This window comes from Duganella qianjiadongensis (genome assembly GCF_009857915.1).
GTDB classification, from domain to species: Bacteria; Pseudomonadota; Gammaproteobacteria; order Burkholderiales; family Burkholderiaceae_D; genus Rugamonas; species Rugamonas qianjiadongensis.
In genome coordinates, this window is sequence record NZ_WWCM01000005.1 from 1 (window position 1) to 57,671 (window position 57,671).

Consider the following 57,671-nt stretch of genomic DNA (forward strand, 5'->3'; position numbering starts at 1 on the left):
TTTGCTGGAATCGATTGGCCATATCCCGCCTGCTGAAGCTGAAATGAATTACTATCGTCAACTTTCCGGTCAAGCCATCCCGGTCTGACTCACACCACGGGGCCTCTCAAAATCCCGGAACGGTTCAGACTCGTAGAGTTGCTCCCTTGTTTTTCATCTCAAGATGAATAACCTCAAAGTCTATCTCTTGCCGTCCAACTGACTCGGTCGCCCGTTGGAGTGGATAGAGTGCAACTTCCAGGGCCATATCATCAATCTCGCTTGTCAGTGGCCAGACTAAGCCAGCTTGCCGGAATCGTTCGCGGTATTCATTCACGGCAGTACGCCCTAATCCGGTGAATCGAGCCGTCTCTCGCGCTGACAAATTACGGTCATACAAGCACTTCAAAACTTCACGAATTTTTCTCATTGCCGCTCTCCGATTTGCCATTACCATCTCCCCGTGCCATTGCCGACCGAGTGGATTTTGTTGACTAAATGGTGAAACGAAGAAAGCAGCCGAAGACGCCATCGGAGGGCTTGACAGCTCCCGCCCGACGTTGTAGAGTGGAATCATCCTAATCCTTAGTAGAACGTTCCTGTTTCAGCAAAGCCTTCGCGCGAACGAGGGCTTTTTGCTTTCTAAGTCCTTTGATTAATCCATATACTCCCTGTCGAGACTAGTGCTGTTAAGGTGTTTAGCTCTGTAATTTTGGGCGCGAGCAGATGATCATCAATGCGACGCATCAGGCACCTACGCCAGAATTCGGCATGGTCTTTTTTAGGTTGCCCCAAAGAGAAGGTTCACAGATTTTTTGACATGAATGTTTAGTGTCTGCTATCGCATTCACAAAATTCCACAAAGAAGGGATTGACCCGCTGAGGACCTCGCGCGAGAATTCAATGGCAGTCGAAATTTGCAATCCCTAAGCGCACTGAGCCTTTCCCGCCCAGTGCGCTTTTCACTTCACGTCAGGCGTTTTCATCTCCTTTGAACTTAGAGGACCGGATACTAATCCAAATGCGATGGCTATTGCTCGGGACTGCCCCCGATAGCATTTGCGTTCTCCTGTAAGAACTGCATAGACCAAGCTCGGGTTGAACCCGTTTATAGCGGCCCACTGTGCAACGGTTAGTCCCGCATCTCGGATTTCTTGTTTAATTTTTTGCTCCGGAGTCATGTCGGGTTGATTTTCAGAGTCTCTCGCACTGTCGTCACATAAACGCACTTATACGCAATGACTTCAGGATGCCCCTTTCCTTCCTGAAAGTCAATATTCGGTGATGTTGCAGATTTCATGGTGTAAATTTTCACTTATCCACATTGTTGCAAATATTATTTCGATGGGATTGCAGTTGTGGAAATAATTATCTCTTGGCTTAGCGAGTGATTCATGGGAAGGGAGTCGTGGCAGCCTGCGAATGACTGTCGGTAGTGGCGTGTCGCACCGAAATTTGCGCCTATGCGCGCTCGCATAAATCGAGCGCATAGCATTTCTGCGTATCTTGAACTCCACTTTTAGCTTGATCGATCTTATCCTGATCCGCCTTCAATACTGGGACTCCTGGGCACGCACCGACTTGCGGACTAGCAATTATGATCAGCGTCCGGGAGGCCTGCGTATACCGTTTATGAAGGAAAAATTCCGAACTGGTGAACTGCGTGTGAAGTGATCGTGATGACAAAACTGACGGATGACGAAGAATACGCCTTCGATGAGTTGATGCAGACGGATCCAGAGGCCGTTCAGATATTCAGGGAATGCTGTGCAGAGATGTCGGATGAAGACCGTGAGCGCTTTACTCGATTTACCGAGCGCCTTGCAAGCCTGCTTGCCGGGCTGAATCCAACAAAAGACAGCTTTATCTGTACTAGCTCATACTTGAGCTGACGCACTGTGTCTGACTAAGACCGGCAGCATCCGCCCCATAGCGGACCTTTGAAATTAGCCTGTCTTTTTCTCTTTCCGATACATGGATAAGGGGCCGAAGGATAAAGCTATATTCCCTAAGCGACGGCCCAATACATTTTGTTTCCAATTAGCTGAATAGATTCGGCTCGAAGGATAACCAAATTCGCTTACAAGATTTGGATCTTTCAGTAAATCCCCGATCAAGTACCAGGCTTGCTGTGTATGGTCTTTTGCACCGTATAGCCAGATTTCACCAAGTGCTTTCGGCAATCTTAGCTTAGCTGGACAAAGTTCGTTTAAATCTCGATTGATGTGAATTGCGACAACTAAATCTTTCGAATCTTTAAGCCTTTCCTCGAGCTTATCCAATATATCTTGCAGTTGAACATTTGGATTTATGTTTGACGGAGGAAGCTCTTTTAACTGGACCGGCACCATGCTGGTGACATCACCAGTTTCGAATTTGGCGACTATGTCATAGTCCGATGATTCGAAAAGTGCGAAGGACACCTCTTGGCCGATTCGTGCACTCATACCATGGCAAAAAAGAGCAGCTTGACGCCCCTCTAAGTAAGGCTTCAACTTGTTAGTGCGCAATGCCGCAGTCTTATACGGCAGCTTGTCTAGCAGTCCGCTTCTCTCGATTCGTCTAAGCCCATCTAGGATAAGCTTGGGCCGATAGTAAGTGAGCTTTAGCCATTCACGGGGGAATTTTCCATTTCTCATAGCTAGAATCGCAATGTCCGCCTTTGGTCGATATCGATCCATTTAGGATGCATAGTCATCGCGGGTACTCATACATGACGTACGGGATTGCAATCCACTCGTCCATATAGTCTTGGGCGGCTATGATCCGCACGAATGCTCGAACCGGCATAGTCAAATCGCGAAGCAGAACTTTATGCATCTTGAGCAGAGCATCTAACCCAGAGACAAAGTAGTCCGGAGTGGTAATGAGCGCCAACTTCAATGCATCATTCTTCAGCGTGAAACAGCCTTGCTCTTCGCCCTGTACGTAGGTTTCAGTTCCGGGCACCCCTTGGGACTGCCTCGCCGTTAAAGTGCCAAGGGTGGCGGTCACCCAACCAAACTTTGAACACATATCCTTCTGTAAAACAGCGGTGTCGATCTCGCTCACCTGCTGTATCGTCGGCATTACGGTTGCAAGCATCTCCAGTGTAGAGATTGGAAACGTACGTGTCTCGATTGCACTCACCTCTGCAGAAAAGACGGGAATCGCCGCTCCCGCCTTTTTTCCTTGCGTTTTGGTGATCTGAGAACTTGGCGACTTGCCGGAAAAGATTTCGTACTTTCCTGCCACAAAATCTCTGTCAAGATAGACGAGCGCCGAATGGAGTTCATTGGTTAGCATAGTTAGCTGCATCACGGCTCCGGTAAAAATTCAGCGGCACAAACAGGCGCACGCCAGAGGCCAACACTAGTGTTAGTTTTTAATCAAAAAAGCTTTGTTCCAATCGTAAGGCCATAGGCCCGATGAAAGGCGGCTTTTGGCCGTTTGCGGCGTTGTTCAACTTTAACCAGCTTTAATGCGAGTGTGAAAGTGTCCGTCTTCTACAGCGCCCAAAAATAGAAAGTCACCACTATCGAAGCCTGATGCAGCCCCTTTGACGGACGAAAGGCTAGAGGCAAGCAGCCCCTCGTCTTGCAAGGCTTGAATCGCTGCAATCGCTCCATACGCTAACGCGAGGGGGGAGTTGCCAGACAGTCGTGCTGAAATTTTCAAATATTTTTTATTTTTTCAATAAACTCATCACTGAAAATTGGTAAATTTCCATCTTCTAATGCAATCGTCTGATAATGCAGAAAAAATTGCTTTGGTTCCTCTTTCAACAAGTTAAAAATCGCCATTTTCCCATCCTTTTTTACAATCGTGCTGGCCATTAGCCAACCTAAATCATAAGCCGTCTCATCAAAATTCTTATAGAACATCAAACCGTAAATGCGGTCATACGCTTGTTCGTCATTCGGAGGAGCAAATAACAACCGCCACCCCAACGTTTCGAACATGGTAACCAAGCTATGGATGCGGATAGCGTTGCGCTCGATGCCGATTTTCCTTTGTGCTGAATAGGGAGTTGGGGGTCTCTCCGCCACGGGATGCGTGAACAACTCAGCAGTTCCTTCTTGCACCAAATTGACGAGCAGATGGTTCATCCAAATTGGCCCGGTCTTTGAAGCCGGGCCTTGTGCCGTTGGCAATGATTCAGGCCGCATTATGTGGGCCTGCACAGCGTGGAACAGCTCATGCGCAACTGTCTCCCCAAGTTCCTGTACCGAGGCTTCAGAAAACGTCGCTAAATTTACATAGACGTCATCGGGAACATCATCGAACGTGAATCCATCCGAGTTGCTGCCAAATATGAAGTGCACATTGATGTGAGCACTGAATTCAGGCGGAACATAGTCTTTAATCTGACGCAAAACTTCTGCCGCCAGCGGTGCATACTTGCCATTATCGGTTCGCGTCAATTCACTCGTCAGCAATTGCGCAGAAGCGATTGCTTTTTTACTCTTCCGAAAACCTTTCAGATGAAGCAAAAGAGCGTCGCAATTATTCAAGCGCATTTTTTTAATCATTGCCTTCGCATCGGGCAACGTACAGAAATCGTTGAGAGCAGCCTCATCAAAATCGCCAGTGCTTACAGCCTTACTGACAATCCTAGCCGTCTCAAAATCGAAATTGAAATGAATACCTAGTTGAGTTGCACTCTGCTCGTCAGCAGCAATTGAGAACACAGAACTACAGAGCGCCAATAGAATCAGGACGACACGTACAAGACTCTTAAAAGAAAACATCTAGTTCTCCAATTTTAGGGATAGACATTAGCGCTCCGGCTTAATGTTTTGCGAACATCTACCGGCGGCTATTGGCCGAACTCGGACGACTGTGCTCAGAATAGCAGATTGCCAATCCGGAAATTTCACGAATTCCCACATCGAGCTAAAGACGTCCCGTTGAGAATATTCGCTTTGTTAGCCTTCGATAATACTAAGGCGTACATATGAAGATAAAAGGCGGTTTCACCGCCAAGACCTTCGCGAGTGAAATTCGCCTTTTTAAGCTAGGCCAATTCGTCTCTATCCCATTTTTCTCGGCAATTGGCTCTCGATGCAAGCTTACCAACCCATTCTTTTCGAATACAAAATCACCAATGTAGACACTCCTACCTGACGGAACCTCGAACGCTAAAAAGTCCCCTGAAAGTCGGGAGAGATGAAATGGGCTATATACGTAGTAGCCTGCAGGAACTTCAAAAGCGAAATACTTCAATTCACCAGGTTCAGGTGCGACGAAAGCTTCAGTGCGATTGAACTGAAAGCAGTTTCCTGTAATGTTCTGCTTTGCCAAGTCGTACTCAGCCAATTGAACCGAAAACTTAGAGTATTTCCAAGGACCCTCGACCTTCACTCCATAAATGACAACTGCGCGGCCGTCACGCGGAGTTTCGCCTGTGGGCAGCGCTTTAACCGCATTCATGGTGCAACCATTGAGTAACGATGCAAATACAAGGACCAAGACTAATTGAAGGATTCTTGTCATACCGTTTGAAATTATTGAATCGGTCTAGGTTGATATGGCCGCTCTTGGCCGTAGCCGGCCCCACTTAACGGGTTATGCCATGAAATTTATCCATGGCCTCACAATGAGACCTTGCCAACGGACCTAGCAACGGCCGCCAAAGTTCTGGTGCTATTTTTCGTTGATGCTGTAGTCCCTCAAGGAAGCCTGTCGCCACAACAGTTTGTATAGCCTCATTGCCTTCTGACAGAAGCTTTTCCACAACACCGAATAGCGCGTCGGACTGATCATAATCACCGCTCTGAAAGCGGTCGATCACCAGGCCGCAGAGTTGGTGCATCCATGGGAATGCCAAGAATTCTCCCCCCTCACCGATCCAGTCATCGGCAGCTGCGACGACTCGCTCTCGCAGTCCGGAATATGTGCGACACAATAACTGACGCATCTCTTCAAACTCAATCATTCACTGGCCTTAAAATTTTCTGCTGAGCCCAACAGTCCGCTGCTGGCCGCGAGCAGTAGCTTTAATTCAATATGCGGGGCAGCTCAAGTTTCCTTCTTTGCACACACTAAGTTCTTTTATTTCTTGCAAACGAATGGCAGTTTTCTCTGAAAGACATAAGTACCGAACCATTGGATAAACGCTGCCGCCCTCCACGCCGGAGCTCTCAAATTCACAAGAAGCATCTCTGAATTTTATCCATGCAAGCTGCGCATCTTTAAGCTGTTTTTTCTGAGATTCTCTGAGGCGAACGCGATATTCAGCATAAGCCGTATTTAGTTTTTTATCTTGCTCAGCGTAATCCTGTCTTGCACATGCCGTCATCTCGACTTGAGTTTTCGGGTCCTCGCAATTTGCAACCGCTGAGCGAAAAAATACGCAAAGAAGAGCGAAAACAATTTTTCTCATCATTTTCAACCGAAGTTATCCAATTAGAATTCTCGCTACCGGTATCTGTCTGCTATTGGCTGATTTCTGCCTATATGATAGAACTGCGTCATTGGGACGTTCGATATCAATATGTAAAATTCCGCATTTTCGGATTAATTCAACGTAGTTTCTTTCGCAGATCTAATACAGACCGCGATGTTATTTGCATCACCCTGTAAAGTCACTGCCCCCTTATTAGTAGGAAGTAAACCCTCAGCACTTCCAATAAGTACAAAAGGCAATTCGCCATGCCGACACAAAAGAGAAAATTCATTCCGGTTAACCGCGGAGGAGGTGACTTCATCCATATTGACTTGCTCGCTAATTTTGATCATTGAGGGTACATTGTTAGCTACCGGATAACCGCAGTAACCGAAGTGTACGGGGCGTCCGGTAAATGAAATTTTCCCCACTGGTAGGTCGATCTCCCCAGTTACATTTCCCTGTGCAACAAAAGGAATCAGTCCCGTTCCACATGTAATCCGTAAGCCATCAACATATGCAGATCCACCGTCTGTGGGAAGAATTATTCCTTGGTTGTCAGCGAAGGCAAATTGAGCGTTTAAGGCAATTGACATCAAAAGACAAACAATATGGCGGCTTCCAATCGTATTAAACTTATGTGAACTCATTTTGAATTAATGTTAGATGGCAGCTTCTGGCCGGATGCAGCGGTAACAACGAAAAACCGTTGATATCTCACTTCACAAAGTAACCAGAAACTTTCCAAATACCGTCCTCATTCAACATCGGAACAACGGTCTCGATAACTTCCGCTTTTTTCGTGTATTCACTAGCGTACTGAATCACAACATATTTCCCCGTGCGGGCTCCAGGTAGCTTTTCAGCGAAAGCGACAGAAACTACAGAGCGATTCTTCAAGTCGCCAATTGTTGTTCGGACCACCCTCAAGATGAACTCCCACTCCGCTTTTGTTACAGTCTGCTGAAAAACAGGAGCAGCTTGCTCCCAGGTTTCATCATAGTGACCAGCATCTGCTGATGTAAGCCATAGCTGCGCCGCTTGCGTTGCGTTTCGAATAACCTCATTGTTTTCGGCACAAACAGGTACGCAAATTATTGCAGAACCTATCAGCAATATCGAGAATAGCTTTCGCATGAGATTCCATTTACCAGGATGAGAGCAAATCAAAATCTTAACAGCTTGATATTGCAGAAAATGCGCAGTTTCTCACTTAGCTGACAGGCTGCTCTTGGCCGGATGAAGACACATGACACTGTCCAACCGTCCTCTTTCTACTACTGAATTGACGGAGTGTGTGGAATTCAATTGTTTAGATTTAGGCCGTAGACAATTATTAAGGGTGCCCCATTTCCACAAGTGTAATGCTAGGTGGTGAAGTGAGACGTACTCGCGCTCATTGATACGCATTATCTAAAATTGAAAATCTTGACTCAAAAAAATTCCTCTCTTGTCAACTGGAAAACTTTATTTACAGTTTTTAGCTGAAAACTGGAGTAAAAACAGAAAAATTATTGAATTCTATTCATCTTTTCGCTCTCTAAATAGCGATTCTAATTTACATGCCAGCACCCCTAGTAAAAATGATGTACCCACAATATTTGCATTCTCTTTGGTCATCCAACTAATGGTTACTATACTCAAAAGAATTGCTCCAAAAATTGAAAAGTATAAATTATGTTTCTTTTTCATATATTATTTTTTAATTTAATTTTCGCTAAAACTATAAAAATATTGTCCAATACAAATGCAATAATTTACAACTCGCACGCACCATAAATATTTTTCTTATAAAAGATTGAAATTGGTGTAAAAAGCAATTAAATAATATATTTTCCATACACGCAATATTATCTAAAGCTATTTTCAATCGATAAATAAAAAAACCATGCGATTAAGAAGAAAGGGGAGGTCTGCTATGGCAGATTTTTTCGCGGATGACAAAATAATACTATTTATGCCGCTCGTTATCAGAATGTAAAACTTTACCTCTCGGATTAGTTCAATATAGTTTCTTTTGCTGACTGAATGCAAACCGCGATGTTATTTTCATCACCCTGTAAAGTCACGGCGCCCTTATTAGTAGGAAGAAAACTATCGGCACTTCCAATAAGTACAAAAGGCAATTCGCCATACTGGCATAAAAGAGGCATTTCACTTCGATTAACCGCGAAGGAGGTGATTTCACGCATATTTAATTGCTCGCTAATATTGATCATTGAGGGTACATTGTTAGCCACTGGATAACCGCAGTAACCAAAGTGTACAGGACGTCCGGTGAATGAAACTTTCCCTAATGGCAAGTCGATCTCCCCAGTTACATTTTCCTGTGCAATAAAAGGAATCAGTCCCGGTCCACACGTAATCCTTAGGCCATCAACATATGCCGATCCACCGCCTGTGGGGAGAAGTGTCCCTTGGTTATCAGCGAAAGCAACCTGAGCGCTCGGGATAATTAGTGCCAAAAGACAAACGACATAGGTGCTTCCAAGTGTATCAGGCTTATTTGAACTCATATTGAATAAAGATTGAATGGCAGTTTCTGGCCGACCGCGGCTTTTATAGGGCTCAATATCAAATCGTAAGTTACCAAATAGATCTTAAAACTTTCATGCTATCAGACCAAAGTAGTGATATGGTAAGTAATCCAAAGGCAAATGGCATCGAATAAACCACAAGCGAAATTGGGGAGATTAGAAATGAAAGAATTAATAAACCTCTCTTTTCTTTTATCTTGGCTCTATGCTCTATAGCATCCTTGTCAACTTCGCTTTCGATTGCCCCCTCCATTCTGGCTACAATGAAGCACGCAAATGCGTAAAGTAATGCAAGCCCAAGAAAGCCTGGAATAAGGCTCGCACTCGATGGTTTTAGCTCTACACCAAGAATTTGTAGCTTTCCCAAATCGATATTCAGAAGCTTTGTGAATAGGCCCAGAGCAGAGAGGGCAAGTACTGTTTTGCCCAAGTCTACACTTTGAGCAGCAATCCCGTGTTTAGTGAAGGACACTTTTCTTCCTCTTTGTCTGATCTGTAAATATTGATCGTTAGTGGCCGGACTAAGCCATTCCATTTATTGCTCTATCATAGTCGGCTGACGCCGCTTCAAACAGGAACGAGCGTCGGCTACTGGCCGAACTCAGCCGATGGGGGCCTGCGTACTTAAAGCCAAGGGAAGTACTACCTCCAATGCATCGACCGAACTAATAATCGAGGCATACTCGCCATCCAGATTGGCCAGCGCCATGGCGTGAATATCTTCGGCGGAACGCTCTTTACTGTTAAAGTCGGTTTTCGCATACGCATACGTACCGTCGGAAACAACGAATGTTTTGAAGCCTAGGTTGCCTGCGGTTCGCGCGGTGCTCTCTACGGAGTTGTTTGTGCTTACTCCGACGATAATGATGCTTGATTCGCCTCGGGTATGCAGCCAGCGCTCAAGTCCTGTGTTAATGAAGGCATCGGGTACATTTTTCTCTACCACATGCTCGCACGCCAACGGCGACAGTGCTGGCTGAAACTCAACGCCCGGTTGGCCTGGCCAAAATGGCGAGCCGGGTGTCCTAGAGATGTGGCGCACATGAACCACGGGTGCTTTTCGATGGCGCCATTCCATGAGCAGTCGGGCAATCGTTTCCTCAGCGTTGTGATTATTCCGAACCTCAGCCTTGGGCCAAGTCATCCCAACTTGCATGTCAATAATTAAAAGAGTGGTCATATAAAATATCTGAGTACCTTGCACGCGCATAATCAGAGAAGTAAATGGCTGCCCTTGCGGGCAATTGCGCTTATTCGGTTCCGCCCCGCTTCTTCAACATATCAATCATTTCCGGTAATGGTGACCCAGTGCTAAGAAAGCTGGTCGGCGTTTTTCCCATCGCCCATGATAAAGGAGTTTTTCCCTCGTTGTCGCGGGCGTTAATATCAGCACCATTTGCGAGGAGTAGACCAACAGTGCTTTCCATGCCATTAAGTGCCGCGTAATGCAGTGGAGTTTCGCCATCGGCATTTCCTGCTTTCACGTCTGCACCGTGCTCCACTAGCACATTCACGATAGCAGGATGATTCTTGCGCACGGCCTGATACAAAGGGAAAGTACCGTTATATCCGCGTGCATTAACCTTTGCACCTCGGTCGAGTAGGAGCGTTACGATTTCGAGGTGATAGCCAAAATTACATGCGACCAACAATGGCGAGTTTCCGACCATCCCTTGCTGCTCAATATCAGCTCCAGCATCCAGCAGTAGCCGAATAACTTTAAGTCCTTCAGAAATGTTGTCGTTGTTCGAACTCACTATTACAGCAGTGACTAACGGTGGAAATCCACTGTTGTCTAGCGCTGTCACTGGCGCACCTGACTTTAGAAGGGCGCGTACGGCATCGACGTCGGTGTTTTTAATAGCGCGATTCAATTGCTCTGATACGCTCGGTTGGGCACTAATGTGAGCCGTTAGCAACATCAGTAATAGGCCGCAAAGCAATCTGAAAAACTTCATTTCGACTCCAATTTGATCTGTGCAGCAAAAAATAAATAAAAAGGAGAAGTTCGGCACCTGTCTGCTATTGGCCGCGAACGGTCTGATGCGCTCATGCTTGGATAACTTGCTCAGACACCGCAGACATAGTACCCGTTGTTCAATTTTCCATGTTGAGACTTTTGCCAGAAGAAGACGTCATCTTTACCCTTTGCGGTAAAGCGCTTTCCTTGACAGAGAGCGGTTACATTGCCAAGTCCTGTAGGTGGTTTTTCAGCACAAGCCGCTCGCCAAGTCACAAGCGGCGAAATGGCCTCTAGGCTGATGCCGACACTATGAGACTGATTAATCTCGTTCGCCAGAACTTGACAGTTATTGAGCATCTTTTTTTCAAGGTCACTCTCACTTTGCGCAAAAACCGAGCCCCAGGCTGCCGTGAGAAAGAGAGCCGAGCAAACTTTGATTAACATCTTTCCCCCAGAAACTAGATTTTCTCGTAGCTGCGCTTGGCCGAACGCTGCTGATGGAGCTGAGGATAACATTTGGCTCATCAGAAAAATCCTCGAATTCTCACATTTGGCCGAGTAAGCCGCGAAGCCAATATTGACATTAAATTCATTGGTCATATTTTTGCAAGTTACGAAAAACGAGTATAGTGACGCAACCAACGATTTGAATTACAGCGCTACCAATCCATAACCAATAGCCTGCTCCATAGCCAACTATTTTAGAATAGGTGGGAGCTTCACTAGAGACGACAGTCGATTGGAAGAAGAAACTAATCATCAACAAGAGCGCGATAATTGCAGCCAGCGCCGAAGAGCGGTATCTGCTTTGGAACATTGATATCCACGCGTAGAACAGAATGGGATTTGCTAGCCAGGTATAAGTTCCTGTTGTTATCCCTAACCAACCAAAGACTAGCAATCCCCAAGCTTGAGACCATGCAAGCGGGTTTGGCCCATCAATATAGTAACCGTCATTCAATAGACAAATACAGAAGAGACATACGCTCACCAGTAAAGTGGATTTCGTTATATGCCTAAAAAATCCATGCATAGCTCTATTTTCACAAACATAATCAAGGGCCGCTATTGGCCGAATACTGTCAAATTTTCTCAGCCGTATGGGACAGCATTACTTGTGCAATTTCTGACACTTCCGTTGCCAAGTCAATTTTGAACGGTGTATTGTCTGAGCTAGCGATGACTAAGCAGCGTCCATCCTGTCCCGTCAGCCTAATTCCTGCCAAGACCTTTACCACATTAATATTTGATTGCGGTGCTGCTCCGAGCACAGCTGCAAACTGGGTAGAATGCGGTCCGGAACCCATGAACTCTGAACTGTTCATCGAGGGCTCCAGCCACTCCTCTCGCCACAATAATTCGCTCGACTTTACCGTAAATGGTACCTCTAGCTGTGTCCATGAGAAGGCGTAATCCTGACCTAACTCATACAGGCAAATCGGGAATACCTCGAACCATTTCCCCACCGTGACTTCTTCAACGGCAAAATTTATCACCTCATCTTTATCGAGCCGAAGCGCGGCGAAACTATACTCTGCGTAGAGGGCCCCAATCGTGCGCCCCTCAAGATTTGTAGAGCTGTCATAGCATGTCACTATTTTTGAATAGGGCATTCAGTTGCCTTCATTTGACATCAACAGGTAAGACATAAAAGACGAGTGTCCGAAAATGGCCGCAAACAGTCTATCGGTCCGTTCTAAGATCACAGCAGGCGTTACTGGCACATTTGCCCCCTACTACTATCTTGGCCACGAGACGTTGACCACTAAACCAGGAGTAGCCCGCTGTAAAGTAGCTGTTGCGACTTCCGGAGAAACCATTTCCTCCGGTCGCAGCATATTTGTTCCGAGCCCGGTTGACTCTGAAATGAAACCGCTGTTCTCGATAAAAGTGGTCATCTGCTTACCTTCGTAAAGGTAGAGGACAATGAACTTGATGGCTTCAGGATTGTAAACAATGCCATTATGCGTAAATTTATTTTTAGATGCGGAAAGGGCTGGGCGATATTTTCTTACCAAATACCTGGGAGCCTTAAATAGTGGCTTACATTTGTGCCTCCCATCTGGAAGCACCAGAAATAAATCAATGTTGGGTTTACCAGGTTTATGAGGTATTACCCATTTCTCTCCCTTGAGAGTTAGAAAGGAGTAAGGCTCAGGAACAACTCGGATGGCTTCATAAGCTTTCAGTATCAAAGGTTCTTGAAAAGTGTGGAGATCGATTTCAACACCTCCGCATTCTGCGATAATACCTCTAATTATTACCGGCCGATCTTTCCTGTTTACGAGAACAACGGAACTAATTCGTTCTCCTATACTGCTAACACTCCACACGTAGGAGAATGAAACGCCAGTACCTATTTTCTTGACTGCAAGGTAAAAGCTAAATGGAAAAATAGCTAATCCTGGCACAAGTTTTAAGAATTCCTGAAAAGAGAAAATAAGATCGCAAGCCATTTCGATGTTCTACAAATCTACTTATCAATCGTTCACAATGGGCAGATATTGGCCGATAGGTGAATTACGACACTGTTGTACTTAGTGGCGTCGAACAAGCCATATGTACGCATTGACGAATCCCTATACACAAAAAGCCAGCCGGTGCGCCCAGACCGCAACGAGTTCTTTTCGAAGGTCAGCCTTGTCTTTATTGTAATACTGTACGCCAAATCTCCCGCTCGGCTTTTCACTTTCAAGAATTTTTTGCATTTTTTCAAAGAGCTCCACGACATCCCCGTTTTTCGAAAAACCGGCTAGATCTCTCCAAAACATTGGGTCAATCCACATCTCACCATTGAAGTCGGCCAACACCTCGCTTTGAACGTGCCGGTCCGAGACGGTCTTATCTGCTTCAAAATTGCGTCGGTGATTAACCAAGCCAGGATGGCAATCGCCCAGAATTTTTATGAGGGAAGGCTCAAACAATGCGATATCAACCTGTTCGCCTGCATGCCACATTTCATGCCCGATAGTCCAAAGCACGTGCTCGTGCAGAGTGGGATAAGAAACGAAAGCCACGCCGTTAATCGCCATACCATTGATGATATTTCCACTTTGATCAAACCGCATAGTTTCGACAATGTGCATTCTGTAACCTAGTGCTTTGCAGATCTTATATGCAACTGCCACATCGTTCGGCATACACACACTATGTTTTACGAGCCGCATTCCCTCTCGTTCCAACGACTCGTTAAACGTGCGAACATCGCGTATAGCAGCGGCGACTTCCGTTTCGGCAAGAAGCATAGTCTTCAATCCATTGTTCCTATAGACGGTTTATGTAGATTTTCCCAAGTGTGAGAGCCGACATACCGAAAATGTGTCCATTCCTCAGTATAAAGCTCGCGCACGGTCCGCTTGTGGCCGGATGCTGTCTACATGATCAGAATAGCATCTTGCCTGCTTGCAAAGTTCACGATTTGTCACGACCAGACGGAAGTCGCCCCGCAGCAGCCACTTGCAAATTTACGTCGCACAGATGAGCATGAGTACTAGAACGCTGCCTAGCTGGCGTTTAGTGTATTGCTCCGCATATATCCGGTTAGCAGACCATGTGCAACATCCGGCATACCACGCGCATGCGCGAGCTTCGCCATCGGGTGAGCATCGTAAGGCACTGAAATGAGCGCTGCTAGCCATTGTCCGTTGCGCTGTTCGAGGATGGCGTAGCGCGCATCGGGTGACCCAGTCTAGATGTTATGAGGATATGGATAATCGTCCGCGTAAGCCGGTTGACCTACGCTACTGGGATTGGCAATCAGTGTTCCACACTCTGCTCGGACTGACCGTGCAATATGGCTATGTCCACACCCGATAACGTTGGCCTGAGCATCGCCGAGGCGTTCGTTAATTTCATTCGATGTTGCCGCACGTTCTGCCGTCTGCAGAAAGGTTGTGCAGTCACTATGGAGGTAGCCTAGTGGTTCATTAAAAGGGAGCAATTGAGAAGGCTTCGACATCCGACGCTTGGTGATTAACGAAATTCAGCGTGCAGAGTTCGATTACGTTGACGGAACCAGACTAGTCACTTCGTAGGCCATCAAGCATTTTGTTTTCGACCAACAGAAGCATTTGGGAAGCAGAAATTCCAAGTGCATGAGCCAACTTGAAGATGACACGGATGCTAGGCTGATTCACTCCTCGTTCGATCAGGCTAACGAAGTTTCGCTCGATCTCAGCTGAGAACGCCAGTTGCTCTTGCGACAACCCGGCCTCTCGCCGTAGCCCCCGAAGAACTTGACCGAATGCGACACCTGGATCCAAACATTTCTCCCAATATATTGGTAGAAATGGTGAGCTTGGGCTATCATTTGGTCTTCATAATATATTGGTAATTTGAGTGAATTTTTCCAAAAAATTACCAAAAATCTCCTTAGCCAGCACTATGAAAGAATCGATGAAGAATCTGGGCGACCTGAAATCACTCTTTTTGGCATGTGCGCTGCTGTTATCTGGCTGCGTTACCGCGACTAAACCCGTTCCGGTCGATGCCGTTACATTCTTCTCCTCCTCGTCCAATGACACCGTAACTGCTATTGAAGTTGCAAAGGACATTGCGTCGATTCTCCCTGACTTAAGCAAGTACCCCCGCTTTCCGCAAACGACTGTCGACTCTATCGGAGTCACTCACAAGACCGGGATAATCGCAACGGCAATCGGCGAAAAGGTCATCATCGAATATAGAACCTATTATTGGTCACGATCGGGTTCCAGCATGACAGAAGCGGTAACGTCATCGCTGTGCGAATTGGCAATTCTCCCTGATAAGGATGCTCCTGGAAAATTTTCCATAACTTCTTCGTCAGTGAGCGAAAAACCCGGTTTTCTTTTGCTTCATATTCCATTAAAACCGTTTGCTACGAGCGATCAAATTGCTGCAGACATAGCCCGTTCGCTTTCATTATTAGGGCCTAAGTTAGAAGCGTTGATCATGGCTCGTGACGAGAGAAATGCTAAGCTCAAGCTAATAGTGAACAATCGGCTTGCAGCAGAAAATTTTGTTCAAGACCAAGCTCGTCTTCAGCGAAAAAAAATATTAGATGAAGCGGTTAACTTTCGGACTACTATGAAGATCGGAGTTGAAACAAATTGCGGGCCGATAGTTGATATTAAATCTGACATGGTCAAGGTTTACTTTCCAGTCAAAAATTACGGTACCGAGCAATGGATTCGTAGGGACGAAATATTTCCGCCATCAGCGCCTTGTCGATTTGTAGATGGCAAGTACCAACTCCCATAAAATTATTCCACATAGCATGATTTTTTTCGCAACAACGAAAAAAAATTCTACCTATTATTTTTCTGCAGTACTGTATAGCCTAATGAAAAAATTCTTAATTTGTTCTTGTGATGAATCAGTTGTTGACTATCCACCAAGTTTTGTAATTGCCGAGACAGAAGACAAAGCAATGCAAAAATTTTTACGTGAAGTATATTCAAAAAATGACATATTCCGCAGTAGTGTCCTAGATCTAGCAGCCAATATGACATTTGTTGAGCAATTTTATTTCAGCAACGAGCGCGAATGTCGCAGATTTGACAATAAAAAGAAGGTTGTTGCTGAAAAAGAAATTGTAAAAAATCGAGTTGAGAGATTTTTTTCAACCAACCCAAATCTTGGAAAATTATTTGTTCGATATATGGAAACCAGAGACGCCAGTCTTATAAGTGACGACGTCTTTGAATTCATTGCAACTTCAGAGTCAAAAGAAAGGCACGGCCACGTCGCCCTTGATGTCGATTTTTTAAATACAGTGTAAATTATAAAAATTGTATTTTAATATACGTAAGAATATAAGCCAGAGCCGGTTCTAAACGACCGGTCACTATTACTCCGAAACGGGCTATGCTTAGCACTCGTATTCCTTTTCGCACAACTTATCCAACGCGCTCTTGAATTCCTGCCGCGACGGTAAGCCCTGCAGTTTCTCCCAAATATTCTTGTAGACAATGCTCTAAGCCTAGTTTTGCAGGGGCTGCTCATCATAGGCATCGAAAGTAACTGCTGCTCCACGGCGGCGTTGATCGGTGGGGCAGCCCTCCAGATAAAGAACACGCTCGAAAAATCTCCATGTGGCAATATAAAATTAAGGGGCTTGTCAATAACTCAAAAGACTAAAGTTGCAAGGAAGAATCTCTGGCGACACAGAACAGTATTGGGCTAGCAAGGATCCGGAATTTAAGCTTTACTGGGGGCTTGCACGACAAGCTCTCACATGATGGCTGCGACTTAAGACAATAGATGGTGGCGTTCTATGAGAATAGGTGGCGGCTGCGACGCGATTATTCAAGGAACTTCCGGCTTGTAGCAGGAGTCGGTGGCTTGCCCAAGAACATGTGGCATGCTTCAGAAAGGCTGGCCCCTTTGGTGCAAGAATGAATGGCCGCGTTAAAGCAGGAATCAATGGCCGATCAGGTAAGAATACGCAGTTGGGCACTGTTCTTCAGCGAAAATGGTATTTTTCATGGTACTTAGAGGCATGTTATTTATAAGTCATTGAATATAAAAGAATTTAAATAGCTGTTGATAATAGAGTGGGAATAAGCCAGTTTTTTACTCGCTAATCTGATCGAGTTAACGGAATGCCATTGATGATCTTGGTTGTATCATCAATGGCATTTTTCATGGCATGAGGTGTTGCTTGCGCCAGAGCGCGTAAAAAAGCTTCTGTAGCGTGCTTTTTGAAATTGGTATATGATGACCATCATGCAAAAGAAGAACACCAAGCAGAAGTCGCTAAACCGTAAGGAAGAAACGCACGAGCGTATTCTAGAGGTTGCGGCGCGTGCCATTCGCCGCACCGGCTATAGCGGTACGGGGGTCGCCGACATCATGAAAGAGGCCGGTCTGACCCATGGCGGCTTCTACGCGCACTTCGATTCCCGGGATGCCCTGCTGGCAGAAGCCGGGGATCGCGCAGGTGCCGAGTCAGTAGCGCTGGCGGCGCGCGTGGCAGCGGCGGCTCCACCAGGGCTTGCTTTGCAGGCCATGATGCAGGCTTATTTGTCTCCGGAGCACCTGGCGGCGATTGAAACCGGGTGCCCCGTCTCGGCCTTGGGATCGGAAATGCCCAGGCAAGCGCCGGAGGTACGGCGGGCGGCGACCATCCACATTAAGGAAATGATAGATTTATTTGCGCGTCAATTGCCGAATTGGGGCCAGCCCCAGGCGCATGAGCAGGCAATGGCGCTGGTGTGCGGTTTGATCGGTACGACAATGTTGGCGCGTGCTGTAGACGATCCAAAACTGTCGCAAGCGTTGTGCGCCGCCGCGCTAAACCAGTTTGCGCTGATTGCCGAATCTAAGCGTGCGTAGGCGGTTTTTTTTAACAATAAATATGATGATCATCATATTTTGTGTTTGATCCTGAGAGGAAGCTGTATGAACAAGATTGCATTGGTAACCGGCGCCTCGTCCGGCATTGGTGAAGCAACTGCAACTCGCCTGTCCGAGGCTGGTTTTAAGGTCTACGGAAGCAGCCGCCGTGGTGCTCACGGGCCGAAGAAGGGGTACGAGATGCTTAGCCTCGATGTGACCAGCGACGCTTCGGTGCAAGCTGCCGTCGCGGCGGTGGTCGCGCAGGAAGGGCGCATCGATCTGCTGGTTAACAATGCGGGTTTCGGCGTGGCGCCTGCCGCTGCCGAAGAAAGCTCGCTGGAACAGGCGCAGGCGGTCTTCGATACGAACTTTTTCGGCGTGGTCCGCATGACGCGCGCCGTGCTGCCCCATATGCGGACGAGGGGGGAGGGCCGCATTCTCCACATCGGTTCTGTGCTGGGTTTCCTGCCGATGCCCTATGGTGCTTTATACGCTGCCAGCAAGCATGCTATCGAAGGCTATTCCGAGTCGCTGGACCACGAATTGCGCGACTGGGGCATCCGTTCCATCGTGATCGAACCGGCGTACACCAAGACGCCCTTCGATGCCAACCTGCTGCAAGCGGACGCCAAGCTGAATGCCTATGACAAAGTGCGCAATGCAGTAACACTTCGGGTGCAGCAGGCGATGGCTGGCGCCGAGGGACCGGACGTGGTCGCGGCAACGGTGTTGCTGGCCGCTCAGGCAAGTAAGCCGAAACTGCGCTATACCGCCGGCTCCCTGGCAAAGCGGCTGCGCTTGTTGCGCTCGTTCGCGCCGGCAGGCCTGGTGGATGCAGGATTGCGCAAGGACTTAAGCCTGGCATAGCCTGCCACAGGTATCTGGCACTTTTTCACCATTCACCATTCACCATTCATCAGGAAACAAAAACAATGAAAGCACTAGTCTTGCAACGCTACGGCAGCGTAAAGAACTTTGTGTTCGCGGACCTGCCCAGGCCTGCCGTCAAGCCGGATGAGATTCTGGTCCGTGTTCACGCGGCGGGTCTCAATCCGATTGATAACATGATCGCTACGGGGAGCTTCAAACCCATTATCAGGCTCCAGCTGCCAGCGACCATGGGCAGCGATCTCGCTGGCGTCGTGGTGGAAACCGGGAGCCGGGTAACCCGCTTTAAAGTTGGCGACGCAGTATTTGCCAGCACCTTTGACCTAGGCGTCGGCGCCCTTGCCGAGTACGCAGCGCTGCCTGAGCAGGTGGCAGCGCTGAAGCCGGACGAGCTGGACTTTGTTCAGGCCGCTTCGATACCAATGGTGGGACTCACTTCGTGGCAAGCCTTAGTTGAACGGGCCCAGCTGCAGCCCGGCCAGAAGGTGTTCATTCCCGCAGGCGCCGGCGGCATCGGCAGCTTTGCCATCCAGTTGGCAAAGCTGCTGGGGGCCAAGGTGGCCACGACGACCAGCACGGCCAATGTGGAATTAGTGCGTCAGCTCGGCGCTGACGAAGTAATCGACTATAAAAAAGAAGAATTTGAAGCGCGGTTGCGCGATTACGACGTGGTTGTTGCAACGCTGCGCGGTGGCGAGCTGGAAAAATCGCTGCAGCTGGTTCGGCCAGGCAGCCAGATCATATCTTTGATCGGCCCGCCGGATGCCGCATTTGCGCGCAAGCGCGGGATGAATTTCCTGATGAGGTGGGTATTCGGTCTGCTGAGCGGCAAGATCATCCGGCTTGCGAAACAGCGCAATGCCAGCTACTCCTTCCTGTTCGTGCGTCCAGATGGCCAGCAATTGGACGAGATCGGCCGTCATCTTGCAGCGTCACGACTGCGTCCTGTCGTTGATAGGATATTCCCATTCACTCAGGCTAGAGAGGGGCTGGCATACCTCGAACAAGGCAGGGCGAAAGGCAAGGTGGTTGTGCAGCTCGTGGCGGCAAGCTCGGAAAGGTAGACCATGCTGGTGGCCGTACTGGCTCGCCTGAACTGCAACAATCTCCATAGGGTATTTTTCATGGTATGGAAAATGTGCGGGTTTTGCCCGTGCCTGACGTGCCCCATAATTCCTCGGCGCTCAGCACGTAATCCGGATTATGGGCGAGGCGTTGAACTGCCAGGTCGATGAATGCCCGCGCGCGTGCTGGCTGTGAGGTTTTGCTGCCAAAATAAACGAAATAGCTGGCGAAGTCAGGCATGTGATCGAGCAGAACCGGAATCAATTGACCGGCGCGGATGTATGGCGCCGCCGTTACGCCCGCGAGCTGCCCAAGCGCCTTGCCGGCAAGTACAGCCTGGAGCTCGAATATCTCGTCATTGCTGCAGATCGCCGGTACCACTGGCTGGTCTACAGTTTGCTCACCGAGCTTAACGTGCCACGGCACGACTTTTCCTGTGCCCGGATGCCGGAACGCACTGCAGCGATGGCGCGCCAGTGCAGCCAGCGATTCCGGTACCCCGTGCCGTTCGAAGTAGGCTGGCGCGCCACAAATGACCATTTGTAGCGGAAACAGCCGGCGAGCAATCACCCCTTCGTGGGGAGATGCGCTCAGGCGGAACCCTACATCGATGCGGTCTTCCACCCAGTTCCCAACACGATCTTCCAGCAGGATATCGGGCTGTATGTCCGGGTAAATTTCGCAGAACTCTTCGACCAGACGCCAGAGTATCGGCTGGAACGTGGTGCGTGGCCCGGCAATGCGCAGGGGGCCTGCGAACTCGTCCTTTGCAGTGCGGGCGCTTAACAGCGCACGTTGCATACTGAGGACGGCGGGTTGTACATCGTCAAGCAGTCGCTGCCCTGCATCGGTCAATGACATCACACGCGTCGTGCGATGGAATAGGCGCGCATCCAGATGAGACTCCAGCTGAGCGAGCGCTTTGCTCGCTGCCTGAGGGCTGATTCCCAGCTCCTGCGCCGCCTTGCGCAGGCTGCCCAATTCTGCGGCCTTGATGAAGGTTGTGATGGAGCGAAGTTCATTGATGGCCATAGGTAGCCCTCCCTTCGGTGATTATCATCAATTTGATGCGGATGAATCAAGCGATTTGTCACTATTCAGATGTTAGTCCTTGGTCTACAGTGAATTCCGACAAACATCGAAAGGATAGGTCCATGCAATACGTCACCCTGAACAACAAAATTCAAATGCCTGTCGTTGGCTATGGCGTTTTCCAGATTGCCGACGTCAATGAATGCCAGCGCTGCGTCATCGATGCCATCGAAACCGGTTACCGGCTCATCGACACCGCCGCCTCCTATATGAATGAAGAGGCGGTCGGCAAGGGACTGCGTGCCAGCGGTGTGCCGCGTGAAGATCTTTTCGTGACTAGCAAACTCTGGGTGCAGGAGACCGGCTACGAACGCACGCAGCGGGCCATAGAGAAGTCGCTGCGCCAGCTGCAGCTCGACTATCTGGACCTCTACCTGATTCATCAACCCTTTGGCGACGTTCATGGTTCATGGCGTGCCATGGAAGACGCCTACCGCGCGGGCAAGCTTCGCGCCATCGGTGTCAGCAATTTCCAGCCAGACCGCTTGATGGACATCGTGGCGTTCAATGAGATTGCGCCCGCAGTCAACCAGATCGAGGTCCATCCTTTCCAGCAGCAGCTGGAGAGTGCCGCGTTCATGCAGGAGATAGGCGTACAGGGTGAAGCCTGGGCTCCGTTCGCGGAAGGACGCAATGGCCTGTTCCAGAACGAAGTATTGCAGGCCATCGCCTCGCGTCATGGCAAAACGGTAGGCCAGGTTGTGCTGCGATGGCTGCTGCAGCGTGGCATAGTGTCGCTGGCGAAGTCGGTGCGCAAGGAGCGCATGGCCGAGAATATCGCCATCTTTGACTTCGAACTGGATGAGACCGATATGGCTTGCATCCTGGCGCTAGACACCAATACGAGCAGCTTCTTCTCGCACCGCGATCCGGCTATCGTCAAGTGGATGTCCGAACGTAAGCTCGGCATCTGAGCGCTGGCCATGAGTAAGCCTATGGCCCCTGTGCCGGCGCAAACCGCTAACCCGGTGCTGGCTATCATCGTGGCCAGCTACCTGATGATCGTGGTCGACATTTCCATCGTCATCACTGGCCTGCCCCGTATTCAGGCTAGTCTCGGCTTTCATGCCGCCCAGCTCTCGTGGGTAACCAATGCCTATACGCTGACGTTTGGCGGTTTGCTGTTACTAGGTGCCCGTGCTGGCGATATTCTGGGCCGGCGCCGCATGTTCATCTGGGGCCTCTGCCTGTTCACACTGGCTTCGGTGGCGATAGGCCTGGCGCAGTCAATTGTATGGCTGCTCACAGCCCGTGCCTTACAGGGGGCCGGTGCAGCGGTTCTGGCACCGTCCACGCTGGCTTTGTTGTCTAGTCACTTTGCTGAAGGGCCGGAGCGCAATCGTGCAATGTCGATGTATGCGGCAGCGGCAGGCGTGGGGGCTACGCTGGGCCTGGTGTTGGGCGGCTTGTTTGCCGATCTGGTCTCGTGGCGAGCCGGATTCTTCATCAATCTTCCCATCGGCCTTGCGCTGATCGTTGCTACCAGGCGGTATATCGTCGAGACGCCTATGCGGCCTGGCCGTTTTGATATAGGCGGCGCAATTTGCTCGACCATGGGAATGAGCGCACTGGTGTTCGGCCTCGTACGCGCTGCGGAGGCTGGCTGGAATGACGTCCTAACGCGGTCGGCCATCTTGGCCGGCATGGTCCTGATTACCGTATTCGTACTAATCGAGCGACGTATCGCTCAACCTATCCTGCCATTGCGCTTGCTGGCCAGCCGCGAGCGCGCGGGTGCCTACCTGGTGCGCATGCTCTTTCTCGGCGGTGCCGTGGGCTTCTGGTTCTTCACCACGCAGTTTCTGCAGGGCGTGCTGCATCTGCGGCCTATGCAGGCGGGCATTGCCTTTCTGCCCGTAACACTACCCAACTTCGCCTCGGCCATGGCGGTACCCGGCTTAGCGCGACGCTTCGGCAACGGCGCGCTGATTATCGCAGGCTTGTCGCTGGGCGTTGCTGGCCTGCTCTGGCTAGGGCGGGCCGATGCCGCAGCGGCGTATTGGACGAGTGTTGCGCCGCCCATGCTACTGATCGGACTAGGTCAAGGTTTGCTGCTGGGCCCCTTGACTGCGGCTGGTGTGGCTGGTGTCGCTCGCGACGATGCCGGCGCGGCATCGGGCCTGGTTAATGTTGCGCACCAACTTGGCGGGGCATTGGGACTCGGTTTGCTGGTACTCGTCTTTGCTGGTGCAGCGCCTGCCGGTGCTCATGACAGCCTCGCGCTGGCGGATCGGATATCAGCGGTCATGGACGCTGCTGGCCTATTGCTTGTGCTAGCGCTGATCACGGCGTGGACGCTGATTGTCTCGCCGCGCGGCAAAGTGAAGCCCAGGCATCCGGCAGCACTATCATGAAAAACTGTGCTGATATGCACGCCGTCCCAGCTGCTACTATATTACGGTAATTATCATTTTATCTGGACCAGGAGTGCCGTCGTGTACGTTAGTGAACAAAACGCCATCCGTGCACTCTGCCGGAAGCTGTTACTGATCGCGGCGGCTTTGCTGTCGCTACCGGCATGCGCGGCGCCGGAGGGCGAGTTGCTGCAGCTTGCGTCACGGCCGAACGTCAGCCTGCCCTTGTTTTGGCGGCCCCAGCCCGGTGCCACAGCCACCTTGCTGCTGCTGCCGGGTGGTGGCGGCGGAATCGGGCCACGCAAAGACGACGGCTGGCCGGGCGGCAGAAATTTCCTGATACGTAGTGGCCAGTTATTTGCCCAGCAAGGCTTTAATATCGCCATGTTGTCGCACCCGTCGGATGTGCCGGACCTGAGCTATGCATTCCGTACCAGTGCCACGCATCTCAGGGATCTGCATGCGGCGCTGGTCCAACTGAAAGCACTTTCGGACCGGCCCATCTGGGTAGTCGGCACCAGCCGCGGTTCGATTTCCGCCACTGCACTCGCCATTGCCGAGCGTGATACACACCTGATCGATGGCCTGGTGCTGACCTCCAGCGTCACCAGCGTCAAAAAGAGTGGCGCGGTGCCCGGCCAGGACCTGAGCCAAATCCGCATACCGGTGCTGGTTATGCACCATGAATACGATGCCTGTCCAGTCTGTCAACCGCAGGATGTGCCGCTCATTATGGCTGGCCTGAAGCATGCGCCGGTGAAGAAATTTTTGCTCGTAAACGGCGGCAGCAATCCTGCCGGCAGTGTCTGCGAAGCCGAACATTGGCATGGCTACATCAACATGGAAGCCGAAGCCGTCACTTTGATTGCCAGCTGGATCAGGCAGCCCGCAGCATCGCCTTAAGCACGGCAACACTTTAAACCAGCTTGCATGGCGGCGCCTATCCGTCTCAGGTTGCCGGACTGGTCTGCTCGGCTAGCGGTAGCGTCACCGTGAACGTGGTGCCCATCCCCACTTCGCTACTAACGCTGATCTGGCCATGGTGCTTGGCAATGATCTTCTTGACGATGTCCAGGCCGAGCCCGCTGCCTTCGCCTGCTGGCTTGGTGGTAAAGAAGGCCTCGAAGATGCGCTGGCGCAGGTCGGGCGGGATGCCGCAACCGGTATCGCTGATGGCAATCACGGCCTGTCCTGCCGACTGGCTGAGGTCTATGGTCAGGGTGCCATTGCCTTGCATGGCCTGCAGGGCGTTATGGATCAGATTGGTCCAGACCTGGTTGAGTTCGTCCGGCAGGCCCAGCAGCGTTTCGATCGGCTGGTAGCGGCGGATGATTTCCACCCCGTGCTTGATCTGATTGTGATAAATCGTCAGCACGGTTTCTATGCTGTCTGCCAGATCGATAGGGCAGAAGGTGCCGCTGGTATCGATGCGCGAATAGGACTTGAGGGCAAAGATGATTTTCGCCACCCGTTCCACCGCCGTATTGATGTTGTCGGCGCCACGGATGATGGCGGACATGGCAGAGGCAGTTTCCATGATGAAGTCGCTGGCCGGATGGCACAGCAGCGCCAGATAGTCCAGCGCATGCTGGTGTGCGCCGAGTTGCACCAGCATGGCGGCTTGCTCCCGCGCTGCGGCAATCTGATGCTGCTCCAGTGTCTGGCTGAGGGCGCGGGTGATGCTGCGCTCTTCGCGGGTGCTGAGCAGATTATTCACATTGCGCGCATGCCGGATCAGCTGCATGAACTGGTCCTGCTGGCCCTGATCCAGCATCTGGAACAGGCGCGGCAGGTTGACCATGGTGTGTTCGAGGGCGCCGACGATGGTCTGTCCGCTCGACTTGATGGCGCCGATAGGGGTGTTCACTTCATGCGCCACATTGGCCACCAGCTGGCCCAGCGTGGCCATTTTTTCCTGCTGGATGATGGTGGCCTGGGCCTGCTTGAGGGCCGCTAGTGCATCGGAATTGGCCAGCGCAATGGCGCCGTAGGCGCACAGGCTGCGCAACATGGCCGCATCGCGTTCGCCGAAGCCGGCTGTGCTATTGCTGGAAATATGGATGATGCCGAGCGCGCGGCTACCCGTCATCAGCGGTGCATACATGCTGGACGTATGCTGTTCCGCATGGATGATCACTTCGGCCTGTTCGTTCAGGCAGCGTTCGAAAGCATCGCCCGGCTGGATCTGGCGCTGCTCGGCCGGTAGCGGCTGGCCGGCCTGCAGGCCCAGTACCAGTTGCAGCGTCTGCTGATCTGGGTCCAGCCGGTATAGACGGAAACTGTCAACCTCGAGCAGCGTGTGGACATGCTGGTTCAGCGCATCGAATAGTGCGGCCTGTTCCAGATGGGCCGTTAGCTGGCGGCCTATGCTGCCGATCATTTCCAGATCGCTGGCGCGGTCTTCGGTCAGCTTGAGCAGGCTCTGGGTCTCGTCAAACAGGCGAGCATTGTCGAGTGCGCCGGTAAGGCTGTTGGCTAATGTGCTCAATAGCGTGGCGTCTGCCGTGGTGAACGCGTGTTCACGGTCCAGATTCTGCAGCGAGATAACGCCCACGGCCTGTTCGCGCACCATCAGCGGGGCAAATAGCACGGACTTGGGTACTTCGCCGTAGATGACGACGGGATTGCCATACTGTTCGCCGAGCGCATCGATGTTCTGATTGATCATCATGATCTTGCCGGTTTCCACCACATGCTTGCGGAAGCCGATCTTGTTGATCGAAATGAGCGGATAACGGACGTTGCGTTCGATAGAGTAGGTGAAATCGAAGTTTTCCCGCACTCTGTCGTAGAGCGCAATATCGACCACCTGGGCATCGAAGATGGCATGGATCTGGTCGCCGACGATGTCGTAGATATTCTGCTCGCGCTGGCGGTTGGCCAGCGCCGTCTGCATCTGGTTGAGCATCATCAGATTGTTGGCGCGGTCTTCCGACAGTTTCAGCAATCGCTGGGTTTCATCGTGCAGACGGGCGTTTTCCAGCGCCACTGCCAGCGTGTTGGTGACGGTTTTGAGCAGGGTCACGTCGGCGCTGGAGAAGGCATTTTCCAGATCCAGATGCTGCAGCGTGACCACTCCCGTGACACGGTCGCCGATGATCATGGGAATGAAGGCGGCACTTTTCGCCATGTCGCCGCGGATCGCAAGCGGATTGCCGTAGTCAATGGATGCCTGTGCAATGTTCTCGTTGAACAGCAATGCCTGCTTGGTTTCGATCACATGCTTGCGGAAGCCGAACACGCCGATGGAGCAGGGCGGTGGACGCTCGTCGCGTTCGATTGCATAGGGCATATACAGCTGCTGGCCCTCGTCGTCGAGCAGGGCGATCATCACCACTTGCGCGTCGAAGATCTGCTTGATTTTCTCGCCGACGATGTTGCAGATATCGTGTATCTGCAGACGCGCGACCAGCGCTGTCTGTACATCATTGATCAGGGCAAGTTCGGCTTCGCGCTGGAACGATTGGCGCGGCAGACGCTGGACTGGGCGGTCGCTCATGGGCGGCCTGCGCGCAATTGGGCCAGTTCGTGCTCTTTGGCCTGCAGCGCTGCCGTGCTGGCGGCCAGTTCCTGTTGCAGTTGCAGGATCTCCTTGCGCAGCTTGGCTTCCTGATGGAAGGCCTGCAGGGCCGAGCGCAGCGTGAGCACCAGATCGGCGTTATTGAACGGCTTTTCCAGAAAGCGGTAGAGGTTGGCGTGGTTGATGGCCTTTTTGACGCCTTCCAGATCGCTCTGCCCGGTCAGCATGATCTTGACGGTGTCGGGGCTGCGCTCATGCAGCGCCACCAGCAGGGCATCGCCGCGCATATGCGGCATGATGTAGTCGGAAACAATGACACTGACCGTGGTCCCTTCGGCGCCATATTCTTCCACGATCTCCAGCGCTTCTTCGCCGCTTTCGGCAATCTCGATGATGTTCTCGCCACCGAAAATCTTGCCTAGCAAAAGTCGCAGGGCATTCAGAACCGTTGAATCGTCATCTACGCACAAAATGACACCCTTATTCATACCACTGCTCTCCCTGATGCGAATTCAAGCAGTGCCCGGCAGGCCGGGCACGATTAACACCTCGGCAGTCTACCGTAATCCCGGTGGTGCCCTGCGGAAATGTTCCAAATTGTTGTTTTTGTGAGAATTGAGTAATAACTATCAAATTAATAGGGTTTTATCCTTTGCAGCCTGGAAGATAACTGTCCGGACCGCCATCCTGGCGGCGCGCGCGTGGGGGCGGAGATCCGGAATCCGTCTGCTAGCGCTGAGGCAGCAATGGTGCAGCTTGTCCCGCAAAAAAATGCAGGCGGCCGCCGCTAATCATGCTAGTGTCTTGGCGTTCGTCCTCAGACCAGAGCATCCATGTCGCTGCCGTCCTTCAATCTGAATCTGCTGCGTACGCTCGACGTATTGCTGGAAACCCGCAACCTCACCGGCGCGGGACGCCTGCTCGGCATGACCCAGTCCGCCGTGAGCCGGCAACTGGTGCAGCTGCGCGAGCAGTTGCGCGACCCGCTGCTCATACGCGAAGGGCAGCGCTATGTGCTGAGCGAGCGCGCCGAATCGCTGCGCGCGCCGCTCAAGGCGATGCTGGCCGATATGGCGGCCCTGATGGATGGCCCGCGGTTTGATCCGGCATTATGTACCCGTCAGTTCGTAATTTCCGGTTCGGACTATATTGCCGACCATATGCTGCCGGAAGTGATGGCGGTACTTGGTGCGCAGGCGCCCGGCGTGCGGGTAACTTTCCGGATGTGGGAGTCTGGTCACTATCGCCTGCTGGCCGACGAAGGCGTGGATCTGGTGCCCACCGTTGCCCATATCCTGCCGGACAGCCTGCACGGGCGCGCCATGGGCGAGGATAGCCCGGTGTGCGCCATGCGCGCCGGCCATCCGCTGGCGGGGCAGGCCCTGAGCTTGCAGGATTATGCCTGTGCCGACCATCTCGACATCGGTGGTGGTGGCGACAAGAGCAGCTTTATCGATCAGCAGCTGGCCCGCGCCGGTCTGGTGCGCCGGGTGCGTCTGAATGTGCCGTTTTACAGTACGGCTTTGCGTCTGCTGGCCGCGAATGACCTGCTGCTTACGATACCGGAGCATGTGGCGGTGGCTTTTGCCCGTCAGGCAGCTATCGTCTGGAGCCCGCTGCCGCTGGACGCGCATACTTACCGCTACTGGCTGCTGTGGCATGCGCGCAGTCAGCATGACCCGGCGCACCAATGGTTGCGTAACCTCGTGCATCAGGTGCTGTTCCAGTCCATCCATGGCGTGAGCCAGTTCCAGCGGGTTTAGGTATTCTCATTTTGCATGGTGGCTATGCGATATCATGTGCTGCTTTCATGGCGAGGCGCCCCTATACTGCCGTCTCACAAGGAGCGCACCATGCAGATCGTCCATCGACTTTATACTCCCCAGAGTGCAGGTATCGACCTGCTGCGGCTGGTTCTATGCGGCATGATATTCACCCATGGCTTCGAGCGCTTGTGGAGCGCCAGCCCCGTGCTAGGCCAGTACCTGAGCACGCTTGGTTTCCCGCTCGGGCCCTGGCTGGCGCAACTGATCAGTGTATTCGAGGTAGCGGGGGCGCTGCTGCTGGCGGCGCGCTGTCTGGTCGTGCCGATAGCAGCACTGTTCATCCTGTTGTACCTGTGCAGCATATTGCTGTTTCATCGCTACCTAGGGTTCTGGGTGATAGGCCCTAGCGACAACGGCTGGGAACTGAGCCTGATGCTGTGTGCGGCGTCGTTTGCCGTACTATGCGACGGCCTGGCCGAACGCCTGCCGGCCAGCTACCGGCGCATAGGCATGGATGTGCTGCGCGTTCTGCTGTGCAGCTGCATCTTCGCGCACGGCGCCCATCGCTTGCTGACCGGGCACAGCAATGTTCTGGGCGATATACTCACCGAAAAAGGTTTCCCGTTCGGGCTGGAAATTATCATCGGAGTGAATCTGGTTGAGACCGTAGGCACGGCCCTGATCGCCATGCGCCTGATGGTATTTCCTGTCAGTCTGTTACTGATCTGCTTCTACGTGGTGGGCATAGTCTGGTTCCACTGGCACTGGGGTTTTTTCATCGTTGCACCCGGCGATCTGAGGTGGACGGCGGAAGGCTGGGGCTGGGAATACAGTCTGCTGCTCATTACCTGTCTGGTGGCTACGTGCTGGGATAACCGCAGCGCGCCGTTGCGCTGGATAGCGCGTCGTCCTCGCGCCGATGGTGGCAGCCATTACTCGACCCGGCGCCACTGATGTAGCAGGCGCTCGAAGCCAGGTATTTTGCGGGGCGGCGGAACTTGTCCAGAGTGCCGCCTATCCCTCACTCCTTGCAGTAATAATGTCCCTTGTTGTCCACCACGCTCGCCGACGGCAGCTTGCTGCCGACTTTGATGCAGGCGCCATACCAGATGTTGGAATCGAATGGCGTGGTCAGGTAATTCTCGGAGGTCTGCCCCGGATCTATCCACCATGTGTGGGTGTAGAACAGCTTGTCAGGCTGCGAGGCGCAGATGCCGCCCGACGATCCCGGAACCAGCGCCGACTTGTCATGGCAGGTCATGATGTAGACCTGTGCCGAGCAGGTATTGGTGATTTTCCAGGCCCTATCATCCACACCTTGCGAGAAGCGCAGGCAAGACGCACCCGAAGAGCCGCTATTGGGTGAGGTGGCGGTGACGCCATGGCTGGTGACGGGCGTGGTGCCGGTGCCGCCGGAACCGCCGGCACCGCCGCCGGGCGTGGTGGTCGGAGGCGCGTTCGGTATCAGGCCGCAGCTGGAGGCGATCGAGGTATAAATCGGGCAGGTAGCGCCGGGGCGGGGTGGTGGTGAAGTGAATTCCCACGAGTAAGGCTGGCTCAGATGTTTGCCGTCCTTGGTTTTGACCGTGGTGCCGAGCGTAGCGCGGTAGGCCGTGTTTGACAGGAATCCGCCAGTCGGCGCCGCAATCAGGCGGTTACTAGACACATTGGTCAGCACCGTGGCCGGTTTATCGTCAGTGACATTGTAGATCTGGATCGCGCCGGCACCTAAGGTGCTGGCATCCATCTGGTTGGCAAGGAAATCGACCACGACGGTGTCGAAATAGTCGTAGTTGACGTGCAGCGGATCGCTGCTCGCTACGCCCACCGGTGCGACAGTAAAACCGCGGTCGAAATGCAGCGACAGTTTGGTCTGGTCGGTCGAAATGGTAGCGGCCGGATAGTCCTTGGGGCCCATGCGCGGATTGAGCTCAAGAATGTAGTCGCCCTGCACATCGGATTGCGGCGTGACCAGCATCGAGTAGCGCCCTAAGGCGGTAGGCGAAGGCACGTTTTCGATCCTTACCGAGGCTGGAACCTCCTTGCCGGCTGCAGTTTTCAGCGTTGCTGTGGCGTAGTCCGGGCGTAGTTCGAGGTTAAACCGGAGATAGGCGATCAACGGGTCGCCAAACTTGGACGGGCGCGCCGTGGTGGGGCCATAGTAGGTAATCCGCAAGGCGTCGCCATTGGTATTCGGACTGGCGCACTGGTTGAGCTTGACGTACACGGAATTGCAGCCGGTGACGGCTGGTACGCATTGCCCGGCGCCCACATCGACTTCATTGGCAGCGCAATTGCCGGGTACGATGCACTGGCTGTTTATCAACTGCGCAGGCGCAGCGCATGTCGGCGGTGGTGGCGGCAGGATCACGCACTGTCCGTTCTGCTTGACACTAGGCGGCTGACACACCAGATTGGGGTCGGGCAGGGCAGGACAGCGTCCGCTGTTGGCCGCTACCCCGCCAGCGCATTTGCCGGGGGCGGTGTCGAATACCAGAACCGGGGCATTGCGCTGGGCTTTCGAGCCGTCGCCCAGTTCGTAGTATTCGTTGCGGCCCCAGGCCCAGATCGTGCCGTTGTCTTTTAGCGCTAGCGCATGGTAGGCGCCTGCGGCGATACTGACCACATGGTCTAGCACTTTCACCGGCTGCCCCTGATTGGTGGTGCTGCCATCGCCGAGCTGGCCGAAGTAGTTCGAGCCCCAGGTCCATAAGGTGTGGTCGGCTTTGAGCGCCATGCCGAACGCTGTGCCAGCGGCCACTGCAATATAGCCGGAACCAATCTGCCTAGCGGCGGTGCTGTAATCAACTTTGCTGCCATCGCCCAACTGGCCGTCCAAATTCCTGCCCAAAGTCCAGAGCGTGCCATCATTTTTCAGGATGACATAGAAGCTGGCACCGGCTGCAGCTTGCTTGACATTGGTGGCCAGCGTCATGGGACTTGTAATCAGTGCAGTGCCGTCGACGCTGATCAGACGCAGGTAATCCGGACCCCAAGTGACCAGGCTGCCATCGTAACGGATGGCGGCGTTCGCGCCCGCGAGCACCGTGCGTACGCCATCCATGAAGGCGGTGGGAGCAATATGGTCGGTCGCAGGTGCGCCGAGAATAGTGTGGGTTCCATTGTAACCCCAGCCACCGAGCTGACCACTCGCGGAAACAGCGAGCGTCGCTCCTCCGATGGAGATATCACTGAATCCGATCAAGCCTGTGGCGACGGGACTGAGGTAATACTGCGCAGTTTTGTTGGGGCCAAATTGTCCAGATGAATTATCGCCCCACATGTACAGGTCGCCATTTGCAGCCAGAGCCGCAAAGGTTGCGCCATTGCCTGCGACATACAGGCGCGCATAAGGCGTATCACTGATCTTAGTGGGGGTGGTTGCGCCGTTTACCACTAACGCGTAGAGCCCCCACGCCCATGTGGTGCCATCGCTCTTCTGCACCAGCCCGCCTGCACCGGCTAGCAGCTGGGTTTGCTGGTCTAGCGGCAGCCCGGCAGTCAGTACGGTCGTTACGCCGTTCATGCGTGCCTGATCGGCTGCAGTGTCCGAGTTGTTGCTGACTTTGGAAAGCGCATCGCGCACCGAAGCGGTGGCGCTAATGCCGGAATAGGCATTCACGGTTGCCGTACTGGTCAGGGAATTGGTGAAATCGGCGGCGACACGGGTCTTTTTATTAATCAGATCGAGGTCCGTGCTGAGCGCGCCCGCCATCAGCGACAGCACTGCATTGGCGCGCGTAATAGCGCCGCGCTGAATCACGCCGACCCAGAAGGCTTTTCCTGATGCATCGGGTTCACGATTGAACAGATTGCGGTAGATCGCGGTAATAAACTCGTCCGTGCTTCCCGGGTACAGATCATTGGATTCCTGACTATTGCCGAAACTGTCGATGACCTGAGCGATGCTGGGGTTGCTGTCGTAGGCCTTGCGTAGTCCGGGAATGTCGGTCGGCGCGTTCAGGTCGCGCAGCAGGCGTTCGTAATACAGCAGCCCGGCCGGATCGGCTGGGCGGCCGAAGTAGCCTACATAAATCTGCTGCAAAGCGCTTTCATAGACGGTGGGCGAGACAGTCGCCGATCCCTGCGCCTTGCGGGCCGTACCGGCAAAACCTGATGTCGCGGTCTGGTCGCCTCCGCAGCCAGCGAGGAATAGGGCAGCCGCTAGGCTCAGGCAAGTCGCATAGTGGGGACGTAACATGGGCGTCGGCGGGGTAAAAGATAAATATTTGACATTATCTCGCAGTTGACCAGACCACCATCCAGTAGTGCCCGCTCTCCTTATCCGTCCGATACCTAAAGGCCTTCTATCGTCCGTCATTTGCTTGCAAATTACTAGCTTCGAGTCTTCAGCCCTTTTGCTGGCTGTACATCCGTCCCGCTTCCCGGCCGGCTCGGCCAGATGTGCATGGACCGTGGTTTTTGCTGTCCTACTACATTAAGTTGCTTTACTATAAGCAAGTAAACCATATTGCATTATTTCACGCCCCGGAATAGGCCAGAAGTCAGGACCCGCACCATGCTCGAGTATTTTTTTACCAGTCCCGGAATTGCCGAAGCAATGTATGTGAACGGCAGCTATGCGTGGCCGCTGGTGGCGCTATCGGTACTGAGTGCCGTGTTCAGCTCCATGATGGCGCTGCAGATGTCGGGGCTGGCCCAGCTGGCGGAGAGCCGTTTGCACAAGCAGTTTGCTCTGCTGTCCGGCTCGGTGGCACTGGGCGTGGGCATCTGGTCCATGCATTTCATCGGCATACTGGCCTACAGTTTTTGCGCTACGGCCAGCTATAGCAAGCTGCTGACGGCGCTGTCCATGTTGCCCGGCATACTGGCCTCGTGGTTTGCCCTGAACCTGCTGAGCAAAGATGATTTCAGCAAGCGGGAATTGCTGATCAGCGGCACGGTCATGGGGGCCGGCATAGGCCTGATGCATTACTCGGGCATGGCAGCTGTCCACATGCCTTATCTGCTGCGCTACGATTCTGCCTGGTTCCTGCTGTCTATCGTGGTGGCCGTTTGCATGGCGATGCTGGCTTTATGGATACGCTTCGATCTGAAGCAGCGCGGCCGTCTGAGCAATTTACGGGCGATACTGATAGGTGGCAGTGTGATGGGGCTGGCCATCTCGGCCATGCATTACACCGGCATGGCGGCCGCGCGTTTCGTCGGCCTGCGCGGGACCGAGGGGGCGCTTAACGGTGACGAAAACAATTACCTGGCGCTGATTATCGCCATCGTCACCATGGTTGCCAGCGGCCTGATATTAGCCGGTAATTTTTTATTGCGTCTGCGGCAGCTGTACAACCGCATGCAGGAAAACGAGGAGCGTCTGCGCGCCATCGTCGAGACGGCGCTCGATGGCATCATCACCATGGACGCACAGGGACGGATACTGGCAGCCAATGATGCGGCCTGCAGCATGTTTGGCTGGCAGTCCGGGGCTCTGGTCGGCCACAACATACAGGTGCTGATGCCGGAGTCTGATTCCGGCCGGCCCAGGCAGTTTCTGAGCGACTTTTTCACCAGCGCCAGCGCTAAAGTCAGCGGACAGAGTCGTGAAATTTCCGCGCGCCGCGCAGACGGTAGCATATTTCCTATCCGCTTAGCCGTGGGACGGGCCAGCACCGTGCAGCAGCAATTCTTCGTCGGCTTTGTTACCGATATCAGCGAACGTATTACCATGCAGACCGAATTGCAGGAGCGCGAAACCAAATACCGTACCCTGATTGCCAATATCCCCGGCGTTGCCTTCCGTAGCCGGGTGGATGCCCAGTGGACCAAGATCTTTATCAGCGATGCCGTGCTGGCCCTGACCGGCTGGGACCGTGCCGCTTTCATGGAACAGCAGGTGAGCTATGCCGACCTGATACATCCCAACGATATCGCTCATGTACGCAAGGCAGTAGCCGATGCGCTGAGCGAACACACGTCTTACAGTATCGAGTACCGCCTGTTCAGAAAAGATGGCAGCGAGCGCTGGTTATCCGAGAGTGCCGGCGGGGTGTATGGCGAGGATGGCAAGGCCTTGTGGATCGACGGGGTGATGCTCGACATTACCGAGTCGAAGATACAGGCGGCCGAATATCAGGGCATCGTCATGGCCATCCGTAAGTCGCTGGCTGTGGCGGAATTCGATATGCAGGGCAATATCCTCGATGTGAACGAGAATTTCGAGAAGCTGACCGGTTACAGACTGGAAGAATTGCGTGGCAAAAATCATAGAATGCTGTGCACGGCGGAAGAGGCGGCTAGTCAGGAATATGTGGCGTTCTGGCGCAAGCTGCGCGATGGGCGCTTCCACAGCGGCGAGTTTTACCGTGAAGGCAAGAACGGCAAAAAAGTCTGGCTACAGGCGGCCTATAATCCTATTCTCGATATTGACGGCAAGCCGTGGAAAGTGGTCAAGCTGGCAGCGGATCTGGCCCAGCGCAAGGCGATCGAACTGGACCTGATCAGTGCCAAAGACATTGCCGAGCAGGCTTCGGCGGCTAAAGGCATGTTTCTGGCAAATATGAGCCATGAAATCCGCACGCCTATGAACGCGATTATCGGCTTTACGGAAATCCTGCTGAAAACCCAGCTGGACCAGAAACAGCTCAGCTATCTGAAGACCGTCAAGCAGTCGGCGCGCTCGCTGCTGGGCTTGCTCAATGACATACTCGATACGGCCAAGCTGGAACGCGGTGCGATCGAACTGGAAAAGCGCGACTTTTCGCTGCATGATTTATGCGAGCAACTGATCAGTACCTTCCGCATACAGGCTGATAGCAAGCATATCCGGCTGGAGTTCCATTACGACGCCAGCTGCCCTGCATACATCCGATCGGATGAGCTGCGGCTGCGCCAGATTCTGACGAATATACTCGGTAATGCAGTGAAATTCACCGAGCAAGGCGAGGTGAAGCTGACTGTCAGTGCGGCGCGTAAGCAGCTGCATTTCGTGATCGAGGACACCGGCATCGGCATATCGGCAGACCGTATCGACAGCATCTTTGCCCCATTCACGCAGGCCGATGCTTCGATGTCGCGGCGCTTTGGCGGTACTGGTCTGGGCACCACCATCGCCAAGCAGCTTACCGATCTGATGGACGGCGAGATCGGGGTGAGCAGCGTACCGGGGCAGGGGAGCCGGTTTGAAGTGGTCATTCCGCTGGAGGAGGGTAACCCGGCCGGAGTACAGAAGGTGGTGCAGCATGCCGAAATGCCACCGCTGACTATTCTGATTGCCGACGATGTCGCGGAAAATCTGCAACTGCTGCGCCTGATGCTGGAAGATAAAGGGCATACGGTGGTTGCGGCCAGTGGCGGCCAGGCTGCGGTCGACGCCTTTGCCAGCAGCCAGTTCGATGTCATCCTGATGGATGTGCAGATGCCCGATATCGACGGGCTGGAAGCTACCCGCCGAATCATAGCCAGCGCCGCAGCGGGTGGCAGGACCACGCCTGCCGTGATCGCTCTGACCGCCAGTGTACTGAACAAGGACCGCGATGCGGCCATCGAGGCTGGTATGCGCGGCTTTGCGACCAAGCCGATCAATCTGCCGGAACTGGAAAACGAAATGCTGCGCGTGCTGGGCATTGCCCAGCCAGAGCGGGCCCAGTCATCGGCAGGCGCCGCTGTACAGAATGACGAATGGCTGGACTGGAACGGCGCGCTGAGCCGCTGGCGCGAGCCTGCCAGTCTGATACGGGCGATAGGCAATTTTGTCGGCAATGCCGCGTTGCTGGATGGCCTGCATGCGACAGCCGCAGCGGCCGATCTGGCTGCTATCGGACACAGGATTAAAGGTGCGGCGGCCAATCTGGGATTGAGCCGGGTGGCGGTGGCGGCGGCGGCGATCGAACACGCTGCAGGCTACGATGGTGCCGCGCTGGACGCGCTGGCCGCCGAGCTGGCGCAGGCCCGGACCGAACTGGCCAAACTGGAAAATAATGCCGCGCCGCAGGGCGGGACAGAGCGTGTGCAGGCCGGTGTCGATGTGCCGGCCCTGCTCAGCCGCCTGCAGCGGGCCTTCAGCCATAGTACTTTCGATGATGAAGCGATCAGCCAGCTGATGCCGGCACTGGATGCGCAGCAGGCATCCAGCCTGCAGAGCGCGCTGGACGATTTCGACTTCGAGCAGGCACAGCGTGAGATCGGCCGTCTGATGCAGGCGTATCCGGCTGCTGCTGGTTCGTAACTATATAACCCTGGTCCACCCCAAGATGAACTCTCTTCCCAACTTACTTCTGGTCGACGACGAGCCGACCAACCTGCAGGTGCTGCGCAACATCCTGCAGGACGATTATCGCCTGCAGTTTGCCCGCAATGGGCAGAAAGCGCTGGAGCTGGCGGCACTGGAGCGCCCCGATCTGATACTGCTGGATGTGATGATGCCAGGCATGACGGGACTGGAAGTCTGCCGCAGCCTGAAACAGAACGCACAGACCTGCAAGATACCGGTAATTTTTGTAACGGCCCTTAGTGATGCCGATGACGAAGCGACCGGCTTCGAGGCCGGCGCCGTGGACTACATCAGCAAGCCCGTCAGCCCTGCCGTGGTCAAGGCGCGGGTCAAGACCCACCTGTCGCTGGTGCGTGCCGAAGAGCTGGAAAAAACCCGTTTGCAGATCATCCATAAACTGGGCAAGGCGGCCGAATACAAGGATAACGAAACCGGTTTGCACGTGATCCGCATGAGCCATTTTGCCCGCTATCTGGCGCAGGCCGCCGGCTGCGATAGCGTGTTTGTCGAGCAGATGTTCCTGGCCGCGCCCATGCATGACATCGGCAAGATAGGGATACCCGATGCGGTGCTGCTCAAGCCGGGCAAGCTCGATGCCGACGAGTGGAAGATCATGCAGAGCCATGTCGATATCGGTGCCGAAATACTGGGCGACGATGATTCCAGCCTGCTCAGGATGGCTGCCAGTATCGCCCGCAACCACCATGAAAAATGGGATGGCAGCGGCTATCCGCGCGGCATCAGCGGTGAGCAGATTCCGCTGGAAGCGCGCATCGTCGCCATTGCCGACGTGTTCGATGCGCTGACCAGCGTGCGTCCCTACAAGAGCGCCTGGTCGCTGGAACAGGCGTTCGAGCTGATCCGCAAAGAGGCCGGCAGCCATTTCGATCCGCAACTGGCTGAACTGTTCCTAACGCTGGAGCCGCAAATCCGCGAAGTGCAGCGCAACTGGGCTGATTAGCGCCTTGCGCTGCGATTGTGGCGGTAGTCACTATCATTGTTGCTGATTTGCTAGCTTGTCTTTATGGAAAGTGGTAAGGTGGCGGCCTCTTACGATCATAGACCTTGCCGCTATTCCATCATGTCCCTGCTGTTCCGTCCTCACCAGTCCGTTCTTTCTGCAGCCATCGCTGCACTACTCCTGAGCTGGCACGCCCAGACGCAGGCCCAGACCAACGACAGCGCGCCTGCCAAGGGCAAAGAAGAGAGCAAGCCGAATGCCGCGCAGCTCGCTGCCCAGCCGGCGACCAGCGGGCCGGAAGCGGCGACTACGCCTGTCGTGAATGTGGTGAGCGAGCGCCAGACCAACCGCATCGACCGGCAAGTCTATGACATCAAGAACGACGCCAGCACTGCCGGTTCGTCGATAGGCGATGTGCTCAACAACGTCCCATCCGTCAATGTTGATCCTAACGGCACGGTGCGCCTGCGCGGCAGCGAACGCGTCACCGTGCTGGTGGACGGCAAGCCTACTGCCCAGATGCAAGGCGAAAACCGCGCGGCCGCCATCAATGCGCTGCCCGCCGAGAATTACGAGTCGGTGCAGGTGATTAACAACCCCGGCGCCGAATTCGGCAATGAAGCCGGCGGCGGTCCCATCCTTAATCTGATCTCGCGCCGCTACACCAAACCGGGCGGCAACGGCAGCGTGGCGGGCAATCTCGGCCCGGCCGGACGCAAGAACGCCTTCGCCAACGGCAGCTACAGTGCCGGCTATGCTTCTGTGAACGGCAGCTTTAATTACCGCCGTGATGGCAACGAGTCGGAAGGGGACGATGTGCGCGAACGGCTGGACCCGGCCAGCAGCAGCGTCAGCCGCCTGCACCAGACTAGCCAGCGGCGCGGCCTGACCGACTTCATCCAGGGCGGCGTGGGCGGCCGCTACAACTACAACGAGCGCGATACGCTGACGGCTTCGCTGTCGCTGAACAAGCGCGGCAATGACTTCCGCAGCAACGAGCATCTGAGCGACTTCGGCACTGGCAGCGTGCCGCTGGTGGATTACCTGACGCGCCGGGTCGGCAGCGGTGACGCACTCAACCACGAAGTGGTGGCAGGCTGGGAGCGCCGCTTCAACACCGACGGCGAAAGCCTGAAAGTGGACCTGCGCCATTCGTCCAACAATAACAACGCCGACACAGCCGCCCTGTACCAGCCGGTGATGCTGCCTGCCACAGGCGCGCCGGTATTGCGCGACTACACCCAGAATCTGGAGAGCCTGATCCGCCTGACGGATCTGAGCAGCGACTATTCGGGCAAGGTGGGCAGCGGTTTCCTCACGGCGGGCGGACGCTGGCAGCGCACCCGCCAGACCACCGATTACCGCTATCTGTTCCTCGATAACGGCGGGCTGGACACGCGCCGCAGCAATCTGTTCAAGCTGGCGCAGGATGTCACGGCGGCCTATGCCACCTATGAATTGCCGCTTAATCCGCTGTGGTCGTTCAAGGGCGGCCTGCGGGTCGAGCATACGGCGCTCGATCTGGATCAGGTCAGCACCAGTGTCCAGGCCAGCAATAGTTACACCAATTATCTGCCCAGCCTGTTCCTGACCTACAAGCTCGACCAGTTTAGCAATCTGCGCCTGTCGTATGCGGACCGGATTTCCCGTCCTGCTGCGGGCGACCTGAATCCGTTTGTGAACTATGCCAGCGAGTACTCGATCAGCTCCGGCAATCCCCATCTGCTGCCGGTCAAGCTGCACTCGCTGGAACTGGGTTACGAAACCAAGATCAAAGGCCTGATGCCGGCCAGCCTGCGCGGCTATCTGCGGCATGAATCGGATGTGATTACCGAACGCCGCACTTTCATCAGCCCGACCACGCTGCTGACTACTAAGGAAAACGAAGGCGACCGCGCGGCCGGTGGTGTCGAGTTCTCCATCATGGCAATGATTCCGCCGAATATGAAATGGAACGGCATATCCCTGCCATCGATCCGCTTTATGTTCAACGGAAACTGGGGCTTCATCGAGCAGGACCGGCTGGGCCTGCTGGGACCCACGGGCGAGAAGCGCCGCACGCCGTCGCTTGGCTTGCAGGGCGGGGCGCAATGGAGCATTACGCCGGACGATACGCTGACCTTTATGACTTTCCGTCAGGGCAAACAGCTGTCGGGCGAAGGCTACCGCGAGCCGTTCAGCATGGTGAATCTGGCGCTCGAGCACAAGTTCTCGCCGCGCCTGTCGCTCAATCTGCGTGCCAACGACGTGTTCCGGGGTACGGACCAGCGCTACCGTGTCGACACCGATGTGCTGCGCGATCATAACGATGTGAACGTGCATCAGCGCCGCCTGTACGTGGGCCTGCGCTACACCTTTGGCGGTGTTGCCGGTAATGATGCGGTGCGCAACGCGCTGCAGGCGGCCGGGGTGAATCCGGACAGTCAGGTGGCCAAGGATGCTATGCGCATGATGCAGGGTCAGCAGAGCAAACCGGAAGTGACCGAAAAGCCGGCAGCCGAGAAAAAGAATTAGGCAATCGCTGCCGAGTTCCAGACAGCGCCGGCAGGCACGCCGCTTCAGGAGGCAGTGCGGCGACCTCCAAATTTGCAGGCGCTCAATATTAGCCGTGCGCGCCGGCAAACATTCTGTCCATTTTTTCCGTCTGGCGGGATGGCCGGTATACAGCGGAGTGCAGTCATTAGCGGCGGCATTCCGCCGCCCGGCGATTAAATGAATCAGGCGCGGCGGCCGCGGCGCCATTGGCTAGCTGCCAGACCAGCTAAGCCGGCAAGCAGCATCAGGTAGCTGGCGGGTTCGGGCACCGGCAGCGGATTGTTTGACTGTCCCATCGCGTCTGTCATCATGCCGAAACGTCCCCGTAGCACGCTATCACCGGAACTCATCACGACACTCATGGCGCGCTGCGTTTGTGGTTCATAGTAGGTGAACAGGTCGTCGTGCAAATATTCTTCGTCGGTGTCATTGTCGCTGGTGTAGTAAGCGGCATATAGCTGGGCGTCCGCAGATGTGCTGACATTGTTCTGGACTTCGCTACGGATGCTGCCTAGTGCCGTGAGGCGTACGGCAGTATGAGGTGTCATGGTGAAGCTCCAATCGGACGAGTTTATATGCATCATCCTGGCCCCCGTTGTGTAGAACTCCAGTGAGGCACTCATACTGTTGTCAATATAGCTGGACGTGGATTTGCCGGCCGGGCCCTCTAGCGTCATGATCGCCGTATTGCGCCAGCTCTTGCGCAGGTCGGGCAAGTTATTGTTGCCAGTGTAGTAGAAGGCGATCATGAAGTTCGAATGCTCGAGTGACGTCAGAGCCGGCGTGATGCCATCATTCGGGTCGAGGTCGATCAATTCATAACTGAATCCCGTGATGCTGGCTTTTGACTGGGCGATTACTTGTGTCTGAGCGTGGCCGCTCAAGCTCAGGCTGGCGAGTAAAGTGCCAAGAGCAAATAGATGCTGCGTTTTTTTCATGGATTGAGGTAGTTTCCTGTAAATTTGGGAAATTATTTAATCATTAACTAAGCATCGGTTTAATTTGTGTTTTCGTCAATCTTTTATTGCGGCATTATTTACCGATGATGTTGAATTACTACAGCAGGAAGGTGAAGTGCGGCGCCGGAACGGCCGGTAAATTGCCTGGTGGGGCTTTCCCGATTCACTGGACAGGTGCAAAATACTGTCGGGGACGCACAAGGATCAGCCTGCTGGAGCCGTGTCTGAAACATGGTTTTAGCTCGAGTGCGAGCTGTTTTGTGGCAAAATATGCGTGCTGTCTCCTATTATATGTCTTATATAAGACTTGTTGAGGTACAATAGTCATCAGAGTCGGCGGAGTCGCTCCGCTTCCCTGCAATCAACCTGAATGAGAGTTCTCCATGTTAGCTGCCTACCGCACCCACGTCGCTGAACGTGCCTCCCTTGGTATTCCACCGCTGCCGCTGTCGGCGGCCCAGACCACGGACCTGGTCGAACTCCTGAAGAATCCGCCTGCTGGCGAAGAACAATTCCTGGTCGACCTGATCACCAACCGCGTTCCGGCCGGTGTGGATGATGCGGCCAAAGTCAAATGCGCTTTCCTGTCGGCGGTCGCCAAAGGCACGGAAACCTCGCCGCTGGTGTCGCGCGAGCTGGCTACCCGCTTGCTGGGCACCATGCTGGGCGGCTTCAACATCAAGCCTATGATCGACCTGCTGGACGACGCCGTAGTGGGCGACGTGGCCGCCGAAGGCCTGAAAAAGACCCTGCTGATGTTCGATTACTTCCATGACGTGAAAGAACTGGCCGACAAGGGCAGCGCCCGTGCCAAGGCCGTGATCCAGTCGTGGGCTGACGCCGAGTGGTTCACTTCGCGTCCGGAAGTGCCACAAAGCATGACCCTGACCGTATTCAAAGTGTCGGGCGAAACCAACACCGACGATCTGTCGCCAGCCCCTGACGCGACCACCCGTCCGGACATCCCTATGCACGCTCTGGCGATGCTGAAAAACCCGCGTCCGGGCATCAACCCGGAAGAGCCGGGTAAAGTCGGCCCGATCAAGCAGATCGAAGCGCTGAAAGCCAAAGGCAATCTGGTGGCCTACGTGGGTGATGTGGTTGGTACCGGTTCGTCGCGTAAATCGGCGACCAACTCGGTGCTGTGGTTCACCGGCGAAGACATTCCCTTCATCCCGAACAAGCGTTTCGGCGGCGTCTGCCTCGGCACCAAGATCGCTCCTATCTTCTACAACACCATGGAAGATGCCGGCGCACTGCCGATCGAGCTGGACGTATCGCAAATGGACATGGGCGACGTGATCGAACTGCGTCCATTCGAAGGCAAAGCCCTGAAAAACGGCGCTGTCATCGCTGAATTCAAAGTCAAATCGGACGTGCTGTTCGACGAAGTACGCGCCGGCGGCCGTATTCCCCTGATCATCGGCCGTGGCCTGACCGCCAAAGCCCGCGAAGCGCTGGGCCTGCCAGTATCGACCCTGTTCCGTCTGCCACAAGATCCGGCTGACAGCGGCCGCGGCTTCTCGCTGGCACAGAAAATGGTTGGCCGTGCCTGCGGTCTGCCAGCTGGCAAAGGTATCCGTCCGGGCACCTACTGCGAACCGAAAATGACCACCGTGGGCTCGCAAGATACCACCGGCCCGATGACTCGCGACGAGCTGAAAGATCTGGCTTGCCTGGGCTTCTCGGCCGACATGGTGATGCAGTCGTTCTGCCACACCGCCGCTTATCCGAAAGTGGTGGACGTGAAGATGCACCGCGAACTGCCGACCTTCATCGAAAACCGTGGCGGCGTAGCCCTGCGTCCGGGCGACGGCGTGATCCACTCGTGGCTGAACCGTCTGCTGCTGCCGGACACCGTCGGCACCGGCGGCGATTCGCACACCCGTTTCCCTATCGGTATTTCGTTCCCGGCCGGTTCCGGTCTGGTCGCGTTTGCGGCCGCCACCGGCGTGATGCCGCTGGATATGCCTGAATCGGTACTGGTACGCTTCAAAGGCAAGATGCAGCCGGGCGTCACCCTGCGCGATCTGGTCAATGCGATTCCGCTGTACGCCATCCGTCAGGGTCTGCTGACCGTGGACAAGAAAGGCAAGAAGAACATCTTCTCCGGCCGTATCCTGGAAATCGAAGGTCTGCCAGAACTGAAAGTGGAACAGGCATTCGAACTGTCCGACGCGTCGGCTGAACGTTCGGCTGCCGGTTGCACCGTGCATCTGGATAAAGCGCCTATCATCGAGTACATGACCTCGAACATCACCCTGATGAAGTGGATGATCGCCACCGGCTATCAGGACAAGCGTACGCTGGAACGCCGTATCCAGGCCATGGAAGCATGGCTGGCCAATCCGGAACTGCTGGCGCCGGATGCCGACGCTGAATACGCTGCCGTAATCGAGATCGATCTGGCCGACATCCACGAGCCTATCGTGGCCTGCCCGAACGATCCGGACGACGTCAAAACCCTGGCCGACGTAGCCGGCGCCAAGATCGACGACGTGTTCGTGGGTTCCTGCATGACCAACATCGGTCACTTCCGTGCTGCTTCGAAAGTGCTGGAAGGTAAGTCGGATATTCCGGTCCGTCTGTGGATCGCGCCGCCAACCAAGATGGATGCGCAAGTGCTGACGGCCGAAGGCCACTACGGCACGCTGGGCCGCACCGGCGCCCGTATGGAAATGCCGGGCTGCTCGCTGTGCATGGGTAACCAGGCACAGATCCGCAAGGGCGCCACCGTGATGTCGACCTCGACCCGTAACTTCCCTAACCGTCTGGGTCTGGAAACCAATGTGTATCTGGGTTCGGCCGAACTGGCAGCGGTGTGCTCGGCGCTGGGCCGCATCCCGACCAAGGAAGAGTACATGTCGCAGATCGGCGTGATCGACAAGAACGCTTCGCAGATCTACCGCTACATGAACTTCGACCAGATCGAAGAGTTCCGCAGCGTGGCCGACACCGTCGCCATCAGCAAGTAAATAGCGAACTGCCGGCGTGCTGGCAGTTCTCAGGGCGTCGTCGAATCCGGCGACGCCGATCAACCCGTCAGGTTATCCATGCCTGGCGGGTTTTTTTATTCATGCAATTGGTCAGGGGCGTGTTGCCAACGCTATGGTGTCCTCAGCAATGTTTCATCGCTAGAAGTTACTCATCTGTAGGGAGAGCTGTCGCTTGCGTGCTCTCCTACCCACATCATTAAAGAGGAGTTTCTTTTGAAGATACACACATCCATCCGATCCTATATGCGCGGCGAGGTAGGTAACATCGACTACATCAATCGCAAAGGCTATATTGTCGGGCTGGTCCAGCGCCAGGCCCAGTCGGCGCTTCCGAAGGCGGCGCGTTCGCCTTTTCCTGCCTATAAACTTATGACGGGACTTTGGGGCCGGATCAGCGTTGCCTTGAGCGGTGCTGCCGCCCGACGCGAGCGCGCATGCGGCCGTCTCAATACTTTCAGCGCCACTGATGAAGGGTATAAATCTCCCGATCAAGTAAAGTGGCGTAAGGCGGCCAAGGGAATTGCGGTAGAAAAATTCCAGGCCATCTACAACGCAAGCAATGCCAAACAACGGGACGAAATGTACGCCAAGCTGACAGCTAGCGCCCGCGATGAACTGGAAGATGCGGAATACCCGGGCACATTCGTTTACTAGCTCTTGCTGGCGCCGGTATGCGGCTGTCATGAACTTTCAATGTGAGAAAGTTACAGATGGAACATGCCGGCGTCACGTGCGCCCAACCCGACTAGATATGATTTTCCCCCTATGCATGTTAATTCCTCCTGTCAGCAGACTGCGCATTACTCAGTTTCCCCATCGAGTAAGGGGACAGGGCTGCCCGAGTCAGTGACCTTCTTGTCGAGGACATATTCGGCAGTCTCATCTTCCGGTGTCCGACGCCATCCTTGCAAAGCCATCTTCCTGTTCATGCGCGAGCTGCTCGCCCGTACCATTTCGCCGACCGATGCACTGCACCGGCAGTTGCATGATATCGGCTGGAATGCCGGGGCACGGCTGTCGCACAAGCCTAGCGATGCCCAGTTAAGTTCGATGATTGCGCATATGCGCAGCAAGAGCGGCAGTGCGCTCGATAGTGTGCCCAAGCTGAACATACCGGTGGCCCTGATGGCCGACTCGCTACGCAACATCGCGCCCAGACTGAAGTTTGAGGAGTTGGTCAAGCTCGGCATTCTATTCCCGGTGGTTAACGGCAAAACTGTGCTGCACAATTGTCTCGACGACTTCGTGCTTGATCGCAAGGGAATCGATGCGGTCAAGGCGCCGAATCTGGCGGGCGTAGATTTGCGCAGGGTGGCTGAGCTGGAAGACGTCAATTTTGATAGTGCCGTATTGCACCGGGCCGGTTTCGAACGCGTCAGGCTAGGTAAGGCCCAGTTCAAGGCGGCAGAGCTGCAGAACGCTTCTTTTATGGAGGCAAAGCTGAGCGGGGCGAACTTCGAGGGCGCGACGCTGGATAATGTCAATTTTAGAAATGCCACGCTCACGGGTGCCAGCTTTGCCGGCACGGTGCTGAAGAATGTCGATTTCCGGGGCGCTAATCTGGAAGGCGCAGATTGCCGTGGCGTTACCTTCATCAGCTGTTATTTTGACGCCAACACCCGGGTGGCGGGCGCGGACCTGCGCGACATCTACACCGAGCGGACCGACTGGAGCAATGTCGATTACGACAGCGCGCGATTTTTCGATCAGGTCAGCGATGACGGTCAGCCGAGCACAGCGGAAATGCTGGCGTCCGCAATGAAGCTGCTGGGGCTGGAAGGTCAGCTGACGGTGGAGCAAGTCAACCACCGGTTCCGTGAGCTTGCTCTGGCGATCCATCCCGATAAGCTGCAAGGCGCGCAGGCGGACAAGGGCGGCGATAACTTTAACCGTTTGCGTGTCGCCCGCGATGTATTGCTGGCGCATCTGAGCCCTAAAGTGACGCAGCCAGCATCCGCCGATGGCCCTGCGGGGCCGCAAACGACGCTCTACCTGCTGACTGAGCGCTAGCCGCCGCGCGGGAGAAACTTTACTCGCTAGGCTATGCCGGCCCGGGTCTGGCCAGTGCAGGACTATTGGCCGGCCAGCGCTCCCAGCGCCAGCGTCTTGAGGGCGCGGATCAGCGAAGTTTCATCGGGCGGCACGCCTTCGGGAGCAGCGCGGGCGCGGTCGGCATACAGCAGGCCTATGCAATTGCCCTTGATCTGCAGCGGCAGTACGATAAAGCTGGCCGCGTCTGGCAGCAGAGCACGGTGCCATTCGGGCAGCAGTGGCACGATCTTGCTGTTGGCGGCATCGGCGATCATCAGGTCGGCATTGTTTTCCATCGCCAGATGGAACAGGTCGCCACCACTTTCAAGCGGAAACACAAAACCGGCGCTACGCGGCAGCTGCTGTTCGCCTACTGCCACGCGCGCGCGGAAGCTGGCGTTGGCGGGATCTTTCAGGCACAGCGTGGCAAAGCGGAAGCCCATGCTGTCACACAGGGTCTGCAAGATGGCGGGAATGATCAGGCCCGGCTTATTCTGGCCCGACGCCGCGCTGCGGGTAATCTGCTGCACCCCGCTGAGCAGCAGGTCGCGTGCATGATAGGGCTTGCCGCTAGAGTAGTAGCCGGTGCCCGGCGTGGCCGGCGCCATCGCCGCTTCTTCCAGCAGGCCGGACAGGCCGGCCATGGCGCCAGCCGGCGGCAGATAGGGGCGCATATCGAGCCCGGCCAGCATGTTGCCGACGTCCTGACGGACCTTGCCGATCAGGCGCCGCAGGCTGCCCAGATCCAGCTGCAAGGCCGCGCCGTAGAATTGCAGCAGGCGTGCCATCTGGGCACCGTCGGCCGGTTGCTGGCGCGCGATCAGACGGCCCAGTTCGACGCTGAAGGACACAGTCTGGCGCAGCCAGAGGGCGCGGTTGGCGGTGCTCTTGCACGGCTCGGCGGGCAGCGCTTCGACCGTATTGATGATGGCGTCCGGCATATGCCACTCTTTTAGAATAGCAATCGACATGCTTTCGTAGCTGCAGCCGAGCACGATGGTTTCCGCCTGTGTCTGCGTCACTTTACCGGACGCCGCCAGTTCGGCGATGTTTTCATACAGCCGGTGTTCATGCGATGCCACCACCAGTGTGCCAAGATTGCGGAACAGGGCGCCGATGGCGGCTTCCTCGCCAGCCTGAAAGCCGCCGTTGCGGTCCAGTTCGCGTGCAATCAGGCTGGCATACAGCGATACTTCCAGTTCGAAGCGCACGCTATGGGCGTGCGGAGTATTGGCCAGCGTCTCCAGCAGCAGCACGCTCATGGCGGCATTCTTGACGCCATTGAAGCCAACCACGCCGATGGCGCGGCGGATGGTGGTGATGGGGGTGCCGCTGGCCTTGCGATAGGCTTGCGAGTTGGCCAGACGCAGGATCTTCTGGCACAGCGCCGTATCCGACATCACGTAATGGGCCAGATCGATGGCCCCCTCCTGGTCGAGGTCGACCAGTTGCACCACCTGCATGATGACGGCACCGAGCGCCAACAGGCGGTCATCGACACTGATGCTTTTGACCAGCTTGCGGCTGCGGACACGCGCTTCGGTCCGCACGGATGTTGGTTCTGCCTGCATGCTTCAGTCCTTTTCCCGGCAATGGGTTGCTGCCGATTGATGGTTCTTTGGTAAATGTTGAAATTGGTTTAATTTCACACAATGCAAGTCAGTAATTAATAAAATTGATGAAGTCTAGTTGATTTTTTGAAAGATTTCAAATTTACATGGTGCGCGCTTCACCCGCCTGTCGCAAGGGCAGCACGCTGTCGCTGCGTTGCCTAGCAATTCGCGCCCGCGCTGCGTTGTGCCGTGTAATATGTAGGCTATGCAATCTGCACGGAAGAGGAGTGATGGCGATGCGAAAAATTCTTGCCGCCGGTCTGGTGCTGCTGACCGGCGTGACACCCGTAGTTCAGGCCAAGGGTTGCCTGAAAGGCGCCGTGGTGGGGGGCGTGGTGGGGCATGTGGCTGGCAAGCATGCTGTGGCTGGCGCCGTGGTCGGTTGCGTGGCGGGCCGGCATATGGCGAAACAGAAGGACAAACAGCAGAAGGAAGAGCAAGCGGCGCGCAAGCAGCAGAGTGCGCCTGTGCAAGCAGAGCCCGCCAAATGATGGCTGTGTCTATCTGCCACCCTGAGCGCGGCTAGGTGCTGCCTCTTATGGACTGGTGGTGCTCCGGCCAGCCGGTGCCTGCTGGGCAGTCTGCGCGGCTGCCCAGGCTATACCTGCCGCCGGTGCTGGTGCTGCTACTGGTACTGCTTATGCCTGCATGGGCCGACAGTACGCCAGCCCAGCCGGGGCTGCGCTTTATTCCTACCCAGCTGGGCGATGCTATACCGGACGGTGTGGTGACCGCCCTGGCGCAGGACGAACGTGGCTATATCTGGGCCGGTGGCCCTACTGGGCTGGCCCGTTTCGACGGCTACCGCTTCCAGCGCTTCAGCCTTAAAACCGATGCGGCCAGCGTAGAAAAAATGGGTTTTGTTACGGCCATCGTACCGGCCGGAGCGGGCCGACTGTGGGCCGGACTGGTTACTGTCGGCCTGGCCGGCGTGGACACCGATAGTGGCCGCTCGGTGTTTTACCAGCACGATCCGGGTGACGCAGCCTCGCTCACGCAGGGCGTAGTTCGGGCACTGGCACGCGAGCCGCAGGGCGGGTTGTGGATCGCCACTTCGGGCGGCGGTGTCGATTATCTGCCTGCCGGTAGCCGCCAGTTCCGCCATTTTCGCGGTGCCGCAGCAGGTTTGCCCAGCGACTGGATGTTTGCGCTGCTGGTGGACCGGCAGGGCGATGTGTGGGCTGGCGGGCGTCAGGGGCTGGTGCGCAAGGCGCGCAATAGCCCGCGTTTCGAAGCGCTGGCCGCAGAACCGGAACAGCTGCAGGATCTGGCGCGCGACGCCGTCACCATGCTGTATCAGGATAGCGCAGGCCTGATCTGGGTCGGCACCCAGAACGGCCGCCTGCTGACGGTGGACCCGCAACTGCCCCGGCTGCGCAGCGTCGCGCGCGAGCAGGACGACCGCGCCGGGCCGGTGAATGCCATGCTTGCCGCCGATGCGCAGACTCTGTGGGTAGGGCGCGGCAATGGCATCGATGTGCGCGATGCCCTGACTGGCCAGCTGCGCCAGCGCCTGACACACCGGCGCGACCAGCCCAACTCGCTGCCCGGCGCCGATGTGCGCGGTCTGGTGCGCGACGCCTCCGGTGTGCTGTTTGTCGGCGAATATGGCGGCGGCGTGCAGCGCTACGTGCCGCCGCTGCCCGGAATTAGCGTGCTGGTGCCCGACGGCAGCGACCCGCAGGCCGACATCAGCGTGCGCAGTGTGCTGCAGCTGGAAAATGGCGAAGTCTGGCTGGGCCGTTCCGAGGGCGGCGTGGCGATACTCGATAGCGCTCTGCGGCTGAACGGCCATCTGGCGCTGCCGCGCCCGGCGCAGGCTGGCGCCAGCCCCGTCACGGCCATGGTGCAAAGCCGTTCCGGCCAGATCTGGCTGGGCGCCGATTACGCGCTGTACCAGTTCGATGCGCAGCGCCGCCTGCTGCGCAGCTATGACACGGGGGGCGGCAAAGTGCGCCGTCTGCTGTTCGAGCCGGACGGCGCGCTGCTGATTGCAACGCAGGACGGCGTGCTGCGGCTGGCGGCTGGCGCCAATACCCTGACGCCGCAAACGCTGGCGCAGGGCGGGCCGCTGCGCGGCTATGTGGATGTGCTCGATCTGGACGCAGCGGGGCGCATATGGGTGGGGAGTGTGGATGGGCTGTACTGGCGCGCAGCCGGCCAAGCGGGCCTGCACAAGCTGCAATCCTATCCCGATGCGCAGGCCGCCGCATGGTCGGTGAAAGGCTTGCTGTCCGCTGACGGCATGCTCTGGTGCGAGACCGATAACGGTTTATACCGTATCGACCAGATCGACGGCCAGCGTGCCCGCTATACGCTGGTGATACCGGTGCGTGCCGGTAGCCAGCGCAGCATAGGCGCCAATCTGCTGAGCGACCGGCAGGGCCGCATCTGGTCGCATCGCGGCATCTATGCGCCGGCCAGCGGCAAGTTTTACGAATTCAGTCCGGCCGACGGCGTGGATTTCGGCACCGGCTGGTTCCGGTCCTACAGTGCCCTGAGCGATGGCCGCATGCTGTTTGGCGGTAGTGCCGGTCTGTTACTGATCGATCCTGCGCGCTATGTGCCCTGGGCCTATCAGCCGCCGGTGGTGCTGACGCGGCTCCGTGCAGGTGAGGCGGACGTGGCAGCGCCGCTTGAGGGCGGGCTACAGGTAGGCCCGCAACAGCGTAGTTTGCGGGTGGAATTTGCCGCGCTCGATTACAGTTATCCCGAAGGCTTGCGCTACCGCTATCAGTTGCAGGGCCACGACGAGGCCTGGCGCGAAACAGATGCCACGCTGCGGGTGGCCAGCTATGACCAGTTGGCGCCGGGCCGCTATACTCTGCAGATACAAGGCAGCAACCGGGTAGGGCAATGGAGCCCGCGCACAGTCACGCTGGCGCTGCAAGTACTGCCGCGCTGGTGGGAAACCTGGTGGGCCCGTAGCGCAGGGGCGCTGCTGGCGCTGACCGTGCTGATGGCGTTGCTGCAATGGCGTACCGGCCACCTGCGGCGGCGCAAGCAGATGCTGGAAGTGAGCGTCAGCGAGCGTACCGCACAGCTGCAGCAGGTGTCGGCAGCGCTGGAAGCCAAGACGGTGGCGCTGGAGCAGGCCAGCGTTACTGATCCGCTGACGGGTTTGCATAACCGTCGCTTCCTGACCGAACATATCGATAGCGATATTGCGCAGTCGCTGCGCCGTTATGCCGAGCAGGAGCGGCGCGGCCTGCAAGTGGGTGACGATAGCGATCTGATCTTTTTCCTGATCGACATCGACCACTTCAAACCCGTCAACGACCAGTACGGCCATGCTGCCGGCGACGCTGTGCTGCAGCAGATGCGCGCACGCCTGTTATCGATATTCCGCGACAGCGATTACCTGATCCGCTGGGGCGGAGAAGAATTCCTGATTGTAGCCCGTGCCACCCACCGCAGCCGGGCACCGGGACTGGCCGAACGGGCCCGCTTCGCAGTGGCCAGCCAGCCTTTCGTGCTGCCCGATGGTACGGCGCTGGCGAAAACCTGTTCTATCGGCTATGCCTGCTTCCCGCTTTGTGTTGCACAGCCGCAGGCCGTAGGCTGGCCCGTGCTGGTAGAGATGGCGGATGCCGCGCTGTACCATGTCAAGCACCAAGGCCGCGACGGCTGGTGCGGAGTCAGTGCCGTCCATAGCGACGATGCGGTGGGCCTGCAGGAGCTGGTGCGGCAGGAGCTGCGCCAGTGGCAGGCGCTGCCCGGGGTGGAGTTGCACTGTTCGTCGGGGGTAGGGATGGCGCCTCTGGCCTAGCGGCCGGGGCGCCTGTAGCGGGGCACTGCGCTCGGGCTTATTGCGTCGAGTAGCCCAGCGCAGGGCGGCGCGGGCCGCCCAGTGCCCGCTGTCGGGCTGGCGCCATCAGCACCAGCTGCGGGCGCAGGGTGAAGTGGCTGATCAGCTCGCTGAGGGCATTGGCCTGTTCGTTCATGGCGGCGGCAGCGGCGGCAGACTGCTCGACCAGCGCGGCGTTCTGCTGCGTCATGGTATCCATTTCACTCATTGCCTGATTAACCTGATGCAGGCCGGCACTCTGCTGCATGCCGGCATCAGCGATTTCGGCGATGACCTGCGCCACCTGATCGATACCGCTGACGATATGTTCCATGGCACTGCCAGCCTGATCGACCAGCGCGCCGCCCTGATTGACCTGGGCGACCGAATCATCGATCAGGGTTTTGATTTCTTTGGCCGCCGCCGCCGAGCGCTGGGCCAGAGTCCGTACTTCGCTAGCCACGACAGCGAAGCCGCGGCCTTGCTCGCCGGCGCGGGCAGCTTCCACGGCTGCATTGAGTGCCAGTATATTGGTCTGGAAGGCCAGACCGTCGATGACGGAAATAATATCGACGATACGGGTGGAGGAGGCATTGATGGCAGCCATGGTGGTGACCACCTGCGCAACCACGGCACCGCCATCACGGGCGGTCTGGGCTGCCTCAGCCGCCAGCTGCCGTGCATGGGTCGTGTGTTCGCTATTGTTCTGGACCGTACCGGTAAGCTCTTCCAGCGAAGCGGCGGTTTCTTCCAGCGTACCGGCCTGCTGCTCGGTGCGGCCTGACAGGTCCATATTGCCGCTGGCGATTTCGCCGGAAGCGGTCTGGATAGCCGTGGCACCATTCTGAACTTCCCCGATGATGTCGTTGAGCTTGTCGCTCATGGTGTGCAGAGCGCGCTGGAGCTGGCCAATTTCATCATTGGCGGTCGTGCTATCCTGATAGGTCAGGTCGCCGGCTGCGACCGTGTCGGCCAGCACGACAGCTTCACGTAAAGCCGTGATCAGACGTTTGACCAGCATGGCGCCGCCAGTGCAAATGGCGGCAGTGAGCGTCAGCGTGAGTAGCAGCGACATCCAGATGGCGCTTTTGTGGGCGGCCTCGGCGCGCTGCGAGCCCGCCGCTGCCAGTTCGACGTTATAGGCACGGTGAGCCGTGATGGCATTCTCGGCGCGGCTGATCAGGGCTTGCATGGCAAGCTGCTGATTGCGCGCTTCCGCCACATTACCCTGATTAGACAGTTGCAGCACCTGGTCGCGCGCGGGGTAGTACTGGCGGATGGACTGTTTCACCTGATCCAGCAACTGCTGGTCTTTGGCGTCGGAAATATCTTCCTTTTCGTAGCGGGCAATGGCTTCAGCCAGAGCGCGTTCGGCGGCGGCAATATCCTTGCCATCCTGAGCCTTTTCGTCAGCGTCGCTGGCGGCCAGATGTTTCCACGCTGAAATTCGCATACGGAACAGCGCCTGGTTGACATTGTCTATCTGCTCAACACTGGGCAGGGAGTTGATGTTGGCATAGTTGGCCGCCTCGAAGACGGTACTGATCTGGATGAAACTGATGGTGCCAAGGGCGATCATGCCTAAGGTGGCCGTGGCGAGCAGTAGATAGAGTTTTTTTGCAAATGTCATGGAAGTGCTCCGGATTAAGTGAACTATTGCTGTGTGTAAATTTTACTCGGTAAAAATGCCTAAATCAATAAATTTGATTAAATCTTTCCGCGATTTATAGGGGCGGAATTGTAAAATTTCCTGTATTTGTACAAAGCTCTCTCTGGTCGGCTGTAATCACGGCGGTTTTTCCATGCGACGCAAGCTAGTAACTGAATGCAAGCAAAGAGTTGAATTTGTCGTTTTTATGCAATCGATTGCGGTGCGTGCATGAGTTATAATAAATTACTAAAAAATCATATTTAATTTTTATGCAGCCATTTGCACCCGTCCGGCAGGGTCAGCACCGCCTCGATTGGGTGCAGGCCCTGCGGGCCATTGCCTGTCTGGGCGTGGTATTGACCCACGCCCGCTATTTCTTGCTGGATACGCCGGAATGGCCGGTGGCCGAACACTGGCTGACGGTGGGCGCCGGGGGCGTCGATCTGTTCTTCGTGATCAGCGGCTTCATCATGGCTTACACCACCATGGGGCAGGGCCGCCGTGAGGTGGGCGGATTTCTGCGCCGGCGTCTGCTGCGCGTATGGCCGCCGCTGGCCGTGATGGTGCTGCTGTGGGCATTTACCATGAACGGCGGACTGGCGGCGCTGCGCGTGGGTGCCAGCAACGGCCTGTTCCGTACACTGCTGCTGATGCCGGCTAATAGCCATATCCCGCCGTACTTCGAAATGTTTCTGCCTGTGGCATGGACGCTGGTGTTCGAAGTGTATTTCTATCTGGTATTTGCGCTGTCCATGTGCGCCCAGCGCTGGCGCTGGGTGGTGCTGCACCTGCTGATCGTAGGCGGCGTGCTGCTCAATCCCGCGGTGTGGCAGGGCTGGAATATGAATCCCCAGCATGATGCCGGGTTGCGGCCCGCGATGCTGAATGTGGCCGGCAATCCGCTGGTGCTGGAATTCCTGTTCGGCGTGTGGGCGGCATGGCTGTACTGCGCGCCGTGGAAGATCGCTTCCGAGCGGCTGTGCTGGCATTTGCTGCTGCTGGTGGTGACGGCAGGCAGCTGGCTCAGTCTGGTACGGTTCTGGACTTTCCATGGCCCGCTGGGCTGGGGCCTGTATGCGGGTGCGCTGGTGCTGACGCTGGCGCTGATCAGCAAGACGGTAACGTTGCAGGTACCGCGCGTGGTCTTGTGGCTGGGCGGGATTTCGTATTCGCTCTACCTGACCCATACCTGCACCCAGCAATTGCTGGTGCGCTATGTGGAGCGGCAGGGCTGGAGTTCGCATAGCTGGGACTTTGTCTGGTGCTCCACCGCCATCTGTCTGATCGCGGCCTATGTGTATTACGAGCTGGTCGAGCAGCGGCTGGTCGGGCTGCTGCGTGGCCTGCCTGTGCGATTTATTGCTCTGTCAGGCCGCAACCGTGAAAATTTGATCTAGGTCAAGGAAATCGGGCTTTACTAGAGGCAATGTTGCTGTTAGACCTAGACGCAGCGACCGACTGCGCCGGCCACAACGTCACAAGGCCAGACGATGAAACTGAAATTCCTTGGTGCCACGGGAACCGTGACCGGTTCCAAATATCTGCTCAGCACGGGCAGCGCGACTATCCTGATCGACTGCGGTCTGTTTCAGGGCTATAAACAACTTCGTCTGCGCAACTGGGAGGAATTCCCCGTTGCACCGGATTCCATCGATGCGGTCGTGCTGACCCATGCCCACCTCGACCATAGTGGCTATTTGCCGCTGCTGGTGCGTGAAGGCTTCCGCGGCAAGATCTACTGTAGCGAAGCTACCTTCGACCTGTGCAAGATACTGCTGCCCGACAGTGGCCGTTTGCTCGAAGAAGAAGCCAGTCACGCTAATCGCCACAGTTATTCGCGTCACGCGCCGGCGCTGGCCCTATATACGGAAGAAGATGCGCTGCGTGCGCTCGACTACTTCCATCCCATTCCGTTCGGCCTGCCGCAGCAGGTGGCCCCCGGCCTGACGGCACAGCTGGCGCTGGGCGGCCATATACTGGGCGCCGCCATCGTCACCCTGAACGATGGCACCCGCACGCTGACTTTCTCCGGCGATCTGGGCCGTCTGCACGATGCCATCATGGTGGAACCATCACTGATCGAACGGACCGATTATCTGGTACTGGAATCGACCTATGGCAATCGCTGCCACGACCCGGCCGATCCTGCCGTGCTGCTGGGCCAGACCATACGCGAAACGGCGGCACGGGGCGGCGTCACCGTGATTCCTTCGTTTGCCGTTGGCCGCGCCCAGTCGCTGATGTACGAAATCTACCGCCTCAAGCAGCGCGGCGAAATTCCGGCCCTGCTGCCGGTGTATCTGAACAGTCCGATGGCGATGGATACCACGGCGCTCTACCAGAAGCACCGCAAACTGCATCGCCTGAGCCGCGAGGAATGTCAGGCCATGTGCCATGCCGCCAAAATCGTCAACAGCGTGGAAGAGTCGATCGCGCTCAACCAGAAGCAGATGCCGATGGTGATCATCGCTGCCAGCGGCATGGCGACAGGCGGGCGTGTGCTGCATCATCTCAAGGCCTTTGCCCCCGATAGCCGCAATACCATTCTGTTCGCCGGTTTCCAGGCGGGCGGCACGCGCGGCCGCGCCATGCTGGACGGTATCGACGCGATCAAGATCCACGGCGAATATGTGCCGCTGCGGGCGCAGGTGCGCCAGATCGACAATCTATCGGCCCATGCCGATGCCAACGAAATCCTCAGCTGGCTGGGCCATTTCAAGCAGGCGCCGAAACAGGTGTTCATCACCCACGGCGAGCCGGATGCGGCCGACGGCCTGCGCCGGCGCATCGAAGAAACCCTGCACTGGCCTTGCCGCGTGCCCGACTATAAAGAACAGGTGGAGCTGGCATGAACATGAATCCCGATGCGCTGGTGCTGCGCCGGCTAGGCATCGACACCTATCAGGAACTGGTGGCCTATCTGCGCAGCGATTCGCCGATCTGCCGTTCCGAAGGCTTCGAAGCGCAATCGCGCATACAGGTGTGCTGCGGCAGCCGCCATATTATCGCCACGCTGAATGTGGTGCACGAATCGCTGATCGGCAAGCACCAGCTGGGGCTATCCGAAGCAGCCTGGCATGCACTGGGCGGCGAGGACGGTACGCCCGTCAGGGTGAAGCACGCGCCGCCGCTGCAATCCTTCTCCGCCGTGCGCGGCAAGATCTATGGGCGCCCCTTCAATAGCGAGGCGGTGGAAGCCATCGTGCGCGATATCGCCGGCGGCCACTATTCGGATATCGAAATGGCGGCGCTGATCACCGCCTGCTCCGGCAACCGCATGGATGTAGCGGAAACTATCGCCCTGACGCGTTCCATGGTGGGCGTGGGCCAGCGCCTGTACTGGGAGCGCGACATCGTGGTGGACAAGCACTGCGTGGGCGGCCTGCCCGGCAACCGCACCACGCTGATCGTCGTGCCCATCGTTGCCGCCTGCGGGCTGACCATCCCCAAGACTTCGTCGCGCGCGATCACTTCGCCGGCCGGTTCGGCCGATACCATGGAGACGTTGGCGCCAGTGGGACTGGACCTGCCGGCCATGCGCCGCGTGGTTGATCAGGAAGGCGGCTGCATCGTCTGGGGCGGGGCGGTTTCCCTCAGTCCGGCGGACGACATGCTGATCCGCGTCGAACGTCCGCTCGGCCTCGATAGCGACGGCCTGCTGGTGGCATCCGTGCTGTCGAAAAAAATCGCCGCCGGTTCCACCCATGTGGTGATCGACATACCGGTGGGGCGCACGGCCAAAGTGCGTTCGCCCGCTGCCGCGGCAGCGCTGGCGGGGCGACTGATCGAAGTGGGCACGGCGCTGGGGCTGGCCATCGATGTGGTGCAGAGCGATGGCTCGCAGCCGGTAGGGCGCGGCATCGGCCCCGCACTGGAGGCGTGGGATGTGCTGGCCGTGCTGCGTAACGAAGCCGGCGCACCGGACGATCTGCGCCAGCGCGCGGTGACGCTGGCTGGACGCTTGCTGGAGCTGGGCGGCAAAGCTTTGCCGGGGCAGGGTGTGGCGCTGGCCGGCGAAGTGCTGGCCAGTGGCGCGGCATGGCGCAAGCTGCAGGCCATCTGCGCG

General features: G+C 55.8%; 50 protein-coding genes (1 of these 50 running past the window's edge). 22 read left to right on the forward strand and 28 right to left on the reverse strand.

Features of this window, described 5'->3' with window-relative positions; translation table 11 throughout:
- Positions 1–124 precede the first annotated feature (124 nt).
- Together GTP27_RS08780 and GTP27_RS24260 are read right to left on the reverse strand one after the other, a co-directional pair.
- On the reverse strand, positions 125–409 hold the full coding sequence (locus GTP27_RS08780; protein WP_161038814.1) for a hypothetical protein: 285 nt from the start codon (positions 407–409) through the stop codon (positions 125–127).
- 532 nt (positions 410–941) lie between these two features.
- The gene (locus GTP27_RS24260) at positions 942–1,160 is read right to left on the reverse strand and encodes a DNA-binding protein (protein ID WP_161038815.1); all 219 of its coding nucleotides are present in this window, start codon (positions 1,158–1,160) and stop codon (positions 942–944) included.
- A 498-nt stretch (positions 1,161–1,658) separates the two neighbouring features.
- Between GTP27_RS24260 and GTP27_RS08790 the strand changes: the two genes are divergently transcribed.
- A complete protein-coding gene (locus tag GTP27_RS08790) occupies positions 1,659–1,871 on the forward strand; it encodes a hypothetical protein (RefSeq protein ID WP_161038816.1) in 213 nt (70 codons plus the stop codon).
- A 54-nt stretch (positions 1,872–1,925) separates the two neighbouring features.
- On the opposite strand, the gene GTP27_RS08795 is transcribed toward GTP27_RS08790, so the two are convergent.
- From GTP27_RS08795 to GTP27_RS08890, 19 genes are all read right to left on the reverse strand, one after another.
- A complete protein-coding gene (locus GTP27_RS08795; RefSeq protein ID WP_161038817.1) occupies positions 1,926–2,660 on the reverse strand; it encodes a hypothetical protein in 735 nt (244 codons plus the stop codon).
- 13 nt (positions 2,661–2,673) lie between these two features.
- A complete protein-coding gene (locus tag GTP27_RS08800) occupies positions 2,674–3,264 on the reverse strand; it encodes a hypothetical protein (RefSeq protein ID WP_161038818.1) in 591 nt (196 codons plus the stop codon).
- Positions 3,265–3,632: 368 nt separating this feature from the next.
- Positions 3,633–4,709, reverse strand: coding sequence for a DUF5700 domain-containing putative Zn-dependent protease (locus tag GTP27_RS08805; protein WP_161038819.1), 1,077 nt, complete (start codon positions 4,707–4,709; stop codon positions 3,633–3,635).
- A 193-nt stretch (positions 4,710–4,902) separates the two neighbouring features.
- A complete protein-coding gene (locus tag GTP27_RS08810) occupies positions 4,903–5,391 on the reverse strand; it encodes a hypothetical protein (RefSeq protein ID WP_161038820.1) in 489 nt (162 codons plus the stop codon).
- 127 nt (positions 5,392–5,518) lie between these two features.
- The gene (locus tag GTP27_RS08815) at positions 5,519–5,896 is read right to left on the reverse strand and encodes a DUF7674 family protein (protein WP_161038821.1); all 378 of its coding nucleotides are present in this window, start codon (positions 5,894–5,896) and stop codon (positions 5,519–5,521) included.
- A 66-nt stretch (positions 5,897–5,962) separates the two neighbouring features.
- The gene (locus GTP27_RS08820) at positions 5,963–6,346 is read right to left on the reverse strand and encodes a lysozyme inhibitor LprI family protein (protein ID WP_229633601.1); all 384 of its coding nucleotides are present in this window, start codon (positions 6,344–6,346) and stop codon (positions 5,963–5,965) included.
- 131 nt (positions 6,347–6,477) lie between these two features.
- Positions 6,478–6,996, reverse strand: a complete 519-nt coding sequence (locus tag GTP27_RS08825; protein WP_161038823.1) for a hypothetical protein — start codon at positions 6,994–6,996, stop codon at positions 6,478–6,480.
- A 67-nt stretch (positions 6,997–7,063) separates the two neighbouring features.
- Positions 7,064–7,483: a DUF4019 domain-containing protein gene (locus GTP27_RS08830; protein ID WP_161038824.1), complete on the reverse strand. Its 420-nt coding sequence runs from the start codon at positions 7,481–7,483 to the stop codon at positions 7,064–7,066.
- A gap of 384 nt (positions 7,484–7,867) precedes the next feature.
- On the reverse strand, positions 7,868–8,038 hold the full coding sequence (locus GTP27_RS08835) for a hypothetical protein (protein ID WP_161038825.1): 171 nt from the start codon (positions 8,036–8,038) through the stop codon (positions 7,868–7,870).
- A gap of 305 nt (positions 8,039–8,343) precedes the next feature.
- Positions 8,344–8,862, reverse strand: a complete 519-nt coding sequence (locus GTP27_RS08840; protein WP_161038826.1) for a hypothetical protein — start codon at positions 8,860–8,862, stop codon at positions 8,344–8,346.
- 70 nt (positions 8,863–8,932) lie between these two features.
- The gene (locus GTP27_RS08845) at positions 8,933–9,355 is read right to left on the reverse strand and encodes a hypothetical protein (protein WP_229633572.1); all 423 of its coding nucleotides are present in this window, start codon (positions 9,353–9,355) and stop codon (positions 8,933–8,935) included.
- Between the two features lie 129 nt (positions 9,356–9,484).
- Positions 9,485–10,063: a cysteine hydrolase family protein gene (locus GTP27_RS08850; RefSeq protein WP_161038828.1), complete on the reverse strand. Its 579-nt coding sequence runs from the start codon at positions 10,061–10,063 to the stop codon at positions 9,485–9,487.
- Positions 10,064–10,133: 70 nt separating this feature from the next.
- Positions 10,134–10,841, reverse strand: a complete 708-nt coding sequence (locus GTP27_RS08855; RefSeq protein ID WP_161038829.1) for an ankyrin repeat domain-containing protein — start codon at positions 10,839–10,841, stop codon at positions 10,134–10,136.
- Between the two features lie 110 nt (positions 10,842–10,951).
- On the reverse strand, positions 10,952–11,446 hold the full coding sequence (locus GTP27_RS08860) for a hypothetical protein (RefSeq protein WP_161038830.1): 495 nt from the start codon (positions 11,444–11,446) through the stop codon (positions 10,952–10,954).
- Positions 11,436–11,807, reverse strand: a complete 372-nt coding sequence (locus tag GTP27_RS08865; protein WP_161038831.1) for a hypothetical protein — start codon at positions 11,805–11,807, stop codon at positions 11,436–11,438. Before GTP27_RS08865 ends, GTP27_RS08860 begins: the two co-directional genes overlap by 11 nt.
- Positions 11,808–11,928: 121 nt before the next feature.
- Positions 11,929–12,459 carry a hypothetical protein gene (locus GTP27_RS08870; protein ID WP_161038832.1) on the reverse strand — a complete coding sequence of 177 codons (531 nt, stop codon included), beginning with the start codon at positions 12,457–12,459 and terminating at the stop codon, positions 11,929–11,931.
- Between the two features lie 126 nt (positions 12,460–12,585).
- Positions 12,586–13,302, reverse strand: coding sequence for a hypothetical protein (locus tag GTP27_RS08875; RefSeq protein WP_161038833.1), 717 nt, complete (start codon positions 13,300–13,302; stop codon positions 12,586–12,588).
- Positions 13,303–13,425: 123 nt separating this feature from the next.
- Positions 13,426–14,100: a hypothetical protein gene (locus GTP27_RS08880; protein WP_161038834.1), complete on the reverse strand. Its 675-nt coding sequence runs from the start codon at positions 14,098–14,100 to the stop codon at positions 13,426–13,428.
- Between the two features lie 765 nt (positions 14,101–14,865).
- Complete coding sequence (locus tag GTP27_RS08890) at positions 14,866–15,108, reverse strand: helix-turn-helix domain-containing protein (RefSeq protein WP_161038835.1); 243 nt, start codon at positions 15,106–15,108, stop codon at positions 14,866–14,868.
- Between the two features lie 76 nt (positions 15,109–15,184).
- On the opposite strand from GTP27_RS08890, the gene GTP27_RS08895 reads away from it, so the two are divergent.
- The 5 genes from GTP27_RS08895 (at position 15,185) to GTP27_RS08915 (ending at position 20,115) form a co-directional block, all read left to right on the forward strand.
- Entirely contained in the window at positions 15,185–16,084 is a 900-nt protein-coding gene (locus GTP27_RS08895; RefSeq protein ID WP_161038836.1) for a hypothetical protein, read from the forward strand.
- An 82-nt stretch (positions 16,085–16,166) separates the two neighbouring features.
- The gene (locus tag GTP27_RS08900) at positions 16,167–16,604 is read left to right on the forward strand and encodes a hypothetical protein (protein WP_161038837.1); all 438 of its coding nucleotides are present in this window, start codon (positions 16,167–16,169) and stop codon (positions 16,602–16,604) included.
- 935 nt (positions 16,605–17,539) lie between these two features.
- Positions 17,540–18,160, forward strand: coding sequence for a TetR/AcrR family transcriptional regulator (locus GTP27_RS08905; RefSeq protein WP_161038838.1), 621 nt, complete (start codon positions 17,540–17,542; stop codon positions 18,158–18,160).
- A 66-nt stretch (positions 18,161–18,226) separates the two neighbouring features.
- Entirely contained in the window at positions 18,227–19,030 is an 804-nt protein-coding gene (locus GTP27_RS08910; protein WP_161038839.1) for an oxidoreductase, read from the forward strand.
- A gap of 65 nt (positions 19,031–19,095) precedes the next feature.
- Positions 19,096–20,115: an NADP-dependent oxidoreductase gene (locus GTP27_RS08915; protein ID WP_161038840.1), complete on the forward strand. Its 1,020-nt coding sequence runs from the start codon at positions 19,096–19,098 to the stop codon at positions 20,113–20,115.
- Between the two features lie 58 nt (positions 20,116–20,173).
- On the opposite strand, the gene GTP27_RS08920 is transcribed toward GTP27_RS08915, so the two are convergent.
- The gene (locus GTP27_RS08920) at positions 20,174–21,148 is read right to left on the reverse strand and encodes a LysR family transcriptional regulator (protein WP_161038841.1); all 975 of its coding nucleotides are present in this window, start codon (positions 21,146–21,148) and stop codon (positions 20,174–20,176) included.
- A 122-nt stretch (positions 21,149–21,270) separates the two neighbouring features.
- On the opposite strand from GTP27_RS08920, the gene GTP27_RS08925 reads away from it, so the two are divergent.
- The 3 genes from GTP27_RS08925 (at position 21,271) to GTP27_RS08935 (ending at position 24,465) form a co-directional block, all read left to right on the forward strand.
- A complete protein-coding gene (locus GTP27_RS08925) occupies positions 21,271–22,122 on the forward strand; it encodes an aldo/keto reductase (RefSeq protein WP_161038842.1) in 852 nt (283 codons plus the stop codon).
- Positions 22,123–22,131: 9 nt separating this feature from the next.
- Positions 22,132–23,562 carry an MFS transporter gene (locus GTP27_RS08930; protein WP_161038843.1) on the forward strand — a complete coding sequence of 477 codons (1,431 nt, stop codon included), beginning with the start codon at positions 22,132–22,134 and terminating at the stop codon, positions 23,560–23,562.
- An 81-nt stretch (positions 23,563–23,643) separates the two neighbouring features.
- The gene (locus GTP27_RS08935; RefSeq protein ID WP_161038844.1) at positions 23,644–24,465 is read left to right on the forward strand and encodes an alpha/beta hydrolase; all 822 of its coding nucleotides are present in this window, start codon (positions 23,644–23,646) and stop codon (positions 24,463–24,465) included.
- Positions 24,466–24,511: 46 nt separating this feature from the next.
- Here the strand turns inward: GTP27_RS08935 and GTP27_RS08940 are convergent, their stop codons facing one another.
- A complete protein-coding gene (locus GTP27_RS08940) occupies positions 24,512–27,061 on the reverse strand; it encodes a GAF domain-containing protein (RefSeq protein ID WP_161038845.1) in 2,550 nt (849 codons plus the stop codon).
- The gene (locus tag GTP27_RS08945) at positions 27,058–27,570 is read right to left on the reverse strand and encodes a response regulator (protein WP_161038846.1); all 513 of its coding nucleotides are present in this window, start codon (positions 27,568–27,570) and stop codon (positions 27,058–27,060) included. The genes GTP27_RS08940 and GTP27_RS08945 overlap by 4 nt, the downstream gene beginning before the upstream one ends.
- A gap of 345 nt (positions 27,571–27,915) precedes the next feature.
- Between GTP27_RS08945 and GTP27_RS08950 the strand changes: the two genes are divergently transcribed.
- Positions 27,916–28,845 (forward strand): LysR family transcriptional regulator, encoded by a 930-nt coding sequence (locus GTP27_RS08950; RefSeq protein WP_161038847.1) that lies wholly within the window; start codon positions 27,916–27,918, stop codon positions 28,843–28,845.
- Positions 28,846–28,935: 90 nt separating this feature from the next.
- Complete coding sequence (locus tag GTP27_RS08955) at positions 28,936–29,802, forward strand: DoxX family protein (RefSeq protein WP_161038848.1); 867 nt, start codon at positions 28,936–28,938, stop codon at positions 29,800–29,802.
- A 67-nt stretch (positions 29,803–29,869) separates the two neighbouring features.
- Here the strand turns inward: GTP27_RS08955 and GTP27_RS08960 are convergent, their stop codons facing one another.
- The gene (locus tag GTP27_RS08960; RefSeq protein WP_161038849.1) at positions 29,870–33,049 is read right to left on the reverse strand and encodes a DUF4214 domain-containing protein; all 3,180 of its coding nucleotides are present in this window, start codon (positions 33,047–33,049) and stop codon (positions 29,870–29,872) included.
- A gap of 318 nt (positions 33,050–33,367) precedes the next feature.
- Here GTP27_RS08960 and GTP27_RS08965 point away from each other — a divergent pair, with 318 nt between their 5' ends.
- The 3 genes from GTP27_RS08965 (at position 33,368) to GTP27_RS08975 (ending at position 40,547) form a co-directional block, all read left to right on the forward strand.
- Positions 33,368–37,027 carry a PAS domain S-box protein gene (locus tag GTP27_RS08965; RefSeq protein WP_161038850.1) on the forward strand — a complete coding sequence of 1,220 codons (3,660 nt, stop codon included), beginning with the start codon at positions 33,368–33,370 and terminating at the stop codon, positions 37,025–37,027.
- 25 nt (positions 37,028–37,052) lie between these two features.
- Positions 37,053–38,033: a response regulator gene (locus GTP27_RS08970; RefSeq protein ID WP_161038851.1), complete on the forward strand. Its 981-nt coding sequence runs from the start codon at positions 37,053–37,055 to the stop codon at positions 38,031–38,033.
- 120 nt (positions 38,034–38,153) lie between these two features.
- Entirely contained in the window at positions 38,154–40,547 is a 2,394-nt protein-coding gene (locus tag GTP27_RS08975; protein WP_161038852.1) for an outer membrane beta-barrel family protein, read from the forward strand.
- 203 nt (positions 40,548–40,750) lie between these two features.
- Here the strand turns inward: GTP27_RS08975 and GTP27_RS08980 are convergent, their stop codons facing one another.
- Entirely contained in the window at positions 40,751–41,506 is a 756-nt protein-coding gene (locus tag GTP27_RS08980; protein WP_161038853.1) for a PEP-CTERM sorting domain-containing protein, read from the reverse strand.
- Positions 41,507–41,910: 404 nt separating this feature from the next.
- On the opposite strand from GTP27_RS08980, the gene GTP27_RS08985 reads away from it, so the two are divergent.
- From GTP27_RS08985 to GTP27_RS08995, 3 genes are all read left to right on the forward strand, one after another.
- Positions 41,911–44,502 (forward strand): bifunctional aconitate hydratase 2/2-methylisocitrate dehydratase, encoded by a 2,592-nt coding sequence (locus tag GTP27_RS08985; RefSeq protein ID WP_161038854.1) that lies wholly within the window; start codon positions 41,911–41,913, stop codon positions 44,500–44,502.
- Positions 44,503–44,736: 234 nt separating this feature from the next.
- Positions 44,737–45,177, forward strand: a complete 441-nt coding sequence (locus GTP27_RS08990; protein WP_161038855.1) for a hypothetical protein — start codon at positions 44,737–44,739, stop codon at positions 45,175–45,177.
- A 273-nt stretch (positions 45,178–45,450) separates the two neighbouring features.
- Positions 45,451–46,533 carry a pentapeptide repeat-containing protein gene (locus tag GTP27_RS08995; RefSeq protein ID WP_161038856.1) on the forward strand — a complete coding sequence of 361 codons (1,083 nt, stop codon included), beginning with the start codon at positions 45,451–45,453 and terminating at the stop codon, positions 46,531–46,533.
- Positions 46,534–46,595: 62 nt separating this feature from the next.
- Here the strand turns inward: GTP27_RS08995 and GTP27_RS09000 are convergent, their stop codons facing one another.
- Complete coding sequence (locus GTP27_RS09000; protein WP_161038857.1) at positions 46,596–48,125, reverse strand: HDOD domain-containing protein; 1,530 nt, start codon at positions 48,123–48,125, stop codon at positions 46,596–46,598.
- Between the two features lie 278 nt (positions 48,126–48,403).
- Between GTP27_RS09000 and GTP27_RS09005 the strand changes: the two genes are divergently transcribed.
- Together GTP27_RS09005 and GTP27_RS09010 are read left to right on the forward strand one after the other, a co-directional pair.
- Positions 48,404–48,658, forward strand: a complete 255-nt coding sequence (locus tag GTP27_RS09005; RefSeq protein ID WP_161038858.1) for a hypothetical protein — start codon at positions 48,404–48,406, stop codon at positions 48,656–48,658.
- Positions 48,659–48,705: 47 nt separating this feature from the next.
- Positions 48,706–51,936, forward strand: a complete 3,231-nt coding sequence (locus tag GTP27_RS09010) for a diguanylate cyclase (RefSeq protein WP_161038859.1) — start codon at positions 48,706–48,708, stop codon at positions 51,934–51,936.
- Between the two features lie 37 nt (positions 51,937–51,973).
- Here GTP27_RS09010 and GTP27_RS09015 read toward each other — a convergent pair whose 3' ends face one another.
- Positions 51,974–53,584, reverse strand: coding sequence for a methyl-accepting chemotaxis protein (locus tag GTP27_RS09015; RefSeq protein WP_229633575.1), 1,611 nt, complete (start codon positions 53,582–53,584; stop codon positions 51,974–51,976).
- A 290-nt stretch (positions 53,585–53,874) separates the two neighbouring features.
- On the opposite strand from GTP27_RS09015, the gene GTP27_RS09020 reads away from it, so the two are divergent.
- The 3 genes from GTP27_RS09020 to GTP27_RS09030 all read left to right on the forward strand — a co-directional run.
- Positions 53,875–55,002 (forward strand): acyltransferase family protein, encoded by a 1,128-nt coding sequence (locus tag GTP27_RS09020; RefSeq protein WP_161038860.1) that lies wholly within the window; start codon positions 53,875–53,877, stop codon positions 55,000–55,002.
- A 93-nt stretch (positions 55,003–55,095) separates the two neighbouring features.
- Positions 55,096–56,457 carry an MBL fold metallo-hydrolase RNA specificity domain-containing protein gene (locus tag GTP27_RS09025; protein WP_161038861.1) on the forward strand — a complete coding sequence of 454 codons (1,362 nt, stop codon included), beginning with the start codon at positions 55,096–55,098 and terminating at the stop codon, positions 56,455–56,457.
- Positions 56,454–57,671, forward strand: the 5' portion of a protein-coding gene (locus GTP27_RS09030) for a thymidine phosphorylase family protein (RefSeq protein WP_161038862.1). Its footprint extends 294 nt past the window's final position; the window shows 1,218 of its 1,512 coding nt (coding positions 1–1,218); the start codon lies at positions 56,454–56,456; its stop codon lies off the right edge, out of view. Before GTP27_RS09025 ends, GTP27_RS09030 begins: the two co-directional genes overlap by 4 nt.

Coding starts and splice junctions, on each gene's coding strand:
- GTP27_RS08780 (WP_161038814.1), bottom strand. CDS start 409: ATGAGAAAAATTCGTGAAGTTTTGAAGTGCTTGTATGACCGTAATTTG.
- GTP27_RS24260 (WP_161038815.1), bottom strand. CDS start 1,160: ATGACTCCGGAGCAAAAAATTAAACAAGAAATCCGAGATGCGGGACTA.
- GTP27_RS08790 (WP_161038816.1), top strand. CDS start 1,659: ATGACAAAACTGACGGATGACGAAGAATACGCCTTCGATGAGTTGATG.
- GTP27_RS08795 (WP_161038817.1), bottom strand. CDS start 2,660: ATGGATCGATATCGACCAAAGGCGGACATTGCGATTCTAGCTATGAGA.
- GTP27_RS08800 (WP_161038818.1), bottom strand. CDS start 3,264: ATGCTAACCAATGAACTCCATTCGGCGCTCGTCTATCTTGACAGAGAT.
- GTP27_RS08805 (WP_161038819.1), bottom strand. CDS start 4,709: ATGTTTTCTTTTAAGAGTCTTGTACGTGTCGTCCTGATTCTATTGGCG.
- GTP27_RS08810 (WP_161038820.1), bottom strand. CDS start 5,391: ATGAATGCGGTTAAAGCGCTGCCCACAGGCGAAACTCCGCGTGACGGC.
- GTP27_RS08815 (WP_161038821.1), bottom strand. CDS start 5,896: ATGATTGAGTTTGAAGAGATGCGTCAGTTATTGTGTCGCACATATTCC.
- GTP27_RS08820 (WP_229633601.1), bottom strand. CDS start 6,346: ATGATGAGAAAAATTGTTTTCGCTCTTCTTTGCGTATTTTTTCGCTCA.
- GTP27_RS08825 (WP_161038823.1), bottom strand. CDS start 6,996: ATGAGTTCACATAAGTTTAATACGATTGGAAGCCGCCATATTGTTTGT.
- GTP27_RS08830 (WP_161038824.1), bottom strand. CDS start 7,483: ATGCGAAAGCTATTCTCGATATTGCTGATAGGTTCTGCAATAATTTGC.
- GTP27_RS08835 (WP_161038825.1), bottom strand. CDS start 8,038: ATGAAAAAGAAACATAATTTATACTTTTCAATTTTTGGAGCAATTCTT.
- GTP27_RS08840 (WP_161038826.1), bottom strand. CDS start 8,862: ATGAGTTCAAATAAGCCTGATACACTTGGAAGCACCTATGTCGTTTGT.
- GTP27_RS08850 (WP_161038828.1), bottom strand. CDS start 10,063: ATGACCACTCTTTTAATTATTGACATGCAAGTTGGGATGACTTGGCCC.
- GTP27_RS08855 (WP_161038829.1), bottom strand. CDS start 10,841: ATGAAGTTTTTCAGATTGCTTTGCGGCCTATTACTGATGTTGCTAACG.
- GTP27_RS08860 (WP_161038830.1), bottom strand. CDS start 11,446: ATGACCAATGAATTTAATGTCAATATTGGCTTCGCGGCTTACTCGGCC.
- GTP27_RS08870 (WP_161038832.1), bottom strand. CDS start 12,459: ATGCCCTATTCAAAAATAGTGACATGCTATGACAGCTCTACAAATCTT.
- GTP27_RS08875 (WP_161038833.1), bottom strand. CDS start 13,302: ATGGCTTGCGATCTTATTTTCTCTTTTCAGGAATTCTTAAAACTTGTG.
- GTP27_RS08900 (WP_161038837.1), top strand. CDS start 16,167: ATGAAAAAATTCTTAATTTGTTCTTGTGATGAATCAGTTGTTGACTAT.
- GTP27_RS08905 (WP_161038838.1), top strand. CDS start 17,540: ATGATGACCATCATGCAAAAGAAGAACACCAAGCAGAAGTCGCTAAAC.
- GTP27_RS08910 (WP_161038839.1), top strand. CDS start 18,227: ATGAACAAGATTGCATTGGTAACCGGCGCCTCGTCCGGCATTGGTGAA.
- GTP27_RS08915 (WP_161038840.1), top strand. CDS start 19,096: ATGAAAGCACTAGTCTTGCAACGCTACGGCAGCGTAAAGAACTTTGTG.
- GTP27_RS08920 (WP_161038841.1), bottom strand. CDS start 21,148: ATGGCCATCAATGAACTTCGCTCCATCACAACCTTCATCAAGGCCGCA.
- GTP27_RS08925 (WP_161038842.1), top strand. CDS start 21,271: ATGCAATACGTCACCCTGAACAACAAAATTCAAATGCCTGTCGTTGGC.
- GTP27_RS08930 (WP_161038843.1), top strand. CDS start 22,132: ATGAGTAAGCCTATGGCCCCTGTGCCGGCGCAAACCGCTAACCCGGTG.
- GTP27_RS08940 (WP_161038845.1), bottom strand. CDS start 27,061: ATGAGCGACCGCCCAGTCCAGCGTCTGCCGCGCCAATCGTTCCAGCGC.
- GTP27_RS08945 (WP_161038846.1), bottom strand. CDS start 27,570: ATGAATAAGGGTGTCATTTTGTGCGTAGATGACGATTCAACGGTTCTG.
- GTP27_RS08950 (WP_161038847.1), top strand. CDS start 27,916: ATGTCGCTGCCGTCCTTCAATCTGAATCTGCTGCGTACGCTCGACGTA.
- GTP27_RS08955 (WP_161038848.1), top strand. CDS start 28,936: ATGCAGATCGTCCATCGACTTTATACTCCCCAGAGTGCAGGTATCGAC.
- GTP27_RS08960 (WP_161038849.1), bottom strand. CDS start 33,049: ATGTTACGTCCCCACTATGCGACTTGCCTGAGCCTAGCGGCTGCCCTA.
- GTP27_RS08965 (WP_161038850.1), top strand. CDS start 33,368: ATGCTCGAGTATTTTTTTACCAGTCCCGGAATTGCCGAAGCAATGTAT.
- GTP27_RS08970 (WP_161038851.1), top strand. CDS start 37,053: ATGAACTCTCTTCCCAACTTACTTCTGGTCGACGACGAGCCGACCAAC.
- GTP27_RS08975 (WP_161038852.1), top strand. CDS start 38,154: ATGTCCCTGCTGTTCCGTCCTCACCAGTCCGTTCTTTCTGCAGCCATC.
- GTP27_RS08980 (WP_161038853.1), bottom strand. CDS start 41,506: ATGAAAAAAACGCAGCATCTATTTGCTCTTGGCACTTTACTCGCCAGC.
- GTP27_RS08985 (WP_161038854.1), top strand. CDS start 41,911: ATGTTAGCTGCCTACCGCACCCACGTCGCTGAACGTGCCTCCCTTGGT.
- GTP27_RS08995 (WP_161038856.1), top strand. CDS start 45,451: ATGCGCGAGCTGCTCGCCCGTACCATTTCGCCGACCGATGCACTGCAC.
- GTP27_RS09000 (WP_161038857.1), bottom strand. CDS start 48,125: ATGCAGGCAGAACCAACATCCGTGCGGACCGAAGCGCGTGTCCGCAGC.
- GTP27_RS09005 (WP_161038858.1), top strand. CDS start 48,404: ATGCGAAAAATTCTTGCCGCCGGTCTGGTGCTGCTGACCGGCGTGACA.
- GTP27_RS09010 (WP_161038859.1), top strand. CDS start 48,706: ATGGACTGGTGGTGCTCCGGCCAGCCGGTGCCTGCTGGGCAGTCTGCG.
- GTP27_RS09015 (WP_229633575.1), bottom strand. CDS start 53,584: ATGACATTTGCAAAAAAACTCTATCTACTGCTCGCCACGGCCACCTTA.
- GTP27_RS09020 (WP_161038860.1), top strand. CDS start 53,875: ATGCAGCCATTTGCACCCGTCCGGCAGGGTCAGCACCGCCTCGATTGG.
- GTP27_RS09025 (WP_161038861.1), top strand. CDS start 55,096: ATGAAACTGAAATTCCTTGGTGCCACGGGAACCGTGACCGGTTCCAAA.